This window comes from Aromatoleum petrolei (assembly GCF_017894385.1).
Taxonomy (GTDB): domain Bacteria; phylum Pseudomonadota; class Gammaproteobacteria; order Burkholderiales; family Rhodocyclaceae; genus Aromatoleum; species Aromatoleum petrolei.
In genome coordinates this window covers 5,345,348-5,403,018 of record NZ_CP059560.1, presented here as the reverse complement: position 1 = coordinate 5,403,018, position 57,671 = coordinate 5,345,348, and the positions used below count along the sequence as shown (strand labels likewise).

At 66.6% G+C, this 57,671-nt stretch carries 47 protein-coding genes (2 of these 47 running past the window's edge); 29 read left to right on the top strand and 18 right to left on the bottom strand.

The genetic code is table 11. The features are described 5' to 3' along the window. Positions 1 to 141: the 3' end of a MarR family winged helix-turn-helix transcriptional regulator gene (locus tag ToN1_RS24610; protein ID WP_169206783.1), read on the top strand. It extends 357 nt beyond the left edge of the window; the window shows 141 of its 498 coding nt (coding positions 358-498); its start codon lies off the left edge, out of view; the stop codon is at positions 139 to 141. Positions 142 to 190: 49 nt separating this feature from the next. Here the strand turns inward: ToN1_RS24610 and dctP are convergent, their stop codons facing one another. Genes dctP through ToN1_RS24595 form a run of 3 tightly spaced genes read right to left on the bottom strand, consistent with a single transcriptional unit; the run spans position 191 to position 3,062 of the window. After that, complete coding sequence (dctP, locus tag ToN1_RS24605; protein WP_169206782.1) at positions 191 to 1,162, bottom strand: TRAP transporter substrate-binding protein DctP; 972 nt, start codon at positions 1,160 to 1,162, stop codon at positions 191 to 193. 51 nt (positions 1,163 to 1,213) lie between these two features. Then, positions 1,214 to 2,530 carry a TRAP transporter large permease gene (locus tag ToN1_RS24600; RefSeq protein ID WP_169206781.1) on the bottom strand — a complete coding sequence of 439 codons (1,317 nt, stop codon included), beginning with the start codon at positions 2,528 to 2,530 and terminating at the stop codon, positions 1,214 to 1,216. 1 nt (position 2,531) lies between these two features. After that, positions 2,532 to 3,062 carry a TRAP transporter small permease gene (locus ToN1_RS24595; protein WP_169206780.1) on the bottom strand — a complete coding sequence of 177 codons (531 nt, stop codon included), beginning with the start codon at positions 3,060 to 3,062 and terminating at the stop codon, positions 2,532 to 2,534. 343 nt (positions 3,063 to 3,405) lie between these two features. Between ToN1_RS24595 and ToN1_RS24590 the strand changes: the two genes are divergently transcribed. The 8 genes from ToN1_RS24590 to ToN1_RS24555 all read left to right on the top strand — a co-directional run bounded on the left by ToN1_RS24590 (position 3,406) and on the right by ToN1_RS24555 (position 12,759). After that, on the top strand, positions 3,406 to 5,730 hold the full coding sequence (locus ToN1_RS24590) for a bifunctional salicylyl-CoA 5-hydroxylase/oxidoreductase (RefSeq protein ID WP_169206779.1): 2,325 nt from the start codon (positions 3,406 to 3,408) through the stop codon (positions 5,728 to 5,730). Between the two features lie 40 nt (positions 5,731 to 5,770). After that, a complete protein-coding gene (locus ToN1_RS24585) occupies positions 5,771 to 6,583 on the top strand; it encodes an SDR family NAD(P)-dependent oxidoreductase (RefSeq protein WP_169206778.1) in 813 nt (270 codons plus the stop codon). Between the two features lie 70 nt (positions 6,584 to 6,653). Then, positions 6,654 to 7,499, top strand: coding sequence for an enoyl-CoA hydratase family protein (locus ToN1_RS24580; protein WP_169206777.1), 846 nt, complete (start codon positions 6,654 to 6,656; stop codon positions 7,497 to 7,499). Positions 7,500 to 7,503: 4 nt separating this feature from the next. Continuing rightward, on the top strand, positions 7,504 to 8,709 hold the full coding sequence (locus ToN1_RS24575; RefSeq protein ID WP_210147931.1) for an acyl-CoA dehydrogenase family protein: 1,206 nt from the start codon (positions 7,504 to 7,506) through the stop codon (positions 8,707 to 8,709). After that, on the top strand, positions 8,699 to 9,097 hold the full coding sequence (locus ToN1_RS24570; RefSeq protein WP_169206776.1) for a RidA family protein: 399 nt from the start codon (positions 8,699 to 8,701) through the stop codon (positions 9,095 to 9,097). Before ToN1_RS24575 ends, ToN1_RS24570 begins: the two co-directional genes overlap by 11 nt. A gap of 101 nt (positions 9,098 to 9,198) precedes the next feature. Continuing rightward, on the top strand, positions 9,199 to 9,684 hold the full coding sequence (locus ToN1_RS24565) for a MarR family winged helix-turn-helix transcriptional regulator (protein ID WP_169206775.1): 486 nt from the start codon (positions 9,199 to 9,201) through the stop codon (positions 9,682 to 9,684). Between the two features lie 184 nt (positions 9,685 to 9,868). Further along, on the top strand, positions 9,869 to 11,497 hold the full coding sequence (locus ToN1_RS24560; protein WP_210147930.1) for an AMP-binding protein: 1,629 nt from the start codon (positions 9,869 to 9,871) through the stop codon (positions 11,495 to 11,497). 86 nt (positions 11,498 to 11,583) lie between these two features. Next, positions 11,584 to 12,759, top strand: a complete 1,176-nt coding sequence (locus ToN1_RS24555; protein ID WP_169206774.1) for an ABC transporter substrate-binding protein — start codon at positions 11,584 to 11,586, stop codon at positions 12,757 to 12,759. A gap of 65 nt (positions 12,760 to 12,824) precedes the next feature. Here the strand turns inward: ToN1_RS24555 and ToN1_RS24550 are convergent, their stop codons facing one another. The 13 genes from ToN1_RS24550 to ToN1_RS24490 all read right to left on the bottom strand — a co-directional run bounded on the left by ToN1_RS24550 (position 12,825) and on the right by ToN1_RS24490 (position 29,713). After that, a complete protein-coding gene (locus ToN1_RS24550) occupies positions 12,825 to 13,973 on the bottom strand; it encodes an ABC transporter substrate-binding protein (RefSeq protein ID WP_210147929.1) in 1,149 nt (382 codons plus the stop codon). A 157-nt stretch (positions 13,974 to 14,130) separates the two neighbouring features. After that, entirely contained in the window at positions 14,131 to 15,327 is a 1,197-nt protein-coding gene (locus tag ToN1_RS24545; protein ID WP_169206773.1) for a CaiB/BaiF CoA transferase family protein, read from the bottom strand. Further along, entirely contained in the window at positions 15,324 to 17,732 is a 2,409-nt protein-coding gene (locus ToN1_RS24540) for a xanthine dehydrogenase family protein molybdopterin-binding subunit (protein ID WP_169206772.1), read from the bottom strand. The genes ToN1_RS24545 and ToN1_RS24540 overlap by 4 nt, the downstream gene beginning before the upstream one ends. Positions 17,733 to 17,745: 13 nt before the next feature. Beyond that, on the bottom strand, positions 17,746 to 18,219 hold the full coding sequence (locus ToN1_RS24535; protein ID WP_169206771.1) for a (2Fe-2S)-binding protein: 474 nt from the start codon (positions 18,217 to 18,219) through the stop codon (positions 17,746 to 17,748). After that, positions 18,203 to 19,069, bottom strand: coding sequence for an FAD binding domain-containing protein (locus tag ToN1_RS24530; protein WP_169206770.1), 867 nt, complete (start codon positions 19,067 to 19,069; stop codon positions 18,203 to 18,205). Before ToN1_RS24530 ends, ToN1_RS24535 begins: the two co-directional genes overlap by 17 nt. 10 nt (positions 19,070 to 19,079) lie before the next feature. Further along, positions 19,080 to 20,693 carry an acyl-CoA mutase large subunit family protein gene (locus ToN1_RS24525; RefSeq protein WP_169206769.1) on the bottom strand — a complete coding sequence of 538 codons (1,614 nt, stop codon included), beginning with the start codon at positions 20,691 to 20,693 and terminating at the stop codon, positions 19,080 to 19,082. Further along, on the bottom strand, positions 20,690 to 21,097 hold the full coding sequence (locus ToN1_RS24520; RefSeq protein WP_169206768.1) for a cobalamin B12-binding domain-containing protein: 408 nt from the start codon (positions 21,095 to 21,097) through the stop codon (positions 20,690 to 20,692). The genes ToN1_RS24525 and ToN1_RS24520 overlap by 4 nt, the downstream gene beginning before the upstream one ends. Beyond that, positions 21,094 to 22,227, bottom strand: a complete 1,134-nt coding sequence (gene iaaF, locus ToN1_RS24515; RefSeq protein WP_169206767.1) for a benzylmalonyl-CoA dehydrogenase — start codon at positions 22,225 to 22,227, stop codon at positions 21,094 to 21,096. The genes ToN1_RS24520 and iaaF overlap by 4 nt, the downstream gene beginning before the upstream one ends. Then, complete coding sequence (locus ToN1_RS24510; RefSeq protein ID WP_169206766.1) at positions 22,224 to 23,921, bottom strand: hydantoinase B/oxoprolinase family protein; 1,698 nt, start codon at positions 23,919 to 23,921, stop codon at positions 22,224 to 22,226. The genes iaaF and ToN1_RS24510 overlap by 4 nt, the downstream gene beginning before the upstream one ends. After that, complete coding sequence (locus tag ToN1_RS24505; RefSeq protein ID WP_169206765.1) at positions 23,918 to 26,044, bottom strand: hydantoinase/oxoprolinase family protein; 2,127 nt, start codon at positions 26,042 to 26,044, stop codon at positions 23,918 to 23,920. The genes ToN1_RS24510 and ToN1_RS24505 overlap by 4 nt, the downstream gene beginning before the upstream one ends. Beyond that, the gene (locus ToN1_RS24500; RefSeq protein ID WP_169206764.1) at positions 26,044 to 27,576 is read right to left on the bottom strand and encodes an acyl-CoA synthetase; all 1,533 of its coding nucleotides are present in this window, start codon (positions 27,574 to 27,576) and stop codon (positions 26,044 to 26,046) included. Before ToN1_RS24500 ends, ToN1_RS24505 begins: the two co-directional genes overlap by 1 nt. A gap of 189 nt (positions 27,577 to 27,765) precedes the next feature. Continuing rightward, entirely contained in the window at positions 27,766 to 28,974 is a 1,209-nt protein-coding gene (locus ToN1_RS24495; RefSeq protein WP_169206763.1) for a thiolase family protein, read from the bottom strand. 55 nt (positions 28,975 to 29,029) lie between these two features. Then, entirely contained in the window at positions 29,030 to 29,713 is a 684-nt protein-coding gene (locus tag ToN1_RS24490; RefSeq protein WP_169206762.1) for a GntR family transcriptional regulator, read from the bottom strand. A gap of 227 nt (positions 29,714 to 29,940) precedes the next feature. Between ToN1_RS24490 and ToN1_RS24485 the strand changes: the two genes are divergently transcribed. The 18 genes from ToN1_RS24485 (at position 29,941) to ToN1_RS24400 (ending at position 51,854) form a co-directional block, all read left to right on the top strand. After that, positions 29,941 to 30,861 carry a TetR/AcrR family transcriptional regulator gene (locus tag ToN1_RS24485; protein WP_169206761.1) on the top strand — a complete coding sequence of 307 codons (921 nt, stop codon included), beginning with the start codon at positions 29,941 to 29,943 and terminating at the stop codon, positions 30,859 to 30,861. A 234-nt stretch (positions 30,862 to 31,095) separates the two neighbouring features. Beyond that, positions 31,096 to 33,111 (top strand): 3-hydroxyacyl-CoA dehydrogenase/enoyl-CoA hydratase family protein, encoded by a 2,016-nt coding sequence (locus tag ToN1_RS24480; RefSeq protein WP_169206760.1) that lies wholly within the window; start codon positions 31,096 to 31,098, stop codon positions 33,109 to 33,111. A gap of 87 nt (positions 33,112 to 33,198) precedes the next feature. Next, positions 33,199 to 33,762 (top strand): acyl-CoA thioesterase, encoded by a 564-nt coding sequence (locus ToN1_RS24475; RefSeq protein ID WP_244860901.1) that lies wholly within the window; start codon positions 33,199 to 33,201, stop codon positions 33,760 to 33,762. After that, positions 33,752 to 34,243, top strand: coding sequence for a hypothetical protein (locus ToN1_RS24470; RefSeq protein WP_169206759.1), 492 nt, complete (start codon positions 33,752 to 33,754; stop codon positions 34,241 to 34,243). Before ToN1_RS24475 ends, ToN1_RS24470 begins: the two co-directional genes overlap by 11 nt. Further along, positions 34,240 to 34,458, top strand: coding sequence for a cysteine protease (locus ToN1_RS24465; RefSeq protein ID WP_169206758.1), 219 nt, complete (start codon positions 34,240 to 34,242; stop codon positions 34,456 to 34,458). The genes ToN1_RS24470 and ToN1_RS24465 overlap by 4 nt, the downstream gene beginning before the upstream one ends. A 30-nt stretch (positions 34,459 to 34,488) precedes the next feature. Beyond that, positions 34,489 to 37,164 (top strand): LuxR C-terminal-related transcriptional regulator, encoded by a 2,676-nt coding sequence (locus ToN1_RS24460; RefSeq protein WP_169206757.1) that lies wholly within the window; start codon positions 34,489 to 34,491, stop codon positions 37,162 to 37,164. Positions 37,165 to 37,506: 342 nt separating this feature from the next. Further along, the gene (gene purU, locus ToN1_RS24455) at positions 37,507 to 38,376 is read left to right on the top strand and encodes a formyltetrahydrofolate deformylase (protein ID WP_169206756.1); all 870 of its coding nucleotides are present in this window, start codon (positions 37,507 to 37,509) and stop codon (positions 38,374 to 38,376) included. Positions 38,377 to 38,464: 88 nt separating this feature from the next. Beyond that, positions 38,465 to 39,496, top strand: coding sequence for a GlxA family transcriptional regulator (locus ToN1_RS24450; RefSeq protein ID WP_169206755.1), 1,032 nt, complete (start codon positions 38,465 to 38,467; stop codon positions 39,494 to 39,496). 170 nt (positions 39,497 to 39,666) lie between these two features. Continuing rightward, positions 39,667 to 40,800 carry an ABC transporter ATP-binding protein gene (locus ToN1_RS24445; RefSeq protein ID WP_244860899.1) on the top strand — a complete coding sequence of 378 codons (1,134 nt, stop codon included), beginning with the start codon at positions 39,667 to 39,669 and terminating at the stop codon, positions 40,798 to 40,800. A gap of 143 nt (positions 40,801 to 40,943) precedes the next feature. Beyond that, the gene (locus tag ToN1_RS24440; RefSeq protein ID WP_169206754.1) at positions 40,944 to 42,086 is read left to right on the top strand and encodes an ABC transporter substrate-binding protein; all 1,143 of its coding nucleotides are present in this window, start codon (positions 40,944 to 40,946) and stop codon (positions 42,084 to 42,086) included. 80 nt (positions 42,087 to 42,166) lie between these two features. Then, positions 42,167 to 43,429 carry an ABC transporter permease gene (locus tag ToN1_RS24435; protein ID WP_169206753.1) on the top strand — a complete coding sequence of 421 codons (1,263 nt, stop codon included), beginning with the start codon at positions 42,167 to 42,169 and terminating at the stop codon, positions 43,427 to 43,429. Between the two features lie 4 nt (positions 43,430 to 43,433). Further along, positions 43,434 to 44,264 (top strand): ABC transporter permease, encoded by an 831-nt coding sequence (locus ToN1_RS24430; protein ID WP_169206752.1) that lies wholly within the window; start codon positions 43,434 to 43,436, stop codon positions 44,262 to 44,264. Between the two features lie 257 nt (positions 44,265 to 44,521). Further along, positions 44,522 to 45,766, top strand: coding sequence for a M24 family metallopeptidase (locus tag ToN1_RS24425; RefSeq protein ID WP_169206751.1), 1,245 nt, complete (start codon positions 44,522 to 44,524; stop codon positions 45,764 to 45,766). Between the two features lie 306 nt (positions 45,767 to 46,072). Next, a complete protein-coding gene (locus tag ToN1_RS24420; protein ID WP_169206750.1) occupies positions 46,073 to 47,401 on the top strand; it encodes an MFS transporter in 1,329 nt (442 codons plus the stop codon). A gap of 133 nt (positions 47,402 to 47,534) precedes the next feature. After that, positions 47,535 to 47,909 (top strand): Rid family detoxifying hydrolase, encoded by a 375-nt coding sequence (locus ToN1_RS24415; RefSeq protein ID WP_169206749.1) that lies wholly within the window; start codon positions 47,535 to 47,537, stop codon positions 47,907 to 47,909. A gap of 66 nt (positions 47,910 to 47,975) precedes the next feature. Then, a complete protein-coding gene (locus tag ToN1_RS24410) occupies positions 47,976 to 48,701 on the top strand; it encodes a response regulator (protein WP_169206748.1) in 726 nt (241 codons plus the stop codon). After that, positions 48,698 to 49,483: a substrate-binding periplasmic protein gene (locus ToN1_RS24405; RefSeq protein ID WP_169206747.1), complete on the top strand. Its 786-nt coding sequence runs from the start codon at positions 48,698 to 48,700 to the stop codon at positions 49,481 to 49,483. The genes ToN1_RS24410 and ToN1_RS24405 overlap by 4 nt, the downstream gene beginning before the upstream one ends. Continuing rightward, positions 49,467 to 51,854: an ATP-binding protein gene (locus ToN1_RS24400; protein ID WP_169206746.1), complete on the top strand. Its 2,388-nt coding sequence runs from the start codon at positions 49,467 to 49,469 to the stop codon at positions 51,852 to 51,854. The genes ToN1_RS24405 and ToN1_RS24400 overlap by 17 nt, the downstream gene beginning before the upstream one ends. A gap of 6 nt (positions 51,855 to 51,860) precedes the next feature. Here the strand turns inward: ToN1_RS24400 and ToN1_RS24395 are convergent, their stop codons facing one another. Together ToN1_RS24395 and nhaC are read right to left on the bottom strand one after the other, a co-directional pair. Beyond that, positions 51,861 to 52,922 carry a GlxA family transcriptional regulator gene (locus ToN1_RS24395; RefSeq protein ID WP_169206745.1) on the bottom strand — a complete coding sequence of 354 codons (1,062 nt, stop codon included), beginning with the start codon at positions 52,920 to 52,922 and terminating at the stop codon, positions 51,861 to 51,863. A 125-nt stretch (positions 52,923 to 53,047) separates the two neighbouring features. Continuing rightward, the gene (gene nhaC, locus ToN1_RS24390; RefSeq protein WP_169206744.1) at positions 53,048 to 54,556 is read right to left on the bottom strand and encodes a Na+/H+ antiporter NhaC; all 1,509 of its coding nucleotides are present in this window, start codon (positions 54,554 to 54,556) and stop codon (positions 53,048 to 53,050) included. 394 nt (positions 54,557 to 54,950) lie between these two features. Here nhaC and ToN1_RS24385 point away from each other — a divergent pair, with 394 nt between their 5' ends. Together ToN1_RS24385 and ToN1_RS24380 are read left to right on the top strand one after the other, a co-directional pair. Beyond that, positions 54,951 to 55,637 carry an isochorismatase family protein gene (locus ToN1_RS24385; protein WP_169206743.1) on the top strand — a complete coding sequence of 229 codons (687 nt, stop codon included), beginning with the start codon at positions 54,951 to 54,953 and terminating at the stop codon, positions 55,635 to 55,637. A gap of 496 nt (positions 55,638 to 56,133) precedes the next feature. After that, positions 56,134 to 57,671, top strand: the 5' portion of a protein-coding gene (locus tag ToN1_RS24380; protein WP_169206742.1) for a hydantoinase/oxoprolinase family protein. The gene runs 559 nt beyond the window's last position; only the first 1,538 of its 2,097 coding nucleotides appear in the window; the start codon lies at positions 56,134 to 56,136; the stop codon falls past the right edge of the window.

Here is a 57,671-nt window from a genome sequence, read left to right as displayed (position 1 = left end):
TCGCTGTGCGCGCGCGCCTTGCGCCACCAGCAGGCCGTGCTGGAACCGTTCGGCCACGACAATGCGGCGCTGCTGATCGGCATGCTGAAGGATCTGATCGCGCTGCACCCGCCGGCAGCGCCGCTCGCCGACGGCGAGTAAGGCCGGCGGTGGGTAGCGCCCGCGGGCCCTCCGGCCCGCCGGGCGCGGCTCAGTGCACGTTGCCGAAGAGTTCGCGCAGCTTCGCGACGTTCTGCGAGCTCGCCTGTTCGATGCCCTTCCAGCCCGCGTCGTAGGCGCGGGCGCGGAACTGCCGGACCTCGGCCTCGGGAATCGCGATGGTCTCGATCTTCGCGCCGGCCTGACGCGCCTTCTCGGCCTCGGCCGCCTTCAGGTCCTTGACGTTCTCCGCCTCGACCCACGCGATCTGCTTCTCGAGGAACGCGCGCTGCGCGTCGTCGAGCTTCTTCCAGGTGTTCTGATTCATGTAGAGGCCGACCTCGACGTTGTAGAAGCCCGGTTCGACGCGGTACTTCGTCTTCTCCTGCCAGCCGAGGTCGAAGATGCCTACCGAGGGCCAGCCGTACCCCTCGACGACGCCGCGCTCGAGTGCGGTGAACACTTCGCCCGGCGGCACCTGCAGCGGCGTCGCACCGAGCGCCTGGAAGAACGCGCGATAGACCGGCACGCTCCTGAGCTTCATGCCCGAGAAATTGCCGGCGTCGACCTTCTTGTTCGTGTAGATGTGGTACTGCAGCCCGTCGGAGACGCGCGCGAGCCACACCATGTTGGCCTTGTCGCGGTGGATGCGGTCGAGCAGCGCGTAGCCGCCGTTGGCGCGCAGCTCCGCCATCGATTTTTCGGCGAAGGAGCCGGCGAGCGCCTCCGGGACGAGGTTCGCATGGAACACGCCGGTGGTATTCGCCAGGTCGACGACACCGGTGCGCACCGCGTTGCCGACTTCGAGCGGCGGGATTGCCTCGGGGCCGCCGACGACCTGGATCTTCATGATGCCCTTGCCTTCGGCATTGACCTTGTCGACGAAGGTCCGGAAGCGCTGGTTGAAGAAGGTGTCATGGCCGAACGCGCTGACGGCCTTCAGCGTGATCTCGGCAGCGCTCGCACCGCTGGCGAGCAACGCGATCAATGCGGCAAAGGCGAGCTTGCGGGCAGGGGTCTTCATCTCCTCGTTCTCCTTGTGTGTGTAATGCGGGTAGTACATGGGGAAGGCGGACTACTGCATCAGCCGTGGCAGCCCGACGGCCAGCCAGGGCAGTGCGACGATGAGGGCGAGCACGCCGATCTCGATCAGCACGAAAGGCGTCGCGGCGGCGTAGATCTGGCGCAGCTGGATCGGCGGCGGCGCCACCGACTGCATCACCATCAGCAGCAGGCCGAAGGGGGGCGTCAGCAGGCCGAGTTCCATCGCAACCAGCATCATGACGCCCAGCCATACCGGGTCGATGCCGGCGGCGTTGGCGAGCGGCATGAAGAACGGCAGCGTGATCATCATCATGCTGATCTGGTCGATGACGCAGCCGAGCACCAGCAGGATCGCCAACATGCCGAGGACGAGCATCAAGGGCGAGAGTTCGAGAGAGCGGATCAGGCCCAGCGCGCCGCTCGTTGCGCCCGAGAAGCTCAGGATCTGCGCGAAGGTCGTCGAGGCGACGAGCACGAACAGGATCACGACCGACACGCGCGCGGTCTCGACGAGCGATTTCCTGAGGGCGGCAAACGTCAGCGCGCGGTAGCACACGGTCGCGAGCACCGAGGCGACGGCGCCGATCGCGGCCGACTCGGTCGGCGACGCCCAGCCGGCGAGCATGCTGCCGACCACCGCGGCGAAGATCGAGAACAGCGGCACGACGTCGCGCACGAACGGCTTCCAGCGCGTCCAGGCGTCGGGGGCGCGCGGCGTTTCGTCGAGCGGCGCGAGGCCCGGATCGATGCGGCAGCGGATCATCACGTAGGCGAGGAAGCAGACCGCCATCACGAGGCCGGGTAGGATGCCGCCGACCAGCAACTGGGCAATCGAGATGCCCGCGAGGCTGCCGAGCATGACCGCGAGCGCCGATGGCGGGATCAGCATCGCGATGCCGCCGACCGCCATGATCGGCCCCATCGCGAGCGTCGGGTGATAGCCGCGCTTCAACATCTCGGGCAGCATCACGCCGCCCATCATCGCGGTGTTCGCGATCGTCGAGCCCGACAGCGCGGCGAAGGTCGTGCCGCCGAGGACCGAGACCACCGAGAGCCTCCCCGGCAGCCGCGCGATCAGCCGCTCGATCGCCTCGATCGCGCGGAATGCGAGCCCGGTGTGGAACAGCACCTCGCCCATCAGCACGAACAGCGGGATCGGCGTGAGCGAAAAGCTCGTCACCGCGCCGACCGAATTCCTCACGAGCTGCGCGAGGCCGGCTTCGCCGCCGAGGAACACCCAGGCCCCGACGAGGTTCACGCCGAGGAACGTGAACGCGACCGGCAGTCCGACCCCCATCAGCCCGAACATCAGGCCGAGCATCAGTGCAAGCGCCCAGTACCATTCCATCTCAGTGCGCCTCCCGCGTCAGCAGATTGATGAAGCGGCGCGCGAACTCGACCGCGAGCAGCGCGCACGAGAACACCATCGGCAGGTTCAGCCACCATTCCGGGAACACCAGCACCTTGAACACGAGACTGCCCTGGGCAGCCGTGTCATGTGCCACCGCGACGGTCTGCCACGCGAGGACCGCGCAGATCACGCAGCAGGCGAGGTCGGTCGCGAGCTCCAGACGGCGCTGCATCGGCGCCGACAGCGCGCGCAGCACGACGTCGACGCGGATGTGGTCGTTCAGGTACAGCAGCCATGGCGCCGCGACAAAGGTCGCGACCATCAGGATGTATTCGGTCGCCTCGACGGCCCATGCGATCGACCCGAGGCCGACGTTGCGCATCACGACGTCGGCGCACACGAGCAGCGCCATGCCGCCGAAGAGCAGCGCCGCGAGCATGCCGCAGGCGTTCATCAACTGGTGGTAGAACCGTCCGGGGCGGGATCGGATCGTGATCCCGGTTCCGATTGCCGCTTGCTGTATGGCCATGCCGAACTCCCGCGAGTAGAGTGGAGCGAAGATATATCAGGCTTAAAATATTCAGTCACGAAGTTTTATTTCTGCAGTGCAGCAGCCGTCACCGCTAGGCGTCGGGGGATAGTGCGTCTTCGCGGCGCACCGCACCTCCCCCACATGGGGGGGTCAAAGCGTCGGCAGATGTGGGGTAATACACCCAACGCAGCGCAGTTCGCAGCCCCGACGATCCGAAGCCTTCGGGTGCGCACTGCGTCAGCGTTTGACTAAGTGCTTTAAGTATGAAATATTCGCAACTAAAATAGAGCGACACGACGCCCAGGGGTGAAGCCGGGCGCCCAGATGGAGGAGACCTGAGATGCGTATCGTCTGTATCGGTGGCGGGCCCGCGGGGCTGTATTTCGCGATCCTGATGAAGAAGCTGAACCCGGCGCACGAGATCCGCGTGATCGAGCGGAACCGCCCCTACGACACCTTCGGCTGGGGCGTCGTGTTCTCGGACGCGACGATGGACAACATGCGCGAGTGGGACCCGGAGACGGCCGACGCGATCCAGGTCGCGTTCAACCACTGGGACGACATCGAGCTCCATTTCAAGGGGCGCACGATCCGCAGCGGCGGGCACGGCTTCGTCGGCATCGGCCGCAAGATGATGCTCAACATCCTGCAGGCGCGCTGCGAGGAACTGGGCGTCGAGCTCGTGTTCGATCGCGAGGTCGAGTCGGACGCCGAGTTTCCCGACGCCGATCTCGTCATCGCCTCCGACGGCATCAACTCACGCGTCCGCAACAAATACGCGGAGGTGTTCAAGCCCGACATCGTCACGCGGCCCAACCGCTACATCTGGCTCGGCACGACCAAGCTCTTCGACGCCTTCACGTTCTTCTTCGAGAAGACCGAGCATGGCTGGTTCCAGGCCCACATCTACAAGTTCGACGACAACACGACGACCTTCATCGTCGAATGCCCCGAGCACGTGTGGAAGGCGCACGGCCTCGACACCGCCGACCAGGAGCAGTCGATCGCGTTCTGCGAACAGCTCTTCGGCAAGCACCTCGATGGCCACCGCCTGATGACCAACTCGCGCCACCTGCGCGGCTCGGCGTGGCTCAACTTCCAGCGCGTGAAGTGCGAGCAGTGGCACCACTACAACGGCAAGAGCCACGTCGTGCTGATGGGCGATGCCGTGCACACCGCGCATTTCGCGATCGGCTCGGGCACCAAGCTCGCGCTCGAAGATGCGATCGAGCTCACGCGGCTCTTCCGCGACGAGGGCGATACGCGCGAACACATCCCCGCGGTGCTGGAGCGCTATCAGGCGGCCCGCAACATCGACGTGCTGCGGCTGCAGAACGCCGCGTGGAACGCGATGGAATGGTTCGAGGTGTGCGGCGCACGCTACTGCGATACCTTGGAGCCTGAGCAGTTCATGTACTCGATGCTGACGCGCTCGCAGCGCATTTCGCACGAGAACCTGCGGCTGCGCGACGCGGGCTGGCTCGAAGGCTACGAACGCTGGCTCGCGCGCAAGGCCGGGCTGGAGGTACGCGACGACGAGACCCCGCCGCCGCCGATGTTCACCCCGTTCAAGCTGCGGGGCCTGACGCTCGCGAACCGCATCGTGATGTCACCGATGGCGATGTACTCGGCCGAGGACGGCGCCGCCAACGACTTCCACCTCGTGCATTTCGGCTCGCGTGCCTTGGGCGGCGCGGGGCTCCTGTATACCGAGATGACCTGCGTGTCGCCCGATGCGCGCATCACGCCGGGATGCGCGGGCATGTACAAGCCCGAGCATGTGAATGCGTGGAAGCGCATCGTCGATTTCGTGCATGGCAATTCGGATGCGAAGATCGGTATGCAGCTCGGCCATGCCGGCCGCAAGGGCGCGACGAAGCTCGCCTGGGAAGGCATCGACGAACCGCTCGACACCGGTGCATGGGAACTGATCTCCGCCTCGCCGCTGCCCTACCTGCCGCACTCGCAGGTGCCGCGTGCGATGACGCGCGACGACATGGAGCGCGTGCGCAACGACTTCGTGCGCGCCACGCGCATGGCGGCCGAGGCCGGCTTCGACATCCTGGAGCTGCACTGCGCGCACGGCTATCTGCTGTCGAGCTTCCTGTCGCCGCTGACCAACCGCCGCACGGACGAGTTCGGCGGTGACCTCGAGAACCGTGCGCGCTTCCCGCTCGAAGTGTTCAAGGCAATGCGTGCGATGTGGCCGACGAACCGCCCGATGTCGGTGCGCCTGTCGTGCCACGACTGGTTCCCGGGGGGCAACACCGCTGACGACGCCGTCGCGATCGCGCGTCTTTTCAAGGAGGCCGGCGCCGACATCATCGACTGCTCGTCTGGCCAGGTGTGGAAGGGCGACCAGCCGGTGTACGGCCGCATGTACCAGACGCCGTTCGCCGACCGCATTCGCAACGAGGTCGGCATCCCGACGCTCGCGGTTGGTGCGATCTCCGAGGCCGACCACGCGAACAGCATCATCGCTGCGGGCCGCGCGGACCTGTGCGCCATCGCGCGACCGCACCTTGCGGACCCGGCGTGGACGCTGCACGAAGCGGCGAAGATCGGCTTCGGCGACGTCGCGTGGCCGAAGCAGTACCGCTCCGCCCGCGGCCAATACGAGACCAACCTGCAGCGCGCCGCCGCGGCGGCCTCGATAGCCAAATAGCCTGGAACCCAGACCCGCAAGCGAGCACGGGAACATCACGATGACAATCACCCCCGATCCCAAGAGAGAAAACGCCGCCGCGCCGCTCGCCGGCCGGCATGCGCTGGTGACCGGTGCCGGCAGCGGCATCGGCCGCGCCTGCGCGCTGGAACTCGCGCGCCTCGGCGCGACGCTGACGCTCGTCGGCCGGCGCGGGCCGGCGCTCGAGGCGACTTGCGCGGAACTCGACGGCGAAGGCCATGGCCTCGCCGTCGCCGACATCACGGACTTCGCCGCCGTGCGCGCGGCGTTCGATGCCGCCGCGGCGGCGCGCGGGCCGATCGCGATCCTGGTGAATAACGCCGGCGCGGCGAAAAGCGCGCCCTTCGGCCGCACCGATCCCGAGCTGTGGAGCGAGATGCTCGCCGTGAATCTCACAGGCACCTACCACTGCACGCACGCGGTGCTGGCCGGCATGCAGGCCGGGGGCTGGGGGCGCATCGTCAACGTCGCGAGCACCGCGGGGCTCGTCGGCTACGCCTACGTCGCCGCGTACTGCGCGGCCAAGCACGGCGTCGTCGGCCTCACGCGCGCGCTTGCGCTGGAGGTCGCGAAGCAGGGGATCACGGTCAACGCGGTGTGCCCCGGCTATACCGACACCCCGCTGATCGAAGGCGCCGTCGACAACATCGTTGCCAAGACCGGTCGCAGCACCGACGACGCGAAGGCAGCGCTCGCGGCGCGCAACCCGCAGGGCCGGCTGGTGCAGCCCGAGGACGTCGCGGCGACCGTCGGCTGGCTGTGTCTGCCGTCGAGCGACGCGATCCACGGGCAATCGATCGCAGTCGCCGGCGGCGAAGTGATGTGCGGCTGAGGCCGCGCCGACACCTACAAGAACTTTCCGCGCGTCCCGACCGTCGCGCGAGTCACCCAAGGAGAACGAGATGGCCGAACTGTCGATGCAGGACCACAAGCACCCCTTCAAGGACTATACGGCGCGCCATTTCCGCTGGGAGTGCTCCGACGACGGACGCGTCGCGACGATCACGCTGAACCGCCCGGAGAAGAAGAACCCGCTCACCTTCGACTCGTACGCCGAGCTGCGCGACCTGTTCCGCGGCCTCGCGTATGCGAGCGACGTGCGCACGGTGGTGATCCAGGGGGCCGGCGGCAACTTCTGCTCCGGCGGCGACGTGTTCGAGATCATCGAGCCGCTGACGAAGATGACGATGCCCGAGCTGCTGGCCTTCACGCGCATGACCGGCGATCTCGTCAAGGCGATGCGCCGCGCCCCGCAGCCGATCATCGCGGCGATCGACGGCATCTGCGCCGGCGCCGGGGCCATGGTCGCCCTTGCGGCGGATTTCCGCCTCGGCACCGCGGAGGCGAAGACCGCGTATCTCTTCACGCGCGTCGGGCTCGCCGGCGCCGACATGGGCGCCTGCGGGTTGCTGCCGCGCGTCGTCGGCCAGGGCAAGGCGACCGACCTGCTGATGACCGGGCGCGCGATGGGCGCCGACGAGGCGCTCGCCTGCGGCTTCTTCAGCGCGGTGCATGCGCCCGCCGAACTGCTCGGCAAGGCTCAGGCCCTCGCGAAAACCCTCGCCGACGGGCCGTGGTTCGCGCACACGATGACCAAGACCATGCTGAACCAGGAATGGGCGATGGGCATCGAGGAGATGATCGAGTCCGAGGCCCAGGCCCAGGCGATCTGCATGGTGACCGGCGACTTCGGGCGCGCGTTCCAGGCGTTCGCTGCGAAGGAAAAGCCGAAGTTCGAAGGCTGCTGAGATCATGGACCGCAGCTTCCTCGACCTGCCGTTCTTCGGCCCCGAGCACCGCGCGCTCTCGGACGCGATTTTCGATTGGGCGGCCGCGATGCCCCCCATCAACCATCACGACACCGACGCCGCGTGCCGCCGCCTCGTCGCCGCGCTCGGCCGCGCCGGTTTCCTGCGCTACTGCGTGCCGGCCGCGTTCGGCGGCGCGCTGCCGGAGCTCGATTCGCGGGCGTTGTGCATCGCGCGGGAGACGCTCGCGTACCACGACGGGCTTGCCGACTTCGCGTTCGCGATGCAGGGGCTGGGCTCGGGCGCGATCACGCTCGCGGGCTCGCCCGAGCTTCAGCGCCGCGTCCTGCCCAAGGTCGCGTCCGGCGAGTGGATCGCCGCGTTCGCACTGACCGAGCCCGACGCGGGCTCCGACGTTGCCGCGATCGCAACGACCGCCCGGGTGGACGGCGACCACTACGTACTCGACGGCGAGAAGACGTGGATCTCGAACGGCGGCATCGCCGACGTGTATTGCGTGTTCGCGCGCACCGGCGATGCGCCGGGCACGCGCGGACTGTCGGCCTTCGTCGTGACGCCGGACATGCCGGGCTTCGAGGTCGCCGAGCGGCTCGACGTCATCGCGCCGCACCCGCTCGCGAGGCTGCGCTTCAACGGCCTGCGTGTTCCGGCCGGGAACCGCCTCGGCGCCTCGGGCGAAGGTTTCAAGATCGCGATGCGCACGCTCGACATCTTCCGCGCGTCCGTCGCCGCGGCGGCGCTGGGCTTCGCGCGCCGCGCGCTCGACGAGGCGCTCGCGCACGCGAAGGGCCGCGCGATGTTCGGCCACACGCTCGCGGACTTCCAGCTCACGCAGGCGAAGCTCGGCGAGATGGCGACCGACATCGACGCGGCGGCGCTGCTGACGGCGCGTGCCGCGTGGCAGCGCGACGTCGCGAAGCGCCCGACGACGCGCGAGGCGGCGATGGCGAAGATGACCGCGACCGAGAACGCACAGCGCGTCATCGACGCCGCGGTGCAGATGCACGGCGGGCAGGGCGTGAGGGTCGGCGTCAAGGTCGAGTCGCTGTACCGCGAGATCCGCGCGCTGCGCATCTACGAAGGCGCGACCGAGGTGCAGAAGCTCATCGTCGCGCGCGAACTCATGAAACAGCCGGCGCCGTCCGCGGCAGGAAAGGCATCCCCCGAAGGAGACAAGCATGGTTCATAAGGTGATTCAGCCCGAGGGCTGGGCAGCGCCCAAGGGCTACTCGAACGGCATCGAGGCGCGCGGACGCCAGATCTTCGTCGGCGGCCAGATCGGCTGGGACACGCAATGCCGCTTCACGAGCGACGACCTCGTGCAGCAGGTCTTCCTCGCGCTGAAGAATGCCATCGACGTCGTGCGCAGCGCCGGCGGCGGACCCGAGCACGTCACGCGCATGACCTGGTACCTGGTCGACAAGAAGGAGTACGTCGCCCGCTTGAAGGAGATCGGCCAGGCCTACCGCGAGGTGATGGGGCGCAACTTCCCGGCGATGACGGCGGTGCAGGTCGCCGACCTCGTCGAGGACGTCGCGAAAGTCGAGATCGAGGTCACTGCGGTGATCCCGGACTGACCCCCGCACGGGGCGATTTTGCTTGAGTCCGAATTAATTCATGAGTAAAGTATTTTTGCCGATCCGGCCTCTTCCCGTTCTTTCCCCGACTCCGAGCCCGCATGTCCACGCCCGCCACCGCCCGCCCCTCGACCGATGCACGCGACGCCGAGCACGAGGCGCTGCGCGTCTGGCTGCGGCTGCTGACCTGCACGAACCTCGTCGAGGCGCAGCTGCGCACGCGGCTGCGGACGAACTTCGATTCGACGCTGCCGCGCTTCGACCTGATGGCGCAGCTCGACCGTCATCCGGAAGGGCTGAAGATGAGCGAGCTGTCGCGCCTGCTGATGGTGACGGGCGGCAACGTGACCGGGCTGACCGACAAGCTGGCCGAGGAAGGCCTCGTGGAGCGGCACGACGATCCGCGCGATCGGCGTTCATTCACGGTGATGCTGACCGCCGAGGGCCGGCGCCAGTTCGATCGGATGGCGCGCGAGCACGAGCAATGGGTCGTCGGCCTGCTGGCCGGGCTCGACCATGCCGAGAAGCGGCAGATGCTGAAGCTGCTCGATCGTCTGAAGGCGCATCTCTCGACGATGCCCGCCTGAGGGCTCGCGCGCCGGCGGCGGCCTCGCCGCGACAGCGCAAGCGAAGCGGCACAGCACACCGCTTGCGACGGCCCGGCTGCGCCGACACCGATCCGGCGCCCGCGTTTCTCCCCCTCATGGGGGGGCGCAGCGTGGCCGGAATCCGCCACTATCCTGAATTCACCTCATCAGGGGAGATGCCATCGTGACGAGTCACGTCGATACCTTCGCCCGCGACCGCCTGCCGCCGCCCGAGCAGCAGCCGGAATTCCTCTTCGAACTGCCGTCGCTGCAGTTTCCTCCCCTGATGAACTGTGCCGTCGAACTGCTCGACCGCCGCGTTCTCGGCGGCGAGGGCGAGCGCGTCTGCCTGCGTGCCCCCGGCGGCCTGTGCTGGACTTACCGCGATCTGCTCGGGCACGCGAACCGCATCGCCAACGTGCTCGTGCATGAGCTCGGCGTCGTGCCGGGCAATCGCGTCCTGTTGCGCGGGCCGAACAGCCCCATGTTGGCCGCGTGCTGGTTCGCAATCATGAAGGCCGGCGCGATCGCGGTCGCGACGATGCCGCTGCTGCGCGCGAAGGAGCTCGGGCAGATCCTCGACAAGGGCCGCATCACGCATGCGCTGTGCGCGCACGCGCTGCGCGGCGAACTCGACGAGGCGGTGGCGACGCGTCCGTCCGTCGCGCACGTGGTCTCCTTCGGCGACCCGTCCGGCGCGGGCCTCGAAGCGGCGATGGCGCGCCAATCCGACGAGTTCGACAACGTCGCGACCGCCTCCGACGACACCTGCATCCTCGCGTTCACGTCGGGCACGACGGGACAGCCGAAGGCGACGATGCATTTCCACCGCGACGTCATCGCCGCCTGCCGCTGCTGGCCGCCGCACGTGCTGCGGCCGCAGCCGGACGACGTCTTCATCGGCAGCCCGCCGCTCGCGTTCACGTTCGGGCTGGGCGGCATGCTGCTGTTCCCGATGAGCGTGGGTGCATCGACGGTGCTGCTCGAACAGGCTTCTCCGCCGAAACTCCTCGACGCGATCGGCGAATTCGGCGCGACGATCCTCTTCACCGCGCCGACCTCGTATCGCGCGATGGCCGAGGGCGCCCGCGAGCGCCGGCTCGGCGCACCCCTGGGCGGACCGCTGGTGAAGTGCGTGTCGGCGGGCGAAGTGCTGCCGGCGGCGACGCGGGCGCTGTGGAAGGATGCGACGGGCATCGAGATCATCGACGGCATCGGCGCGACCGAGATGTTCCACATCTTCATCTCCGCCGACGAGGAGCACGCCCGCCCCGGCGCGACCGGCACCGTCGTGCCGGGTTACCGCGCCCGCATCGTCGACGACGAAGGGCGCGAAGTGCCCGCCGGCACCGTCGGCCGGCTCGCCGTGAAAGGGCCGACCGGCTGTCGCTACCTGGACGACTCGCGCCAGCGCAACTACGTCGGCGACGGCTGGAACTACACCGGCGACGCGTACTACATGGATGCCGACGGTTATTTCCACTACCAGTCGCGGCTCGACGACATGATCGTGTCGGCCGGCTACAACATCGGCGCGCCGGAAGTGGAGGATGCGCTGATGCAGCATCCGGCGGTCGCGGAATGCGCGGTCATCGGCGTGCCCGACGAGGAGCGCGGGCAGATCGTCAAGGCCTTCATCGTGCCGCGCCCCGGCCACGGGGCGGGGGAGCTGCTCGTGCGCGAGCTGCAGGACTTCGTCAAGCGCACGATCGCTCCGTACAAATATCCGCGTGCGATCGAATTCCGCGATTCGCTGCCGCGCACCGAGACCGGAAAACTGCAGCGTTTCCGGCTGCGCGAGGGGAAACCCTGATACCGGCAATCGCCGGATGAGAAAATCATAGCTGTCCGCAATCGAAGTTTGATGCGAACACATTAAAAGACCGGAGGAGACGAAGAATGACCAGGAAGAAGGGAGCCAAAGTGGTCCGTGGGATCGCCGTCGTAGCGCTCGGCACGCTGACGTTCGGTGCGGCGCAGGCGGCCGAGAAGGTCAAGGTCGGGCTGATGCTGCCCTACACCGGCACCTATGCCGCGCTCGGCACCGCGATCACCAACGGGTTCAAGCAGTACGTGACGGAGCAGGGCGGCACGCTGGGCGGGCGCGAGGTCGAGTATTTCGTCGTCGATGACGAATCCGATCCGGCCAAGGCGACCGAGAACGCCTCCAAGCTCGTCAAGCGCGACAACGTCGACGTGCTGGTCGGCACCGTGCATTCGGGCGTGGCGCTGGCGATGGCCAAGGTCGCGCGCGACACCAAGACCCTCCTGATCGTCCCCAACGCCGGTGCCGACGAGCTCACCGGCCCGCTGTGCGCGCCGAACGTGTTCCGCACCTCGTTCACGAACTGGCAGCCCGCGTACGGCATGGGCAAGGTCGCGGCCGAGCGTGGACACAAGAACGTCGTTACGCTGACGTGGAAATACGCGGCCGGCGAACAGGCCGTCGGCGGCTTCAAGGAGGCCTTCGAGAAGGCGGGCGGCAAGATCGCGAAGGAACTCTACCTGCCTTTCCCGAACGTCGAATTCCAGGCCTACCTGACCGAGATCGCGAACCTGAAGCCCGACGCCGTGTTCGTGTTCTTCGCGGGCGGCGGGGCCGCCAAGTTCGTGAGGGACTACGACGCCGCGGGCCTGAAGAAGACCATTCCGCTGTACGCATCGGGCTTCCTCACCGACGGTACGCTGGACGCGATGGGCGGTGCGGGAGAAGGGCTGCTGACGGCGCTGCATTACGCCGACGGCCTGACCAACGCGAAGGACACGGCCTTCCGCACCAAGTACGCGACGAGCTACAAGATGCAGCCCGACGTGTATGCGGTGCAGGGTTACGACGCCGCCCAGCTGCTGCGCGTGGGCCTGGATGCGGTCAAGGGCGGCAAGCTCGAGCAGCCGGCGATGATCAAGGCGATGGAAGCGGCGAAGATCGACAGCCCGCGCGGCGCGTTCACACTGTCGAAAGCGCACAACCCGGTGCAGGACATCTACCTGCGCAAGGCCGAGGGGCGCGACAACAAGCTCGTCGGCGTCGCAGAGAAGGCGCTGGCGGACCCGGCGCGCGGCTGCCGCATGTAAGGCACCCGACCTTTCGGGACGAGCAAGGGGGCGTGAGCCCCCTTTTTGCTTTGCTGGCGGAGCGCTTACTTCGCCAGCGTCCAGTTGCCGTCCTTGACGGCGATGAGCACGCGGCCGCGCTCGTCGAAGCCGCTGTGGTCGGTCGCGCTCATGTTGTAGATGCCTTGGGTGCCGACGAGCTCGCGGGTCTGCTCGAGGCTGTCGCGCAGCGCGGCGCGGAACTCCTTGGTGCCGGGCTTGGCGACCTTCGCGGCGGCCGGGATCGCCTGCTGCAGCAGCAGGCCGGCGTCGAAGACATTGGCGCCGAAGGTCGCGGGCTTGGTGCCGTGCGCCTTCTCGTAGGCGGCGATGTACTCGGCGGCGATCTTCTTCGACGGATGGCTGTCGGCGATCTCGGGCAGCACCAGCATCAGGCTCGCGGCGAGGATCGTGCCCTCGACCTTCTTGCCGCCGAGCTTGAGGAAATCGGGCAGGGCGGCGCCGTGAGTCTGGTAGATCTGGCCCTTGTAGCCCTGCTCGACGAGGGTGGTCTGCGGCAGCACCGCGGGCCCGCCGGCGGCGGCGACGAGCACGGCGTCGGGGGCGGCGCCGAGGATTTTCAGGCTCTGGCCGGTAACCGACGCGTCCTGGCGCTGGAAGCGCTCGTTGGCGACGATCTTCATGCCGTTCTTTTCAGCGAGCGCCGAGAACACCTTGTACCAGTTCTCGCCGTAGGGGTCGCCGACGCCGATGAAGCCGACCGTCTTCACGCCGGACTTCACCATGTGGCCGACCAGCGCCGTGGCGATGATGTCGTCGTTCTGGGTGGTCTTGAACACCCACTTCTTCTTGTCGTCCATGGGCGTCACGACGGCGGCGGTGCCGACCGGGGCGAGCAGCGGCACGCCGGCGTCGGCGACGAACTGGATCACGCCCATCGCGTTGGGCGAGCCCGAGGGGCCGATGATCGCGTCGACGTTCTGCTCCGAGATCAGCTTCTTCACCGCGGTGACGGAGGCAGTCGGATCGCTCGCGTCGTCGAGCGGGATGTACTCGACGCTGAGATCCCCGATCTTCGCCGGCAGCAGCGCAACGGTGTTCTTCTGCGGGATGCCGACCAGCGCGGTCGGGCCGGTCGCCGACGACACCACGCCGATCTTCACCTGGGCGTGAGCCGACAGCGAAGCCGCCAGGACGAGTCCGGACAGCGCAAATCGAATGCCAAGCATCTTCATGTTCTGATGTCTCCTACGGTGTGCACCACAAGGACCTCTGGTCGCGCGTGCGGATCGGGTCCGCGCGCTCCTCTCGCCGTCGATGGTTTCCGGGGTTCGTGAGTAGAAGGCGGCGCCCCTCCCGGTGGGGCGCCGCATGACGATCTGGCGCCGGGGCTCAGCCGGCGACGATTCCGCGTGAGTGCAGCAGCGCGATGTCGTCCTCGCTGCATCCGGCCTCGCGCAGGACGGCGTCCGTGTGCTGGCCGTAGCGTGGCGCAAACGGCAGTTCACCGCCATCGGCACCAGCGACGTCGACCGCCATCGGCTGCATATGCACGAGCTTGCCGCCCGGCATGCGCGTCGTCGTCAGCCGTCGGCGGACCGCCTCCATGTCGCGCACGGCGGGGATGTCGTGGATCGGCGCGTGGGGGATCGTGGCATCGCGGAAGTCGGCGGCGATCTCGGTGGTCGGATAGCGGCTCGTGACGGCGGCGACGTCGCAATGGATCGCGTCGCGCTCGCGGGCGCGGCCTTCGTTGGTCGCGCGCGCTGCGCTGGCGATCGACGCGAACTTCGGGATTTCCGAGAGGCGCTTCCACTGTACGTCGCTGCCGATCGCCATGTAGATGAATCCGTCGGCGGTCGGATAGACGTTCGTGGGGATGAACTTGCGGTGCTCGTTGCCGCAGCGGGTGATTTCGGCCGGCTGGCAGTCGAAATCGAGCAGCGGCAGCGTCGTGATCAGCCACGAGGCGGCGGCCTGCAGCATCGACACGTCGATGCGCGTGCCCTTGCCGCTCTCGGCGCGTTCGAGCAGCGCCATCATCACGTTCGCATAGACCTCGTCGCCCGCCTTGAGGTCGACGAGCGGCACGCCAGCGAGGGTCGGCGGCCCGTCGGCGGCGCCGGTGAGCTCCATGTAGCCCGCCATCGCCTGGATCACCGGATCGTAGCCGGGCGCATCGGGGTAGTCCGGGCCCATCGCCGAAATCCCCGCCCAGATCAGATCCGGCTTCGCCGCGGCGAGCGTTGCGTAGTCGATGCCGAGTTGCTTGTAGCGGCGCGGCACCGTGTTGCAGCAGAAGACATCGACGTCGAGCTCGACCAGCAGGCGCCTCAACAGCGCCTGGCCGTCGGGTTCCTTGAGGTTGAGCGCGATCGCTTCCTTGCCGACGTTGGGTGCGATGAAATAGGTACGCCGGTCGTCGTCGGCGACCTTGCCGCCGATGTAGCGGTTGGGATCGCCGGGCAGGCCATCGCCAGCCGGCGTCGATTCGAGGCGGATCACGCGCCAGCCGAGCTGCGCGAAGCGCAGCGTCGCGTAGGGCATCGACAGCGCCTGCTCCATCGAGAGTATGGTGCGCCGCTTCATTCCGGTTTCCACGCTTGCCAATGGGGTTTCGGCGCCGCGCCGCGCAATGCCCGGTACACCGCCTCCGGCGTGAAGGGCAGGGCGAAGATGCGCACGCCGGTCGCGTTGTAGATCGCATTCGCCGCCGCCGCGGCGATGCAGATCGCCGGCGCCTCGCCGACGCCCTTGGCGCCCTGCGGACCTTCGCCGTCCATCGACTCGACGAAGGTGATGTCCATCTCGGGGATCTCGGGTGCGGTCACGAGCTTGTAGTCGCGGAAGTTCGGGTTGCGGGTGACGCCGTTCTCGACGATCAGGTTCTCGGTCAGCGCGTAGCCCTGGCCCATCACCACGCCGCCTTCGATCTGGCCCTCGAGGCCGAGGCGGTTGAGCACGCGGCCGACGTCGTGCGTACCGGTCACCTTCGTCATCTTCACGATGCCGGTGTCGGTATCGACCTCGACTTCGACCACCTGCGCCGCCCATGCGTAGGCGGCCGACACATCGCCCTTGAAGGCCTTGTCCTGATGCACGCTCGGCGGCTCGTAGTAGAAGGTCGTCATCACGAGCTCGGCCTTGTCCGAGAAGTGCAGGTTCCGCATCAGCCGCGCGAGCTCGACCAGCGGCTCGCCCGAGTCGGCCTTGATGACGAAGCCGCCGCGCAGATCCAGCTCCGACTCGTCGCAGCCATGCTTCTTCGCCGCGGCCGCGAGGATCTTCGCCTTCGCCTTGCGCGCCGCGCCGATCGCCGAATTGCCGGCGATGAAGGTCGTGCGGCTCGCATGCACGCCGACGTCCCAGGGCGTGATCGCGGTGTCGTTATTGACGACGGTGACCGCCGAGATCGGCAGCCCCAGCTCCTCGCAGACGAGCTGCGACAGCACCGTCTCCGAGCCCTGGCCGATCTCGGACGCGCCGGTGATCAGCGTGACGTTCGCAAAATCGTCGAGCTTCAGGATGGTGCCGCAGCCGTCCGACGGATAGATCTTCGCGCCGCCGCCGACGTGCAGCATCGACGCGATGCCGATGCCGCGCTTCACCGGTCCGGGCGCGTCGCGGTTGGCGAGGTTGTCGGCGTGCTTCTTCTGGTAGCCGCTGCGCTCGGCCGCGGTCGTCAGGCATTCCTTGAAGCCGCAGCTCTTGAACGTCATGCCCTGGCCGGTGACTTCGCCGGCGTTCTGCGCGTTCTTCATGCGGAAATCGAGCGGGTCCATGCCGATCTTCTCGGCCAGCATGTCCATGTGCTGCTCGATGGCGAAGGTCGCCTGCAGGTTGCCGTAGCCGCGGAAGGAGCCGGCGTAGGGGTTGTTCGTGTAGACGACCGTCGTGTGGTAGTCGCAGGCGGGCACGCGGTACAGCGACGAGAAAGTCTGCATCATCACGAACGGCGTTGTCGCGCCCCAGGACGTGTAGGCGCCGTTGTCGTGCAGCGTATGCACCTGGCGGAAGGTCAGCGACCCGTCCTTCTTGCAGCCGGAGCGCAGCGTCAGCAGCACCGGCTGGCGAGTAGGCGAGGCGAGGAACTCTTCCTCGCGTGTAAAGACCATCTTCACCGGGCGCTTCGCAGCGCGCGCGAGGAAGATGCAGATGACCTCGAAGGGGTAGATGTCGAGCTTGGAGCCGAAGCCGCCGCCGATCGGCGGCTGAATGATGCGCACGCGGCTCGGGTCGATGTTCAGGTACTCGGCGAATTCACGCTTGTGCAGGAAGGGCACCTGCGTGTTCGAGTACATCAGCAGGTTGCCGGAGGCGTCGAACTCGGCGATGACACCCGACACGCCCATGCAGCAGTGCGTCACGTAATGCAGCTGGAAGGTGTCCTCGACGACGACGTCGGACTCGGCTTCGGCCTGCGCGATGTCGCCGTGCGTGTAGTCGAAGCGCATCGCGACGTTGTCCGCCTTGCCGGCGAACGCGATCGGTGTTTTCGGCGGCAGCGCCTGCGGGCGTCCGTCGGCGCCGAGCGGGGCAGGGTGGATCAGCGGCGCGCCGGGTTTGATCGCCTCCTCGGGCGTGGCGACGACCGGCAGGTCCTCGTATTCGACGCGGATCAGGCGCAAGGCGGCCTCGGCGATCTCCTCGCTGTCGGCGGCGACTGCGGCGATCTCGTCGCGCTGGCTGCGCACGCGTTCCCCCTTCAGCGGCAGGTGGTCGCGCGCGACGCCGATCGGCTGCTGGTCGGGCACGTCGGCCGCGGTGAGGACGACATGCACGCCCGGCAGCGCCTTCGCCGCCGAGGTGTCGATGCTCTTGATCCTCGCGTGCACGCGCGACGAGCGCAGGATCTTCGCGTGCAGCATGCCCGGCACGACCATGTCCTGGATGTAGCGCGTCTTGCCGGCGGCCTTCTCGGGCGCGTCCTTCTTCTGGATGCGCTGGCCGATCAGGGATTCGGGTGCGATCACGGGTTTTTCTGCGACGTTCATGCTGTCGTTCTCCTCATCGCCCGCCGCAGCACGCGGATTCGACCGCGTCGACGATCTTCTTGTAGCCGGTGCAGCGGCAGAGGTTTCCTTCGAGGCCGCGCTTGATGGTCGCGGCATCGGCATCCGGGTGCGTGTCGAGGATGTGGGACGCCTGCATGACCATGCCCGGCGTGCAGAAGCCGCACTGCACCGCGCCGTGCTCGACGAAGGACTCGCGTAGCGCGTCGGCCTTCGGGTCGGCGGCGAGGCCTTCGATCGTGACGATGTCGCGGCCGTCGAAATCGACCGCAAACATCAGGCAGGAATTGCGCGTCTCGCCATCGACGCGGATCGTGCATGCGCCGCACTCGCCTTCGCCACAGCCGTACTTCGTGCCGGTCAGGCCGACGACGTCGCGCAGCATGTCGAGTGCGTTCATCGTGACGTCGATGGTGAGCTTTTTCGTGACGCCGTTCAGCGTGAATTCGATGTCATGCGTGAGCAACATGGTCGAGCATCCTTCTGGTCATGTTGTGGATCAGTTCCTTGCGGTACCACGCGCTGGCGCGCACGTCGTCGATCGGGCTCACCTCGTCGCGGGCGGCGTCGGCGGCGGCTTCGATGGCCTCGGCGTTGAGGCGGCGTCCTTCGAGCGCGGCTTCGGTGCGCGGCGCGCGCACCGGCGTCGGGGCGACCGCGCCGAACGCGACGCGGGTGTCAGTGAGCGCGCCGTCGCGCTTGATGCCGGCGATGCCGATCGAAATCGTCGAGATGTCGAGCGCGGGGCGCGTGCCGAACTTGTAGAAGCGCGCGACGTGACCCGGTTTCGGCAGCGGGATGCGCACGGCGGTCAGCAATTCGTTCGCGGCGCGCTTCGTCCTGCCCGGGCCGGTGAAGAACTCGGCGAGCGGCATGCGGCGCGTGGTGACGCTGCCGTTGGGCTTGGAGGCGAGCTCGACCTCGGCGTCGAGCACGATCAGCGGCACCAGCGTGTCGCCCGCGGGCGAGGCGTTGTTGATGTTGCCGCCGAGCGTGCCCGCGTTGCGGATCTGGTCGCTCGCGAAGTGATCGCAGGCCTCCGCGAGCACCGGCGCGTGCTGCGCAATGAGTGGATCGCGGAGGAGCTCGCTGATCGTGGTGAGTGCACCGATGCGCAGGTGCTGGCCGTCGAGCGTGACACCTTTCAATCCGGCGACACGGCCGATGTTCATCAGCGTCGGCTTGAACCCGATGCGGCCGGCCTTCGTCTGCGGCATCAGGTCGGTGCCGCCGGCCAGTATCGTCACCTCGTCCTGCTGCAGGATGCCGAGTGCCTCGTCGAGGCTCTGCGGCGCGGCATATCTTTCGATTGCTGTCATTGATCGTTCCTCAGAAGCGGATCGGTTCCTGGTACCGTCCGAACACTTTCACCAGTTCCTGCGTGATCTCCCCGACGCTCGCGTAGGCCTTCACCGCCTCGACGATCGCCGGCATGACGTTCGTGCCGGCCCGAGCGGCGTCGCCCACCGCGGCGAGCGCACGAGTCACCCGTTCCGCATCGCGCTCGGCGCGCACGCGGTTCAGCGACTCGATCTGCACGCGCGCGTCGTCCTCGTTGTAGGGGTGGAATTCGACCGGATGCTCGTCCTCCTGGTCGTTGCGGTAGCAATTGACGCCGACCTTCGGGAACTTGCCGCTCTCGATGTCGCGCTGCATCTTGTACGCCTGCGCGGACACCTTGGCCTGGATCGCGCCTTCGGACACCAGCTTGACGATGCCGCCCTGCGCGTCGGTCTCGGCGATGATCTGCTCCATCTTCTCGCGCATCTGGTTCGTCATCGTCTCGACGTAGTACGAGCCGCCGAGCGGATCGACCGTCTCGGTCATCCCCATCTCCGCGATGAGGATCTGCATCGTGCGCAGCGAGATGCGAGCCGAATACTCCGTGGGAATCGTGTAGGCTTCGTCGTACGAACACAGCGCCATCGTCTGCGTGCCCGACAGTGCGCTGATCAGCGCGTAGTAGGCGCCGCGCACGATGTTGAGTTCCGGCTGTTCGAAGGTGAGCCCGCCGCCGCCGCCCGCCGCAATCATGCGCAGCCACATCGAGCCGGGCTTCTCGGCCTTGTATTCCTCCTTCATGATCTTCGCCCACAGGCTGCGGCCCGCGCGGAACTTGCAGACCTGCTCGAAAAGGTTGCCGAAGATGTTGAAGTTGTACGACAGCCGCCCGGCGAACTCGTCGACGTGGAGGCCGCGCGCGATGACTTCGTCGGCATAGGCGCGCGCGATGCAGAAGGCGTAGGCCATCTCCTCGGCCGGCGTCGCACCCGATTCGCGGATGTGGTAGCCGCACACCGACACCGGGCTGTACTTCGGCGCGTGCTCGGCGCAGTACTCGATCGTGTCGCCGACGAGTCGGATCGAGGGCTCGACCGGGAAGATCCAGGTCCCGCGGCCGATGAACTCCTTGAGGATGTCGTTCTGCGCGGTGCCGCGCAGCTTCTTGATGTCGTAGCCGCGTTTCTCGGCCATCGCGAGGTACATCGCGATGGCGATCGCCGCCGCGCCGTTGATCGTCATCGACACCGTGATCTTTTCGAGGTCGATGCCGTCGAACGCGATCTCGAAGTCACGCAGCGTGTCGACCGACATGCCGACGCGACCGATCTCGCCCTGTGCGAGCGGATCGTCCGAATCGAGGCCGATCTGCGTCGGCAGGTCGAAGGCCACGTTGAGGCCCGTCTGCCCGTTCGCGATCAGGTACTTGAAGCGCTGGTTGGTGTCCTGCGGATTGCCGAAGCCCGCGTACTGGCGCATCGTCCAGGGCTGCTTGCGGTACATCTCGCGGTGGATGCCACGGGTGAAGGGATATTCCCCGGGCAGGCCGATCATCGCGTCGCCGCCGCTCGCCGCGACGTCCTCGGCGGTGTAGAGCGGCTGGACTTCGAGGCCGGATTCGTTGATGACGCGCTTCACCGTCGTCTGCGCTCGGTCGTTCATGCGACGTTCTCCCGGATGTAGTCTGCGATCGCATCGAGCTTCGAGCCGGTCGGGAAGATGCCCTTGAAGCCCAGCTCGCGCAGCGCGTCGTGGTCCTGGGCCGGCAGGTTGCCGCCGATCATCCACAGCTTGTCGTCGAGGCCGTTCGCTTCGAGCAGCGGTTTCAGCTTGCGGCAGAAGGGCAGGTGCGAGCCCGCCATGCTGGAGAGCGCGATGACGTCGACGTCCTCGTCGAGCGCGATGCGGCTCACCTGTTCGGGCGTCTGCCGCAGGCCTGTGTAGATGACCTCGAAGCCTGCGTCCATCATCGCGCGGGCGACGACCTTCGCGCCCTGATCGTGACCGTCGAGGCCCGGCTTTGCGAGCAGCACGCGGATGGGGCGTTGTTGTGCGGTGTCGTTCATGCGCTGACCTCCTTCGCAATGACGAGTTTGAGGATTTCGCTGGTGCCGCCGCCGATCAGCGTGAAGCGCACGTCGCGCAGGTAACGCTGCACCGGGTACTCCATCGCGTAGCCGTAGGACGCGAGCACACGCGCGGCCTGGTCGCAGATCGACGCCGCGGTTTCGGTCGCGAACAGCTTCGCCATCGCGGCCTCCTTGTGGTGCGGGCGCTTCGCGTCGCACAGCCACGCGGCGCGGTGGACGAGGGCGGTTGCCGCCTCCAGTCCGGTCGCCATCTCGGCGAGCTTGAGCTGGATTGCCTGGAAGCGGTTGATCGGCTTGCCGAACTGCTGGCGCTCGCCGGCGTAGCGCACGGCTTCGTTGAGCGCCGCGCGCGCGACGCCGAGCGCCATCGCGCCGGTGATGATGCGGATCTCGGCGAGGGTCTTCCTCAGATGCGCCTCGCCGTCGCCTTCCTCCTTCGACAGGCGATGGCTGTCCGGCACGAAGCAGTCGTTGAAGGCCACTTCCGAGGTCGGCAGCGCCCAAACGCCCATCTTGTGGATCTCGCGCCCGACGACGAGGCCCCTGAACTCCTTCTCGACGAGGAAGATCGTCAGCTTCTTCTCGTCGCCGGCGCGGGCGAACACGGTGAAGAAGTCGGCAAGCGGCGCCGACGTGATCCAGGTCTTCTGGCCGTTGAGGACGTAGCCGCCGTCGACCTTCGTCGCGGTGGTTGCGATCGATTCGAGGTCGGAGCCTGCGTTCGGCTCGGTCATGCAGATCGCGCCGATCCTGTCGCCGCGCAGCGCCGGCTTGAAGAGGCTCTCGATGATGTCGGCGTTGCCGAGGAGCTGCAGGAACTTCGTCCCCATCAGCGACTGCATCGCCACCGCGCCGGCCAGCGACATCGAGCCACGCGCGACCTCGGTGAGCGCGAGACAGAACTCGGTCAGCGCCAGCCCGGTGCCGCCGACCGATTCGGGATAGCGCATGCCGAAGAAGCCGAGCTCGGCGAGCTCGCGGAAGAGCGCACGCGGGAAGGCGCGCGCCTCGTCGAGCGCCGCCGCCTGCGGGGCGATGCGCTCGTCGCAGAAGCGCGCGAAGGTGTCCTGTATCGCGCGTTGTTCGTCGGTGAGATCGAAGTTCATGCCGGCGCCTTTTCCGGCTCATACCCGTACAGCTCGCGCGCCGCCTGCTCCGAAATCACGCCGTTGCGGATCTCATCGGCGAGCAGCTTGCGGTCGCGCCGCTTCGGATCGCCGTAGCCGCCGCCGCCGCTCGCGACCTGATGGTAGATCGTGCCTTTCGGTACGCCGGTGATCAGGTCCTTGTTCTTCGGCACGACGGTCTGGCCGTCGGGGTAGTGCAGGCGGATGAAGTTGAGCCCGCCCTCGCCGCCGCCGAAGAGCCCGAAGGCCGGCTCGAAGTCGCCGTCGCCAAAGGTCACGAGCTGCGTGTCGTTGGAGCCGATCTCGAAGATCGTCTCGACGCCCAGCCCCCCGCGCCATTCGCCGGCGCCGGCCGAGTCGGCGAGAAGTTCGTGGCGGATCAGGCGATGCGGCGTCTGCTGCTCGAACATCTCGTAGTCCTGGTCGAGCACGCCGCCGGACGCATCGATCATGCCGATGTGATCGTAGCCGTCGGTGCCGAGCATCGCGCCCGAGCCGCCCTTGAGGCCCATGAAGCCGATGTCGACATACTTCTCGTTGGTCTTCGGGTCGATGCCGGTCGTGAGGCTCGCGAGCAGGTTGTTCCAGCCGGCGGTCACGCGCTCGGGCATCACCGGCGCGAGCGCGCGCTGGATCGCGTCCGCGTTGGGCGGGCACAGGTGGTTGCCGAAAGTCGTCGCCTTCGGGTAGGCCGCGTTGAGGATCGTGCCTTCCGGGATCACGATCTCGATCGGCTGCACCATGCCCTCGTTGTGCGGGATGTCCGGGTTCACCATCTGCAGCAGCGTCAGGATCGTCGCCGACGCGCTCGACGTGAAGGTGCCGTTCACGAAGCCGTTGGTCTGCGCATCGGTGCGCGAGTAGTCGAAGCGGATGGCGCGGTCCTGCACCTCGATATCGACGCGGATCGTGAACTCCGAACCGACGTGGCGGCCGTCGTAGAACACCTTGCCTTCGCCCGAGTAGCGGCCGTTCGGGATCTTCGCGATCTCCGCTTCCATCATCCGGCGCGTCGCGTCGAACAAAGCCTGCTTGTGCGACTCGTAGCTCGCGACGCCGTACTTCGAGATCAGCTCAAGGAAACGCCGCTCGCCGACCGTGCACGCGCCCATCTCGGCCTTCATGTCGTGCTGCACGATGTCGAGCCGCACGTTGGCGAAGATCAGGTTCCACACGTCCTTCCTGAGCTTGCCCTTTTCGACGACCTTCACCGGCGGGATGCGCAGCGCCTCCTGCCACACCTCGACTGCGTTCGGGTTGTAGCCGCCCGCGACGTTGCCGCCGATGTCGGCCTGGTGACCCTTGACCGCGGTCCAGGCGACGAGCTTGCCTTCGAAGAACACGGGCTTGAACACCGCGACGTCGTTGTTCTGGTTGCCCAGACTGAACACGTCGTTGTGGAAGATCACGTCGCCCGGATGCAGGTCGTCGCCGAAGTAGTCCTTGATGTACTTGCACACCGGCGCCAGCGAGAACGCGAGGATCGGCAGGTTCTCCGTCTGCTCCAGCATGTTGCCGTCGCCGTCGTACAGGCCGGTGACGTAGTCCTTGGCCTCGCACAGGATCGGCGAGCGCGTCGTCTGCTCCATCGAGATGCTCATCTCGTCGGTGATCGAGCGGAAGGTCCGCGCATAGACGGACAGCAGGATGGGGTCGATCTTCGCGTTGCTCATGCCAGCGCCTCCTTCTTCTCGGGAATGCACGATTCGACGAGGTCCTCACGCCCCTTGCGGTACAGCGCGAACGAGCCAAGCGCATCGACGACGCAGTCGAAGGACGCCGACACGAAAATCGCGGTCGTCTCCTGCTCGATCATCGCTGGTCCCTCGATGCGGTTGCCGTGGCGCATGCGGTGGCCGTCATAGACCGGGACTTCGCGGAACTTCCGGGTCTCGGGGATATAGACGGCGCGCCGGCCCTTCAGCGCGTGCGCGGCGTCCTCGCCCGCCCACGACTCGTGGCGCGCGACCGGCTTGTCGGTGACGCCGATCGCCTGCACGCGCACGTTGATGATCTCGACCGGCGTGTTCTCGGCTTCGAGCGAATAGCCGTACAGGCGGTTGTGCTCGGCGTGGAAGGCGCGCGCAATGCCTGCGGCGTCGCCCGTGGCGATCAGCGCCTGCGGCACGACGAACGAGACCTCGTGGTACTGCTTCACGTAGCGGCAGTCGAGCTTCACGTCGAAGCGGCGGCGTCCCTCCGGGATGCGCTCCGCGTCGAGCTGACGGGCCCCGTCGACGGCCATCGCGGCGATGATGCCGTCGAGCTTCGTCCAGTCGGCCGCGTCGAGCCGCGAAACGAAGGTGCGCACGAAATCGTGCTTGAGCTCGCTCATCAGCATGCCGAACGCGCACAGCACCGAGGATTCGCGCGGCACGATCTGCAGCGGGATTTCGAGTTCGTCGCAGATCAGGCAGGAATGGATGGGTCCGGCACCACCGGCGGGGATGAAGGGGAACTCGCGCGGATCGAAGCCGCGCTTGATCGTCACCTCGCGCACGCCCTGCGCCATGTTGTTGCACGCGACGCGGTACATGCCGGCCGCGGCCTCCTCGATGCTCAGGCCCATCGGCTGCGCGATGTGTTCTTCGATCGCGGCACGCGCGGCGGCGACGTCGAGCTTCATCTTCCCGCCGGCGAAGAAATCCGGGTCGAGGTAGCCCAGCACGACGTTTGCATCGGTCGTCGCGGGGAGCTTGCCGCCCTTGCCGTAGGACGCGGGCCCGGGGTCGGCGCCGGCGCTCGCAGGGCCCATGCGCAGGAGGCCGCCTTCGTCGAGCCAGCCGATCGAGCCGCCGCCCGCGCCTATCGTGTGGATGTCGAGCATCGGCAGCGCGATCTTGTGGCGCGCGATCTCGCCGTCGTTCTTGATCATCGGTGCATCGACGGCCACGGACGCCTCGAAGCTCGTGCCGCCCATGTCGGTGACAATGCACTTGTTCTGGCCGTGGATGCGCACGTAGTGGAGGCCGGCGCCCGGGCCGCCCGCGGGTCCCGACAGCAGCGTCAGCGCCGCCTTCTCGCGCGCGAGCTGCGGCGAGATCACCCCGCCGTTTGACTGCATGATCAGCAGCAGCCCGTCGAAGCCGATGCCCTTCAATCGCCCGACGAGCTGGTCGAGGTAATGGTTCAGCTTCGGGCCGACGTAGGAGTTCAGCGCCGTCGTGCTGACGCGCTCGTAGAAGCGGATCGAGGGCAGCAGATCGGTCGATACCGACAGGTAGGCGTCGGGCAGCTCGCGGCGGACCATGTCGGCGGCAGCCTGTTCGTGGGCCGGGTTGGCGAAGGAGTTTATGAAGCAGATCGACACCGCCTGCACGCCTTCACTGCGGAAGAGGGCGATCGCCTCCTTCACCGCGTCGAGATCGAGCGGCGCGGCCTCCCCGCCGTCGCGATCGAGCCGGCCCGGGATGCCCGCCCGCAGGTAGCGCGGCACGAGCGGCTTCACGTTGGTGTAGCGGTTGTTGTACTGCTCCTCACGGATGCCGCGGCGCATCTCCAGCGCGTCGCGCACCCCTTCGGTCGTCAGCAGGCCGCTCTTCGCGCCGGTGCCGGTCAGGGTCGCGTTCGTCGTCACGGTCGTGCCGTGCACGATGGTGTCGATCGTCGGCGCGAACGCCTCGAGCGTCATCGGCGGATGCATGCTTGCGGCGATATCGGTGAGGCCGTTGACCACCGCGATCGAGGGGTCGGACGGCGTCGACAGCGTCTTGAAGATCGCCGGCTCGGCGCCGTCGCGGGTAACGACGAAATCGGTGAAGGTACCCCCGACGTCGATTCCGATTTTCAATGTCATCAGATGTGCTCCATGAACGTTTTGCGCGCGACCAGGCGCCGCACTTCGTCCTTTCGGACCTTGCCCAGTGCGGTGCGCGGGAGTTCGTCGACGAACAACACTTCCTTCGGCAGCTTGTAGCGGGCGATGCGGCCCTCGAGGAGTCCGAGCACACCGTCCGCATCGAGCGTCGAGCCTGCGTGGGTGACGATGACCGCGACGACGGATTCGCCCCAGCGTTCATCGGGGCGGCCGACGATGGCCACCTCGGCGATGTCGGACGACTCGGCGAGGAGGTTCTCGATCTCGGCCGGATAGATGTTTTCGCCGCCGGAAATGATCATTTCCTTCTTGCGGCCGTCGACCCACAGCCAGCCGTCGGCATCGAAATGGCCCATGTCGCCGGTGTGGAACCAGCCGTCACGCAGCGCCTCGGAGCTTGCCTGCGGGTTGTTCCAGTAGCCGGCCATGACGTTCGGGCCGCGCACGAGGATCTCGCCGCTCGCGCCCGTCTTCGCGTCGGTTCCGCCTTCGCCCGCGACGCGAACGCTGCAGTGACGGGCAGGGCGTCCCGCCGAGCCCGCGTGCGTGAAGGCGTCGGCGGCCTTGACGTAGGCGGCGATCGGGCTGGTTTCGGTCGATCCGTAGATCTGCACGAGCGGGATGCCGCGTTCGTGGACTGCGCGGAAGAGCCGGTCCGGCACGATCGTCGAGCCCGTGGTGATCATGCGCAGGCTGGAGAGATCCGCCTTCGGCCAGCGCGGGTGCGCCATCATCGCCTCGATCTGCGCCGGTACGAGCACGGTCAGCGTGATGCGCTCGCCTTCGATTGCGTCGAAGGTCGCATCGACGTCGAAGCGCGGGTGCAGGACGACGGTGCAGCCGCGCGACAGGGCGGGCGTGGTCTGGTTGTTGAGCCCGCCGACATGGAACAGCGGCAGCGTCGTGAGGATGCGGTCCTCGCTCGTGAGGCCGTGCAGGTCGGCGCTGTTCGCGGCGTTCCACGCCAGCGCGTCCTGCGTCAGGAGCGCGCCCTTCGCCTTGCCGGTCGTGCCCGACGTGTAGCAGATCAGCAGCGGCGTATCGGGGCCGACGCGCGGGTCCTGCGGCAAGGGCGCGTCGCCGCGCCGCATCAGGTCGTCGAAGGCGATCCAGCCTCGCGGCGGTGCGCCGAACGCGACGAGCGTCATCGCGCCGAGTTCATCGCGGAAGGCGTCGATCTGCTCGATGAAGCGCGGCTCCGCGAGCAGCACCTTCGGCGGACAGTCGGCGAGCAGTTGCCGGTGCTCCGGGCCGGCGAGCCGCCAATTGAGCGGCATGAAGAGCGCACCCAGACGCGCACAGGCGAACAACGCGGCGAGCGTCTCCGGGCGGTTGTAGCCGAGAAACGCCACGCAGTCGCCGCGCTCGACGCCGGACACGTGGAGCGCCGACGCGAGTCGCTCGATCTCCGCGGCAAACGCCGCGTACGTCACGTCGCGCTCCGGGAAGCGGATCGCCGTCTTGTCGGGCGCGAGCCCGGCCTGACGGACGATCCATTCGGACAGGTCCATCCCCATTCCTCCTCCAAGTTCGGTCACGGGCGCTATACGCGCCTCTTCTGACTCGTTCGAATCCGGTTGGGGATGCTGCGTCCGGGCGCTTTTGCGCCTCTCGATTCTCCCCGAGGGGAGAGGTGATGCGTGGTCCTGTGCTGCCTTGCGCCGCGTGTCCCTTCGACGTGGGCGGCGCGCCTGCAAGGTCTATCGGTCGCCGACCTCGACGACGACTGCCATCGCCGTGTCGCCGGCGGCGCAGCCCGTGAAGAGGCCGTAACCGCCGCCGCGCAGCGCGAGCTCCTCGACGAGTTCGATGATCGCGCGTGTGCCCATCGGCGCCTGCGGATGCCCCCAGACCAGCGAGCACCCGAAGTTATTGATCGTGTCCAGGTTTGCGCCGGTCTCGCGGGCGAAGACGATGTCGTTCACCGCGAACGGGTTGTGCGTCTTGATGGCGGTCATGTCGGCGATGCCGCGGCCGGCCTGGTCGAGCGCGCGCCGCGCGGCGGGAATCATCGCCTCGGGCATGTGCGCGAGCTCTGTGCGGGCGAGGCCGAAGCCGTGAAGCCGCACGGCGATCGCCGGATCCTTCGACAGCGCTTTCGCCCGCTCGGGCGTCGTCACGAGGATCCCCGCGTTGCCGTCGGCCGGATGCGTCTGGGCGCCGAAAGTGACCGTCCCTCCCTCGGCGGCGGGCTTCAGTTTCGCGAGGCCCTCGGCCGTGGAGCGCGACGTGCCCTCGTCGCCGTCGAGCGTCGCCGCGATCTTGCGGAAATCGGCGCTCGGGACCTCGAAGGGCAGGGTCATGAAGCGGCGCAGGAAGGCGGAATCGTCCTTCAGTGCGTCGCCGTATTGCGCCTCGCGTCGCAGCACGAGCTCGTGCTGCTGAGAGGTCGTGACGCGATGCTTGGCGGCGACGTTCTCCGCCGTTTGCAGCATCGAGTGGCCGCCCAAAGGGTCGCAGCCGAAATTGTCGAGCACCCAGTTCTCGGACGTGCCCGTGCCGCCGGCCCCGCGCGGATTCGGGTAGTAGAGGTGGGGGCCGTTCGAGGTGCGGTCGCAATTCACGACGAGCGCGACCTCGGCCATGCCGGCCTCGATCTCCTGCGCAGCGGCGAGCAGGGTGCGCACGCCGGTCGCGCATGCCTGCATCATCGTCGGTCCGCCCGCGCGCGTCGCGCCGACGAGGCCCGTGAGCCAGGGCAGTCCGTAGAACGCATGCTGCTGCGGCACCGAGAACCCGAGCACGCCGTAATCGATCACCTGCGGATCGATGGCGCGCTTCGCGAGCTCGTTCTTCGCCACGTGCGCGGCGAAGCGCACGCTGTGCAGCGACGCGAAACTGCCCTGCCAGCGCGCGAAGGGCGTGCTCCAGTAGGCGCCGTATGGAATTTCGGCCGTGTAGCGGGTCATCGTCTGCGGTCTCCGGTCTTTTTTCTTCTGGTGCACGAACGGCCGAATGCCTGGGTCAGGCCCGGCCGTCTTCGGTGAGGCCGACGGCGGCGATAAATGCGCGCTTCGCCTCGACCAGGTGTTCGAGCATGGCCGTCGCGGCGGTGTCGCCGTCCCCCGCGGCCAGTGCGGCCGAGATGCGGTTCAGGCCGCGCAGCACGATCGTGCGGATCTCCGGATCGTCCAGCGTCAGCGTGCGGATGCGCTGCATGTGGTCGGCGTACTGTTCGACGATGCGCACGAGCCGCGGATTCGGCACCAGCGCGAGCCACGCCGCGCGGAAGCAGATCGTCGCGTCGCGGAATGCCTCGGCGTTGCCGACCTTGTGCGCTCGAACGATCGCGGCGAGCGCGTCCTCGATGCCGCGGCGTCCCTGCGGCGAACGTGTCAGCGGGGCGATGCTGCGGATCGCGGCCGGTTCGATGAGGAAGCGGATCTCGTAGATGTCGTTGACGTCCTGCAGCGTCAGCGCCGGCACGACGAAACTGCGGTTGTCGGACACGAGCAGGCCTTCGCTGGCGAGGCGGCGCAAGGCTTCACGCACGGGAGTCCGCGAGACGCCGAGCTTTTCGGCGAGCTGGACTTCCTGCAGCGGCTGGCCGGCGAGGATCTGACCGTTGCGCAGATGATCGCGCAAGGTGTGATAGACCCGTTCACCGAGGGCAAGAGGACGTTCGACAGGCTGAAGCGTGGAAACCATTTTCTGGAGCCTTTGATGGTTCATTGTTGGCGGCGGCTTTCGAGTTGATGTGTACTGTATACAGTATTTTTTAGGGTGTAAAGTGCATCTTGTCTTCGCGGGTGGAATCGGCTTCGACACGGACTTCGCCGGTCCTGCATTCGAGACTGTCCGCCACCGAAAGCCGCTGCAGCAGTTTGCCGGCACGGCGGCCGCTTGGCTATGATGGATATCCAATCAATTAGGTGATGTGCATGAGCCTTGATGCCTGCCATGAAGAAGAGCGTCGCGCCCCGGACGTCGAGGCTGCGATCCTTCGACTCGCTCGCGACGAGCCGCAATTGGGGCAGGCAGCGGTGTCGGCCCGGCTGCGGCGTGACGGATTCGTGGTTTCGCCCTCGGGGGTGCGCTACATCTGGCAGAAGCACGACCTCGAGACCGCGGTGAAGCGCTTGCGGGCGATCGCGCAATCGTCGCGCGAGGGCGTGGCGGCGCTCACCGACTCGCAGCGCGGATTGCTGGAACGCGGGGCGCTCGCCGCGCAGCTCGTCTTAGGCGACGCCGCGACGGACGGTGAGCCGATCGACCGCCGTCAGGTGATCCTCGATGCGGCGGCTGCGCTCTTTGCGGAGCAGGGCTACGACAGCACCTCCATTCGCGACATTGCCCGCCGGGTCGGGCTGTTGCCGGGGTCGATCTACCATTACTTTGCATCCAAGGACGAGCTCTATCTCGCCGTGCATGGAGAGGGCTTCCGGCGCCTGATGGCCGCCGTGGCAGAGGCGCTGACGGCTTCCAGCGACCCTTGGGAGCGGCTCACCCGTGTCTGCCAGGTGCACATCGCCGCGATCACCAGCGGCAGCTACATCGACCGCGTCACCGGCCACAGCCTCGCGATGACCGGCAACCCGGAACTCTTCGCGAAGATCCGTCCGATGCGGGAAGCGTATGAGGACGTCTACCGCGGGCTCATCGATGAGTTGCCGCTCGCCCCGCATGCCGACCGCAGCCTGCTGCGGCTGATGCTCCTGAGCTTCCTGAACTGGGTGCACGTCTGGTATCGCGAAGGCCGGCGTTCGACCGACGAGATCGCCGCGGCCATGGTGGACACGCTGCGCCGCGGTGTGGAATCGCCCGGCGTCGCATCGAAGGTTCGGCCCGCTTCCTGAAGATATCCGTCGATCTCGATGGCGTCGTTCCATTACCGGCGCCTGGAGTGGTTGCTTTTTTTCTTCAGTGCACAGGATACTGTATACATTAAAACAAAACGGCGGCTGAAATCCGCCGACCGCCCTGTACGGGTGCCCCAGAGGAGTTCGCCGGCCGGCGCCGTGTGGCCGGCCGATAAGAATGCGCGCCGCAAAGACGGCTCGCCGCTTGAGACTACCGAAGGAGGCTCCCAGATGGTCACCCGTTTCGCCAATCCGTTGCTCGCCACGCCGCAGCGCCCGCTGCCGCAAACCGTCGCGATAATCGGTGCCGGCACGATAGGCCCGGATATCGGCTATTACCTGAAGAGCGCATTGCCGGGCCTGAAGCTGATCCTCGTCGACGTTGCCCAGGCGGCGCTCGACCGCGCGTTGCAGCGCTTCGCCGATTACGCGGCGAAAGCGGTCGCGAAAGGCAAGATGAGCGAGGCCGAAGCCGCGGCGGTCACCGCCGGCGTGGTCGGCACGCGCGACTATCGCGATCTCGCGGAAGCGGACTGGGTGCTCGAAGCGGCGACCGAGAACCTCGCGTTGAAACGCCGTATCTTCGCCGACGTCGAGGCCGTCGTCCGCGCGGACGCGCTGATCACGTCGAACACGAGTTCGCTGCCGGCCGAGCAGATCTTCTCCGCGCTGAAGCATCCCGAGCGTGCCACCGTCACGCACTTCTTCGCGCCGGCCTGGCGCAACCCGGTCGTCGAGGTCGTCCGCTGGGCGCGTACCGATCCTGCCGTCGTCGAATACCTGCGCTGGGTCTTCTGTTCGACCGGGAAGGTGCCCCTCGTCACCGACGATGTCGCGTGCTTCATGCTCGACCGGATCTTCGACAACTGGTGCAACGAGTCCGGACTGCTGCTCGAGCGCGCGACCGCGGCGGAGATCGACAGCGTCGCGGGCGAGTTCGTGCACGCCGGGCCGTTCTTCGTGCTGAACCTCGCCAACGGCAACCCGATCATTACCGAGACGAACATGCTGCAGGCCGAAGTCGAAGGCGAGCACTACCGTCCGGCCCCGGTGTTCCGTTCGGTCGACCGCTGGCTGACGGTGCCCCCCGGCAAGCCGCTTACTGTCGCGGACGACCTTACAGCGACGGTGCGTGAGCGTCTGCTCGGGGTGCTGTTCTCGCAGACCGTGGACATCCTCGACCGCGACATCGGCGAGCCGGCCGACCTCGATTTCGGCTGCCGACAGGCGCTCGGGTTCAAGAAGGGGCCGCTCGAATTGATGCGCGACCTCGGCGACGGCGAAGCCGGCCGCATGCTCGCGCGCTTTTGCAGCGAGCGGCGCGGCATGCCCGCCGCCCGGAAGCCGCTCGGCGACTACCAGGGCTTCCTGCGTCATGTGCTCGTCGACGACATCGGCGACGTCAAGGTCATCACGCTGCGCCGCCCCGAAGCTCTGAACGCGCTCCACGATGAATTGACCGACGAGATCCTGTCGGTCATCCGGTACTTCGAAGAGGACCCCGCGGTGGCGGGTTTCGTCCTCGTCGGCTACGGCAATCGCGCCTTCTGCGCCGGCGGCGACATCGGGCGCTTCGTGAACATGCTCGGCGATGCGCCGTCCTCCGCGCAGTACGCCCGCGACTGTTCGCGCCTGCTGGTGCACCTCGACCGCATGAAGAAACCGGTCGTCGCCGCGATCAACGGCATGGCGCTGGGCGGCGGCTTCGAGCTGGCGATGCGTTGCCACGGTATCGTCGCGCAGGCGAGCGCCTGGATGCAGATGCCCGAGATCACGCTCGGCATCGTCCACGGCATCGGCGCGATGGTCGTGCCATACCGGCGCTGGCCGCAGGCGTCGGCCGAGTTCCACGGCATGCTGCGCCGGGCCGAGCGGCTGAAGGCGACGCGGGCGTTCGAGCTGGGCATCGTCGACGGGCTCGCCCGCGACTACCCGGAACTCATCCGCGCGGCCGTTGCCCGCGTCAAGGCCCTGGAGGGCAGGGTGGGCGGCATCCCCGACGGCGTGGTGCAGATCGCCCCGCTCGACCCCATTGCCCCGGTCGCCGCCAATGGCCAGCCGCTCAGTGCCGAAGTCATCGGCATCCTCGAGCGGGCCGTCGAGGCCGCGGCGGCCGCGCCGACCTTCGAGGAGGCGCTGGAGATCGGCTACCTGGCCTGGGGCGACAGCGCCTGCACGGCAGCCGCCCGCGAGGGCATCACCGCCTTCCAGGAAAAGCGCAAGCCGGATTTCACGAAGACGCCGTGATGGCCCGGGCCATACCGGGTGGGGGGGGCGCCCGCAGCGGCGCGTGGATACATTGAGCCCATGACCACGCGCATAGGAGACAGGACGATGACAGACCTCAGCAGCGCGATCGCGTTCGTCGGCGAGGTCGGAGCGAAGACACCCGCTCCGGCGCGGCCGGCAATGTTCGAGCGCGAGGTGCTGGTGCGCTTCGCGCACTGCGACCCGGCCGGCATCGTGTTCTACCCGCAGTATTTCGTGCTCCTCAACGGGCTCGTCGAGGACTGGCTGACGGACGGGCTCGGCACCTCGTTCGCGGATCTGATCATGACGCGCCGGCTCGGAATTCCGACGGTGCGCATGGACTGCACCTTCACGCGGCCGAGCAGGATGGGTGACGCGCTCATGCTCGGGCTCACCGTCACGCGCATCGGCGAAAGCTCGATCGGTCTCGACGTGCAGGGCCGGGTCGGCGACGAGTTGCGCCTGCGGGCCCGGCAGACGCTCGTCACGATGGACCTCGAGACGATGAATTCGGTGCCGATTCCGCCGGACATCCGTGCCTGCCTTGGGCGCTATTGTCAGCCCGTGCCGGAACTCGCGGCCGATGCTCTTTCCCTGCCCGCCGACGGCAACCGGCGGGCCACTGACGGAGGCAAGCATGCAGATTGAACTGGAAGCGGACGCGCCGGCGACAGCCGGGGATGCCTTCGGCGACATGGCGCCGTGGCAGGCGATGCTCGACCGCTACAACGGGCTCTTCACCGACATGGTCGAAGGCTCGTCGGTCGGCTTCGTGCCGCGGAGCGGCTCGGGCATACAGCCCGGCAAGCACGTCGCGGGGCTGGTCGAGGCCGCGGGCGAGGTGCCGATGATGAAATGGCTCAACGACGGCAGCGGCATGTCGGCCGGCGTGATGCGCTACGCGGGCTTCCAGGAGGCGCGCGTGGATCTGCTCTTCGTCGCCGACGACGCGGCGCTCGAAGCGATGCGCGCGAGCCTTGCCGGCGACACCTTGTCGCTGATCAAGCGACTGATCCGGCAGGGGCATATCATGTTCTTCGTGCTGCGCACGAAATTCGAATTGCAGGACGCGGGCTACGAGGAATTCCTCGATACGCTCGGCCTTGCCTTCCTCGGGGCCTGCCGATGATCTTCCACAATCCCGCCGGCGCGCCCGAGCTTGCGTGCGAGCAGTGCGGCTGCCGCTGGTTCGACCGCATCAACGACACCTGCTACGAGTGCGGCACGAAGGTGAGCGCCGAATCCATCGCCGAGTTCAACCAGGCCGTGGAGCGTTTTCGCGCACGCGAGGCGACCTGCGGCGGTGCCGCACCGGGGGCGCCCGCCGATCCCGCCGCGCGCTAGGGTCCGCTACATGGAGTTTGCCGAACGCCGATGAAGAAGACCGCCGCCGTCCCGTATCGTCTCGCCCTGAAGACGATGCCGCCCCACTCGGCGCGACAGGCGGTCGCCCCGCCGCGCCTGCTCGCGCGGCTGCGCGAGGCGGTCGAGCAGCCGCTGGTGGCGGTGACTTCGCTCGCGGGCTTCGGCAAGACGTCGCTGCTCGTGCAGCTGCGGCGCGAACTGCTGGCGCCCGGCGCCGCGGTCGCGTGGCTGACCATCGAGGCCAGCGACGACCGGGCGAGCGTCGCGCCCGCGATCATCGCGTCGCTGAGCACTGCGCTCGGGCTCGAAATGCCCGCGCGCGCCTTCGATCAGGTGGGGCAGGCCGGTGCGGACCTGTGGGCCGCGAGCGAGCTGCTCGTGCAGTTGCACGAACTCGCCCGCCCGACCTGGCTGCTGATCGACGACCTGCACCAGCTCGCCGACCGCGACGCGATCGATTTCATCTACTACCTCGTCACGAACGCGCCGTCCAACTTTCACGTCGTCGTCAGCTCGCGCACCGACCCCCCATTCCCGGTCGAGGAACTGCGCGCGCACGGGCTCTACACCCAGTTCGTCACCGAGGACCTGCGTCTCCGACTGGAAGATACGGTCGGCTTCCTGCGCCGCCGCCTCGGCGACGAGGTCGACATCGAAACCGGCGCGCGCCTGCACGAGCGCACCGAAGGCTGGCCGATGGCGCTGCAGATCGTGACCTCGGCGATGGCCCGCCGCAGCGACATCGCCGGGACGGTTGCGAGCCTGTCAGGCGCGAGCGGGGACGTGGCGCGCTATTTCTCGCAATTCGTGCTGGAAAGTCTCGATGAAGGGGCGGTCACGATGCTGGTGCGCGCGTCCCTGCTCGAAACCCTGCATCCGGGGCTGTGCGCGGCGCTCGGGGGCGGCGTCGACGCGGCCGAGATCCTCGTCCGGCTCGAACAACAGACCGGCCTCGTGACGTCGGTCGATGGTGGCGACGTCTATCGCATGCATCCGTTGTTCCGCGAGTACCTCGCGAGCCTGCTCGCGGAGCTGCCGGCCAGCGAACGCACCGCGCTGCACGCCAAGGCGGCGGAATGGTTCGCGGCGCACGACATGCTCGAGCACGCCGCCGAGCACGCCTTCCTCGGCGGCCTGCGCGCCGAGGCGATGGACTGGATCGAGAAGCGCGTGCGTTACCTCGGCGTGCAGGGGCGCATCGTCGAGGTGCTCGCGTGGCTTGACCGCCTGCCGCCGGAGGAGATTGCGCGGCGCGAAGGCATCCAGCTCACGGCCGCCTGGGCGTGCGCGCTGTGCTACCGCCCGCAGGACGCCGAGCGCCTCACCGACGTGATCCTGGCGCGACCGGGCGTGACGCCCGAGGTCGTGCTGCAGGCGAACATCGTGCGCTCGGCCGCGGCGATCCATTGCGACGACTACCAGCGCGCGCGCGGGTGCATCGACACCTACGACCCCGCGCTCGGCCCGCTCTACTGCAACACGCTGTCCTTCATCGCGATCCACAGCGGATTTCCCGAACGTGCGCGCTACTACCAGCAGATCTCCGACGGCCACGGCCGGGTGGCGCGCAGTTTCTACGATTCGATCTACGGCGCATTCGCGGTCGGGCTCAGCTACCTGATCGAAGGCCAGGCGAAGGAAGCCGCCGGCGTATTCGCTGCGGCGCTGGAACGCGCGGAGAGCGTGACCGGCTGGCGGTCGATGCCGGCCGCGATCCACGCGGCAGGGCTCGCCGCCGCGAACTGGGAACTCGGCGCCGAGGACGAGGCGCGCGCACTGCTCGCGAACCGACTCGACCTGATCGAGCAGGCCGCGCTGCCGGACGCCGTGATCCTCGCCTACCTGACCCTCGCGCGCTACGAAAGCCAGAAGGGCAGCGAAGGCAAGGCCTTCGACGCGCTCAACAGCCTGGCCGCGATCGGCGAGCTGCGCGGCCAGCCGCGCCTCGTCGCTGCGAGCCTCGGGGAACAGATCCGCCAGCATGCGATTCGCAGCCGGCTCATGTCGTGCCGCATGCTGATGAACGGCCTCGATGCGATCGCTGGCGACCCCGCGCGGGCCGACCGCGGGCTCGAGGCCGAGCTGCGGCTGATCCGCGAGATCGCCGCGGCGCGCGTCGCGCTGCTCGAGCACGACGACACGGTGGCCCTGGCCGCGCTCGATCACGCCGCCGAAATCGCCGCGCGGTTGCGGCGCGGCCGCGACCAGATCGCGGTGCGCATCGTGCGCGCCAGCAGCCTGCGCGACGACGCCGAGGGTCCGCCGCTGCTCGCCGAGGCGCTGAGTCTCGCCGAATCCTTCGGCCTCGTGCGCGTGCTCGCGGACGACTGGCCGGCGGCGCTCGACGTGCTTCCGGAACTCGACCGCTCCGGCTGCGGCGCCGCTGCCGGCGTATCGCCCGCCTTCATCGAACGCGCCACCGAGCGCTGCCGCGTCGGTTGGGTGCCCAAGGCCGCGACGCCGAAAACCGCTGCGGCAACCCAGCGCCCCGCGCAGCTGTCGGCGCGCGAAATGGAGATCCTCGCCGCGCTGGCACATGGCCGTACGAACAAGGAAATCGCAAACATCCTCGACGTCGGCCCCGAGACGATCAAGTGGCACATGCGGAACCTGCTGGCCAAGCTCAACGCCGCGAACCGCCGGCATGCCGTGGATCGTGCAAGGTTGCTGGGGATCCTGGATTGACCTGAGGCTGCGATGGCCTGCCGGAGACGCGGGGCCATGAAACGGCCGCCAGCGTGAATCTCGCCGCGAGCGCTTCCGGCCTGCGCCCGCCACCCACGTCTGCACCGCGACAGTCGATCCGCGGATGCACCTTCGGCGGCAGGGGGAGCCCTTCGGGCAGCGACGGCAAAGCGCGTAGGGTCGTCCGAGAGCCCCGCGTACGCGAGCGCCGCATCAGGCATGCCGTGCGACTTGATCAAGGCCTGCGCACCCGCGTCGAAAATCGTGGAACAGCTGTCGCGTGCAGACAAGTCGCCTCCTGACGTCTCACGTACCTTTACGACGCATAACAGGAGGAGAGACATGCACAACTCACAAGAAAAGCGCTGGACGCTGACCGTTTCGTGTCCGAGCGCGGCAGGCCAGGTCGCGGCGATTTCCGGTTTCCTCGATCGTCAGGGGTGCTACATCAACGAGTACTCGTGTTTCGACGATGAGCTGAACGACCGTTTCTTCGTCCGATGCGTCTTCAGCCATGATACCGAGGGAGCGATCGACGGTGCGACCCTGCGTCGCGAGTTCGCGCCGCTGGCGGAACGGTTCGGTATGGACTGGGCGATGCACGCGCTGTGCGAGCGGCCCAAGGTCCTGATCATGGTGTCGAAGCTCGATCACTGCCTGCGTGACCTGCTGTACCGCTGGCGGATTGGCGAACTGCCCATCGACATCGTCGCCGTGGTTTCGAATCACCCCGACCTCGAGCATCTGGCGACGGCTGAGGGGCTGGCCTTCCACCATCTGCCCGTGACTGCGGAGACCAAGCCGCAGCAGGAAGCGAAGCTGATGGCGATCGTCGAGCAAACGGGGGCCGAGCTGGTGGTGCTGGCGCGCTACATGCAGGTTCTGACCGACGATCTGTGCCGGCGTCTGCATGGCCGCGCGATCAACATCCATCACTCCTTCCTGCCGGGATTCAAGGGGGCGAAGCCCTATCATCAGGCGCACGAGCGTGGCGTGAAGCTGATCGGGGCCACCGCCCACTATGTGACCGGCGATCTCGACGAGGGGCCTATCGTCGAGCAGGTCGTGGAGCGTGTGACGCATGCGCATAGCCCGGAACAACTGCTCACGGTCGGCCGCGACATGGAGTGCCAGGCACTGGCGCGCGCCGTGCGCTTCCATATCGAACGCCGCATCTTCCTCAACGGCACAAGGACGGTCGTCCTGCCCTGATCGTATCGAGTCCCGCCTGCCGGCGCGTTGATGGCACCGGCAGTGCGTATAGACTTGGAAATGAAACTGCGACTTTCAGGGCATTTCGATGAACAATTCCACTCCCAGCCAGGGTCCGGGCCACTGGGCCGGGCGGGGCGGCGATGCGCCAATCCGCTTCGGCTTTCTTCTTGTGCCCGATTTCACGCTGATCGGTTTCGGTGCGGCGATCGATCCCCTGCGCCTTGCGAACATGGTGGCGCGCAGGAAGTTGTATGAATTCGTGACGATCACGATGGACGGCCAGCCGGTGCGATCGAGCGCCGGCGTGTGCGTTCAGCCGGACTGCGCGGCCGCTGATGCGGTTGAGCTCGATGGCGTCTTCGTGGTGGGGCCGAATCCCTTGCCGGTTACCGGCACCGAGCCGATCCAGCGCTGGCTGCGGACGCTCGCCGGACGCGGCGTCGCCCTCGGCGGGGTCGATACCGGCAGCTACTTCCTCGCCTGCGCCGGCCTGCTCGACGGCTATCGCAGCACGATCCACTGGGAAGACATGGACGCGCTGCTCGACCGCTTCCCGCGCCTGGTGGTGTCGAACAAGATCTACGAGGTCGACCGCAATCGCTGCTCCTGCTCCGGAGGCATTGCGCCGGTCGAGATGATGATCCACCTGATCGGCCTTGGTGGAGGCGGGCGCAAGATTGCGAAGGCAGTGGCCGAGTTGCTGATCTACGAGTGCCGCGGCCCGGACGAGAAGCAGAAGACCTCGCTGCGCGACGTCTCCAACGCGTCGCATCCCAAGCTCGTCGAGGCGATCAAGATCATGGAGTGCAACATCGAGGAACCGCTCTCGATGGAGGAACTCGCCGCGCACATGCAGTTCTCCGCGCGCCAGCTCGAACGCCTGTTCCGCGAGACCCTGAACTGCACGCCGCGGCAGTACTACCTGCAGATTCGCCTCGAACGCGCGCGCCAGCTCCTGACGCGCACCAACCGCCCCATCGCCGACATCGTGATGGCCTGCGGCTTCGTCTCCTTTGCCCATTTCTCGCACCGATACCACGCGGGCTTCGGCATCTCGCCGAGCGCCGAGCGGCGGCGGCAGACGAGCGATACCGAGAAGACGACCAAACCGCCCTGAGCGGGTGCATCGTTTTCAGAAAAATCCCTGTCGGTTTCCAGAATGTTGCGCGGGCCCCCGGGGCCTAGCATGCACTTCAACAAACGGTCGCAGAACCGGTTGGGGTCGGCAAACCATCGTCCGAATGGCGCCGGCCGGCATGCAGTCCAGTGCAACGGCAGGAGACAACGATGGAAGCTGCAATGCTGCGGAGCGCACCTCGCGCCGCCGCACAGGAGGAGCCGTACGTCCGCTTCAGGAACGTCCAGAAGACGTATGACGGCGAGACTCTGGTCGTCAAGAACCTCAATCTAGACATTGCCAAGGGTGAGTTCCTGACGATGCTCGGGCCGTCGGGTTCGGGCAAGACGACTTCCCTGATGATGCTCGCGGGCTTTGAGACCGCGACCCACGGCGAGATTTATCTCGACGGACGGCCCATCAATGCCCTTGCGCCCGAGAGGCGCAACATCGGCATGGTGTTCCAGAATTACGCGCTGTTTCCGCACATGACTGTGGCGGAGAACCTCGCCTTTCCGCTCAAGGTGCGGAAGATCTCCGCGAGCGAGATCGAGGCCAAGGTCAAGCGTGCCCTCGATATGGTCGGCCTCGGCGGCTTCGCGTCGCGGCGGCCCGGGCAGATGTCGGGTGGCCAGGCGCAGCGCGTCGCCGTGGCGCGGGCGTTGGTGTTCGAGCCCAAGCTGGTGTTGATGGACGAGCCCCTTTCGGCGCTCGACAAGCAGCTCCGGGAACAGATGCAGTACGAGGTCAAGGCGATCCACGACCGCCTCGGCGTGACCATCGTCTATGTCACGCACGACCAATCCGAAGCGCTGACGATGTCCGACCGTATTGCGGTGTTCAACGAGGGTGTGATCCAGCAACTCGACACGCCCGAGCGTCTCTACGAGGCGCCGGTGAATTCCTTCGTTGCGCGCTTCATCGGGGAGAACAACCGCATTTCCGGCGACGTGCTCCGGCTCGACGGCGACGAGTGCGTAGTCGAAATGAAAGGTTGCGGCGCGGTGCAGGCGGCGCGGGTTGCGGCGCTGCAGGCCGGGGCTCCGACGATGCTTTCGCTGCGCCCGGAACGCGTGCAGATCGACCCGCCCGAGGGTTCGGTTCCGAACGCCTTCGAGGCGACCGTGCGCGATCTCGTCTATCTCGGCGACCACCTGCGCATCGGGCTCGATCTCGGCGGCCGGAATACCCTCGTCGCGAAGATGCCCAACAGCTCCCGTCACGGGCGGCTCGCTCCGGGCCACCGCGTGCGCGTCGGCTGGCACGCGGCCGACTGCCGCGCGCTCGACGCGCCGCGGGCCTGACGCCCTTCCTATCCCAAAAAAAACCGACGCATCACAAACAGGAGGATCCGCGCGACGCAGCCATCGACGGCGCGTCCGCCGATGACTCGCGCGAGCAGGGCGGCCGCAGCCGGTAGCACCACAATAAGGAGTAGGAGACAACCATGAAGACGAAAGCGACTATCAATCCGGCAACGAATCAGGCGACACCGTTCACGGTGTCGGGCAGCGGGCGTGGCAAGCACGGTGGCCTGCCGTTGAAGACCTTTGCGGTGCTCGCGTTGGCGCTGATCTCCGGTGCCGCCGCGGCGGAGTCGGCGATCACCGTGACCTCGTTCGGCGGCACCTACGGCACGAGCCAGATCGAAGCGATGCACAAGCCGTTCTCGGCGGCGAGCGGGGTGAAGGTGCTGTCCGAGGACTACAACGGCGGACTGGCGGAGATCCGCGCGCAGGTGAGCACCGGTAACGTGAAGTGGGACGTCGTCGATGTCGAGACCGCCGAGGCGATCCGCGGTTGCGACGAAGGCTTGTTCGAGCGTGTCGAGGCGGCGTCGCTGCCGAAAGGAAGTGATGGCAAGCCGGCGAGCGAGGACTTCTTCGAGGGCGCGATCATGGACTGCGCCGTGCGCAACATCAGCTGGTCCAACATCGTCGCCTTCGACTCGAAGCGCTTCAAGAGCGATGTGCCGAAGACCCTCGCGGACTTCTTCGACCTGAAGAAATTTCCCGGCAAGCGTGGCCTGAAGAAGGAGCCGAACGTGAACCTCGAATGGGCGCTGATGGCCGACGGCGTGCCGCCCGAGCAGGTGTACGCGGTGCTCGGCACGCCGGAAGGGCTGCAGCGCGCTTTCCGCAAGCTCGATACGATCAAGGGCAGTATCGTGTGGTGGCAGGCCGGTGCGCAGGCGCCGCAACTCCTCGCGGATGGAGAGGTAGCGATGACTTCGGCGTACCACGGGCGCATCTTCAACGCCGTGCGCAACGAGAAGCAGAGTTTCGTGCCGGTGTGGGACGGCCAGATCCAGGTCTCGGACCAGTTCGCGATCGTGAAGGGCTCGAAGAATCTCGCCGCGGCGAAGGAGTTCCTGAAGTTCGCGACCGGCACGAAGCCACTGGCCGACCAGGCGAAGTACGTCGCCTACGCCCCGGGCCGCCGTTCGTCGATCCCGGAGGTCGACAGTTCTGTGCGCTTCTGGCTGCCGAACGCCGGCCATCCCGGTCGTGTGCTCGTGAGCAATGCCGAGTGGTGGGCTGACCACGCCGACGAGATCAACCAGAAGTTCGCAGTCTGGCTCGCGAAGTAAGTCCGCGCAACACCATGTGCGGCGGTCGACACCACTTGCTGATCCCGACCGCCGCAGCCACCCCGCAGAGAGTCCGAGCCATGACTGCCACCATTCTCGATGCCGAACCGCTCAGTGCTGCCGAGCGCCGATCGCTCAAATCCCGGCTGCGCCGCGCCGAGCGGATGGGGCGCGTGCGCGCCTACGCCGCCGTCGCGCCGCTGCTCGCCTTCATCCTCCTCGCTTTCGTCGTGCCGATCACGCTGATGCTGATCAACAGCGTGCAGAACCCCGTCGTTGCGAGCCAGTTTCCGCGTACGCTCACAGCGCTCGCCGCGTGGGGGCGGACCGCCGAGCCCACGCCGCCGGAGGGTGTATATGAAGCGTTTGCCGAAGAGTTGAAGGTGAGCCGCAAGGCGGGCGAACTGAGCAAGGTTGCCACGCGCCTCAATTACGACAGCGGCGGGATGCGCAGCCTGCTGATGGGCACAGCCCGCCGCATCAAGGACGGCGACACTGGACCGTGGAAGGAACGCCTGCTCGCGGTGGACGCGGCGTGGGGCAAGCGGGAGACCTGGGCCGTGTTCCGCCAGGCCGGAGATCCCTTCACTGCCGGCTATTATCTTGCGGCGCTCGATCTGCGCCGAGATGCCGACGACCAGATCGTTCGCCAGCCCGAGGACCAGCGCCTGTACGTCGATGCGATGTCGCGCACGCTGTGGGTCGGCGCGCTGGTGACTTTCTTCACGTTGCTCGCCGGCTACCCGGTCGCCTACCTGCTGGCGACTCTCCCCCCGAAGACGGGCAACCTGCTGATGATCTGTGTGCTGCTGCCGTTCTGGACCTCGCTTCTCGTGCGCACGACGTCGTGGATCGTGATCCTGCAGCGCGAAGGGCTCTTCAACGACCTGCTCATGGCGCTGGGTCTGATCGACGAGCGGGTGCAACTGATCTTCAACCGCTTCGGCGTCGTCACTGCGATGACCCATATCCTGCTGCCTTTCATGATCCTACCGATCTACAGCGTCATGAAGCAAGTGCCGCCCAGCCTCGTGCGCGCGGCACGCTCGCTCGGCGCCGGGCCGGTCACCGCCTTCTTCAAGGTCTATGTGCCGCAGACGATGCCCGGGGTGAGCGCCGGGGCGCTGCTCGTGTTCATCCTCGCGTTGGGTTACTACATCACGCCGGCGCTGGTTGGCGGCCCTGCGGACCAGATGATCAGCTACTTCATCGCCGACCACATCGGGCGCTCGCTCAACTGGGGCCTCGCGTCCGCGCTCGGCGGCGTGCTGCTGGCGGGGGTGCTCGCGCTGTATGCCGTTTATGACCGACTCGTCGGTGTCACCAACGTCAAGCTGGGGTGAAGCGATGACCCAATTTCCTCCCTATGTCGGGCTCGGCGGACGGGCCTGGTTCTACGGCTATCGCAGTTTCTGCGGTCTCGTGCTGCTGTTCCTGATGGCGCCGATCCTCGTCATCGTGCCGCTCGCGTTCAACTCGCAGCCTTACTTCACCTATCCGATTCCAGGTTTCAGCCTGCGCTGGTTCGAGGCGATCTGGCAGGACACGATATGGCTGCAGGCGATCCGCAACAGCATCGTCGTCGCCGTCGCCTCGACCGTGATATCGACTTCGCTGGGCACGCTTGCGGCGATCGGGCTGATGCGCAAGGACCTGCCAGGCAAGGGGCTGATCACAGCGGTCCTCGTGTCGCCGATGATCGTGCCGATCATCATCACGGCGGTTGGTTCGTATTTCTTCTATTCGAACCTCGGCATCGCCAACAGCCTCACGGCGATCATCCTGTCGCACGCAGCGCTCGGAACGCCCTTTGTCGTGATTACGGTGACCGCGACGATGGTCGGCTTCGACCACTCGCTGACGCGCGCCGCACGCAACCTTGGTGCCTCGCCGCTGTATGCCTTCCGCACGGTCACGATTCCGCTCGTGTGGCCGGGCATCCTCTCGGGGGCGTTGTTCGCGTTCGCGACTTCGTTCGACGAAGTCGTCACGGTGCTTTTCCTGGGCGGGGTCGAGCAGCGCACCGTGCCGCGGCAGATGTGGTCGGGCGTACGCGAACAGCTCAGTCCGACGATCCTCGCGGTCGCAACGGTGCTGATCGTGATCTCGGTCGCCATGTTGCTGACGCTCGAATTCCTGCGTCGACGCAATGCCCGCATGCGGGGGCTTGCCGACTGAACTGCGCCTGAACCAGCCTTTCCGTTTCTCTCCCGCGGTTGTTTGCGACCGTGCAGCCCTCCGGTGCAACCCCGTCCGGAGGGCTTTTTTTTCTCCTGAAAAATGCGAAATCAATGAAAGTCGTTTTCGCGCAAATGCTCGTCGGAGCGCGGAAATTAGGGGGAGTCCGGGCTATCTACCATGACTTCCACGTTGTCGCCGCATCGCTGCGGGGCAACCGCGAATACCTAGATCCATACACATCAAGGAGCGAAGACATGACGAATCTCGTCAGCGGCATCCAGTCCATCAACGAGATGAAAGACCTGCTGCGCATCGAGAACGGCGAAAAGGTGAAGCACACCTTCTCCGTGCAGGAGTATCACAGCCGCCAGGCCAAGCTGCGCAAGTACATGGCCGACAACAATATCGACGCCGTGCTGTTCACGTCGATGCACAACATCAACTACTACAGCGACTTCCTGTACTGCTCGTTCGGCCGCCCCTACGGCCTGGTCGTGACGCAGGACAAGGTCGTATCGATCAGCGCCAACATCGACGGCGGCCAGCCGTGGCGCCGCACCGTGGGCGACTACAACATCGTCTACACCGACTGGCGCCGCGACAACTACTTCCGCGCGATCCAGCAGGAAATCGGCGACAAGGGCCGTGTCGGTGTCGAATACGACCACATCCCCGTCGAGCGTCTGGAAAAGCTCAAGGCCGCACTGCCCAATGCCACGTTGACCGACATCGGCGTGCCGACGATGCGCATGCGCATGATCAAGTCGGCCGAGGAAATCGCGCTGATCAAGCACGGAGCACAGGTGTGCGACGTCGGCGGCGCGGCGCTCGCGGCGGCGGTGCATGAGGGCGTGCCCGAGCACGAGGTGGCGCTCGCCTCGACGCAGGCGATGATCCGCGAGATCGCGAAGCGCTTCCCCGATTCGGAACTGATGGACACCTGGACCTGGTTCCAGTCCGGCATCAACACCGACGGCGCGCATAACCCGGTCACGACGCGCAAGGTGCAGAAGGGCGACATCCTGTCGCTGAACTGCTTCTCGATGATCTCGGGCTACTACACGGCGCTCGAGCGCACGATGTTCTTCGACCATTGTGACGACGCCTCGCTCAAGCTGTGGGAGGTGAACGTCAAGGTGCACGAGGCCGGCCTCAAGCTCGTGAAGCCGGGCGTGCGCTGCTGCGACGTCGCCGCGCAGTTGAATGAGATCTTCGCCGAGCACGGCCTGCTGCAATACCGCACGTTCGGCTACGGCCACTCCTTCGGTGTGCTGTCGCATTATTATGGTCGCGAGGCGGGCCTCGAATTCCGCGAGGACATCGAGACCGTGCTGGAGCCGGGTATGGTCGTGTCGATCGAGCCGATGATCATGCTGCCGGAAGGCATGCCGGGCGCGGGCGGCTATCGCGAGCACGACATCCTCGTCGTGACCGAGAACGGCGCCGAGAACATCACCGGCTTCCCTTACGGGCCGGAACACAACATCATCCGCCGCTAAACCGACGGAAACCGGCCTGCCGCGTCCCCCGCGGCAGGCATGCAAAACTATGACTGCCCCGCAAGAGGGCGGCGATCACGCCGGAGACACATTCATGAAAAAAAGCCGCCGGGCCTTTTCCTAGCGCCCGCACCGCACCGGCCCTGAAAGGGCCGCTGACAACCGGCTTTCGGCGCTGCGCCCCCGTGGCGGGGTCGCCGCTGCCTGCCTATCCGGATTTGCCGTTCCGCGCGCCCGTACCGCACGGGCCTGCCGTGGTCTGCCGTGCGCGCCGGACGGATACACACCTGGTTTCGTGGAGACAACATGCATACACAACAAGCCGTACTGAGGGGCGACGCTGCCGTGAATAGCGATCAGCGCCTCTTGCGCCGCGCCGCTGCCGGCAGCTTCATCGGCAATTTCGTCGAATGGTTCGACTACGCGGCCTATGGCTATCTCGCCACCATCATCGCGGCCGTGTTCTTCCCTAGCGAGGATCGCGCGACGGCGTTGATGTCGACGTTCGCGGTGTTTGCGATTTCCTTCTTCGTACGCCCGATCGGGGGGGTTATCTGGGGTCACATCGGCGATCGCATCGGACGTCGCGACGCGCTTTCGCTGTCGATCCTGATCATGTCGGGATCGACCTTCCTGATCGCCTTCCTGCCCAGTTACGAGATGGTCGGAATCTGGGCCCCGGTGCTCCTGCTGCTGGTTCGCTTGGTACAGGGTTTTTCGGCCTCGGGCGAGTATGCCGGCGCCTCGGCATTCATCGCGGAATACGCGCCGCCAAAGAAACGCGGCTTGTACACCAGCCTGGTGCCGGCCAGCACCGCTGTCGGCCTGCTTTTCGGTTCGCTGCTCGTCGCATGGATGCACACAGTTCTGACGACCGAAGAGATGCACTCGTGGGGCTGGCGCCTGCCCTTCCTGCTCGCCGCGCCCTTCGGCCTGATCGGTCGCTGGATCCGGACGAACCTCGAGGACACGCCGGCGTTCCGCGCGATGGAGTCCAAGCATGCGCACAAGGAGGCCGCGCCGCTCGGGCTGCTGCTCACCCGCTATCGCCGGCAGGTAATCGTCGCGCTCGGCGTCGCCAGCCTGAACGCCGTGGGCTTCTATGTGCTGCTGTCCTACATGCCGACCTATCTCAGCACCGAACAGGGCCTGACCGAAGCGGCATCGTTCCGGGCTGCGACGATCTCGCTGATCGCCTACATCGGTTTTATCTTCCTGATGGGCAAGCTCTCCGACATGTTCGGCCGCAAGACCATGCTGATCTTCGCATCGGTGAGCTTCATGGCGATGAGCGTCGCGCTGTTCCAGGCGCTGCCCGGGGCGAGTTTCGAGACCATGCTGATGATTCAGATCATGTTCGGACTGCTGCTTGCGATGAACGACGGCACGCTCGCGTGCTTCCTCGCCGAGACCTTCCCGACCACGGTGCGCTACAGCGGTTTTGCGTTGAGCTTCAACCTCGCGAACACGCTCTTCGGTGGCACGGCGCCTTTCGTTTGCACCTGGCTGATCAAGAACACGGGCAATGCCTTCGCGCCGGCGTGGTACCTGGTCGTAGCGGCGGCGGTGTCGCTGGTCGCGATCCTCGCGTCGAAGGCACACTCGGGTGAGGATTTCACGAAAGCGCGTGCCTGAATCGAGAAGCGACGCAAGCAGGCAAGTCCCTGGCGGATCGCGATAAGCGATGCGCCAGAAAGCTGCCTAAGCTCAAGACCACGTCGCCGGTTCCACGGCCGGCGACGTACACATCCCACGGAGAAGGCACTTCATGAAGTTCATCACCGCATCCTCGGCTGCATCCCCGGCCGGACCTTATTCCCCCGCGGTTCAGGCAGGCAACCTCCTGTTCGTTTCGGGCCAGATCCCGCTCGCGGCCGACGGATCGATTGCCGGCGAGGACATCGGCACGCAGACCCGTCAGGTGTTTGCGAACCTCAAGGCGGTGCTTGCGCAGGCCGGCGCAGATCTCCCGAACATCGTCAAGACGACCGTGTTCCTGAAGGATCTGGGCGATTTTGCCGACATGAACGCGGTCTATGCCGAGGCGTTCGGCGAGCATCGTCCGGCGCGTTCGACGGTCCAGGTGGCGAAGCTGCCGCGTGACGTGCGCGTCGAGATCGAGGCAATTGCGGTCCTTGGTTGACGCTGCCGTCCGGTGGATGTGGTCATGAACGCACGCAGGACATCGCGAAGGTAGGAGCACGAAGGCGTGGCCGGTGAAGCAATTGTGCTGGTGGTCGATGACGACCCCGTGACCAGAAACTGCCTGGCGGATTACTTCGCGGCCGAGGACTTTGGTGTCCTGTGCGCGGCGACTGCAGAGGAGGCGGAGGCTGTCATCGCGAGGGAGAACATCGACCTCGTGTTGCTCGACATCCGGCTCCCGGGCAAGGACGGGCTGACCCTGACGCGCGAGCTCCGCGTGAATAGCGAAGTCGGCATCATCCTCGTGTCGGGCAAGCAGGACGAGATCGAACGCATCGTCGGCCTCGAGTGCGGGGCGGACGAGTACGTGACCAAGCCGTTCAACCCGCGGGAGATCCTTGCGCGGGCGAAGAATCTCATCCGGCGCGTGAAACGCTCCGGGTCGATGACCGCCGGCTCCGCACGCGGGAAGGAGGTGGCGTTCGGCGACTGGACGCTGCACCCGGACCGCCGCCAGCTAGTCGACGCATCGGGCGTCGAGGCCGAGCTCACCGAGGGCGAGTTCCAGCTCCTGAAAGCCTTCCTCCGTCATCCTGGTCAGACGATGAGCCGCGACCAGCTGCTCGACCAGATCCGCAACCGTGAATGGGTGCCGAGCGACCGCACCGTGGATGTGCTGGTCGGCCGCCTGCGCCGCAAGCTGAAGGACGAACCCGCGAGCCCGAAAGTCATCCTGACCGTGCACGGGGCCGGATACCGCTTCACTCCGGTTCCACGCGAACGCCCATGAGGCGCGCGAGCGTGGCGCTGGCCCTGTGCGGGCTCGCCGCCGGTGCGCAGGGGGCAACGTTCAGCGCCTGCGGCCATCCCGCCTATCCGCCGGTGTCGTGGGTCACGCAGGGCCAGTTGCGCGGACTCGCGCCCGAGGTCGTACGCGGGATCTTCCGCGAGATGGGGCACGAGCTGCGCACTGAGCCGCTGGGCAACTGGAAGCGCTGCCTGCTGGAAGCGCAGGAGGGGCGCGTCGACGTCGTCGTCGCGGCCTACCGTACATCGGAGCGGGAGCGGAGGCTTGCGTTCTCGATACAGTACCTCGTCGCCGACCCCATCGTCCTCTTCGTCCGGCGCGACCGGCAATTCGCGTTCTCGCGCTGGAGCGACCTGGAGGGCAAGACCGTCGGACTGCTGCTCGGCGACAGCTTCGGCGAGCGTTTCGACCGTTTCGCCGAGGCGCGTCTGAAGGTCGAGCGGGTGTCGCGCAGCGAACAGAACGTGCGCAAGCTCGCGCTCGGGCGTATCGACTTCATGCCCGTCGGGCTCCGCACCTGGCGTCTGCAGGGGCAGCGTCTGGGCTACGGTGACGAGATCATGCGCCTGCCTAAGCCGCTGGTCACCGAGCACTACTACGTCGCCGTGCGCCGGGGCTCGCCGCTGGAAAGCCTGCTCCCGCACATCGACCGGCGGCTCGCCGAAATGCATGCGGACGGCAGCCTGCAGCGCCTCGAGCGCGCGCACGCGGATGCCTACCTGGCGGAACTCGAAGGAACGGAGCCGGATGCTGCGCGCCGCTGAACGCTGGCTGCGGCGCCTTCCCGGCTACCGCCGCGAGCATCCCCTCGCGCATCGCGTGACGATCTACGTGCTGGCCTGCAGCCTGGGCTTCGCGCTGCTGTCGACCGCCCTGCAGGTCGCGATCGAGTACCGGCGCGAGATGCGCTCGATCGAGGAGCGCATCGAGCTCATCCGCGGCGGTTATCTCGCGAGTCTCGCACGCAGCGTGTGGGACCTCGACGAGGAGCAGTTGCGCCTGCAATTGCAGGGGATTTCCGATTTTCCCGACATCGGCGGCCTGCGGCTGGAGGGCGCCGGCTTCCTGACTCCCTTCGAGATTCCCGCCCGCCGCCGCGTGATCGCGCCGATCGAGCACGGCTTCGAGCTCGTCTATCCGGCGCCCGAAGGCGACCGGAGCCTGGGGCGGCTGGTCGTGCAGACCGATCGCGGGGCGGTGTTCGCACGGCTCGGCTGGAGCGGGCTCATCATCCTGTTGAGCCAGACGCTCACGGTCCTGCTGATCGCGGCGGCGCTGGTCGTGGTGTTCCAGTGGTTCGTCACGCGCCACCTCGAGAGCATGGCGCGCTTCGCCCGGCTGCTCGGCGAAGGGCGCCTCGATGCGCCGCTGAAGCTGGCGCGTCCGCCTTCGGCGGTGCCCGACGAGCTCGACGCCGTGGTCGCGGCCCTCAACGACATGCAGCTGGCGATCCGCCAGGACATCAGCCGGCGCCAGCTTGCTCACGATCGGCTGCTGTACAGCCGCGACCAGTTCAAGGAAATGGTCGAAAAGCGCACACGCAGCCTGCAGGCGGCCAAGGATGCGGCCGAGGCGGCGAACCGAGCGAAATCGGCCTTCCTCGCCACGATGAGCCACGAGATCCGCACGCCGATGAACGGCATGCTCGGGATGCTGCAGCTCCTGCGCCACAGCGAGATGCCGGAAACCTCCCGCAACCAGCTCGATGTCCTGCAGCGGTCGGGCGAATTGCTGCTCGCAACGCTCAACCACGTCCTCGATTACGCCCGCATCGAGGAGGGTGGGGAGATGCCGGAGGAGGAGGCTTTCGACCTTCAGGAGCTGGTCGACAATCAGCTCCTGCTCGTGGCCGGCTCGGCCGGTGCAAAGGGGCTGACGCTTGCGGCCGACATCGCGCCGGGGCTGGCGGGGCGCTATATCGGCGGCGCGGGGAGCCTGCGGCAGATCCTCGGCAACCTGCTGTCGAATGCGATCAAGTTCACCCTCGAGGGCGAGGTCAGGCTGCGCGTCGACGCCGATGACAAGGCGGGCGCCGCGAGCCGCCTGCGCTTCGAGGTTTGCGACACCGGCATCGGCATCGAGGAAACACAGCAGGCGCGCATCTTCGAACGCTTCACCCAGGCCGACGACACGATTACGCGGCGTTTCGGCGGCTCCGGCCTCGGCTTGGCGATATGCAGGAAGCTCGTCGAGAGCATGGGCGGAACGATCGGCGTCGCTAGCGTGCCGGGGGAGGGGAGCCGCTTCCGGGTTGAAGTGCCGGTACGGGCCTTGCCGCCGGAGGCATCCGTGACCCCGTCGGTGGCGCCGGCGGACCTGCCGAGCCTGAGCCTGCTCCTCGTGGAGGATGTCGAGGTGAATCGTCTGGTCCTGTGCGGCCTGCTCGAACACGCCGGACACCTCGTGTGCACGGCCGTGGACGGCCGGCAGGCGCTCGACATCTGCAGGCAGCAGGGGTTCGACGCGATCCTCATGGACATGCACCTGCCGATCATGAGCGGCAGCGAAGTGAGCCGGGAGATCCGCAGCGACCCCGGAAATCTGAACGGGACCACGCCCATCATTGCGCTGACCGCCAGCGTCAGCCCCGAGGACATCCGGCACTGTCTCGGTCACGGCATGGACGCCGTCGTGGCCAAGCCCGTACGGATCGAGCACCTGCTGCGGACGCTTGCCGAAGTGCTCGGGCCGAAGGAGCGACACAGCCCGGCCCAGATGGGTGCGAACGAGGCTGAGCGCAATGTCACGGTGGACAGGCGCCTGCTGGTGGCTCACGCGCGGTTGTTCGGCTGCGCCCGTGTCCTGAGCCTGGTGGCGCTGCTGCGCGAGCAGGCTGACGCCACCTTGCCGCAAATCACCGAGGCGCTCGAGCAGGGGGATCTGTTCGAAGTGCAGGAACTGGCGCACAAACTCGCCGGCGCATGCGAGATGCTGGGCCTGATCGACAGCAGCGAGCGCTTGCGCACGCTGGAGGCGAAGGCAGGGGCGGACGACGTCGTCGGCTGCCGTGGCACGCAGGACGGGCTCGGGGTCATCCTGGCGCGCGAGCTGGAGGAGGCGGGCCCTTGCCTGCAGCCCGACGAGCCCGCCCCGGCTGCGTCCGGCCGGGACGAGATGCTGACCCGCGCAGCATAGACCCCCTCAGGGGCGACGCCGCCGCGCGCCGACCTGGGACGGGGAGACGCCGAAGAATTCCCGATAGCAACGGCTGAAGTGCGGCGCGCCGCTGAAGCCGCAGGCGATCGCGATGCTGGTGATCGGCTCGTTCGTCTGCTGCAGGAGGCGCCGGGCGCGCGTGATGCGGGTCTCGAGGTAGTAGCGTGCCGGCGTGGCATTCATGTAGCGCTGGAACATCCGGTCGATCTGGCGGCGCGACACCTGGGCGTGCTGCGCCAGGTCGTCGATGCTGAGAGGTTCCTCGATGTTGTTCTTCATCAGCTGCAGGACCGTGCGGAGTGCCGCGGGCAGTGTGGGATCGTCCGCCAGCGCCGTCATCGGAAGGTCGGGCAGGTCATCGAGGGTGCGGTCGCAGGAGAGGATCTCCTCCACGCCGCGCACCACCTCCTCGCCGTGATGGTTGCGGATCACGGCCAGCATCATGCTCAGGGCGCTGTTGGCGCCGGCAGATGAGATCCGGTCGCGATCGATGACGAAAGGATGCGCCAGGAGTTTGACCTGCGGACACACCTCCTCCAGCCCGGCGCGGCTGTCGGGGTGCACCGTGCAGGCGTAGCCGTCGAGGAGTCCCGCGTGGGCAAGGAGGTAGCTGCCGTTCCACAGGCCGCCCAGCATGACGCGATGCCGTGCAGCCTCGCGGAGTTTCTCGACGGTCGGACGCGCGGGCTCCAGCTTCGAGCGGTAACCGCCGCATACGATGAGGACGTCGAGCGTCTTCACGGGGATGGATCGCAAGTCGCCATCGACCGAGATATTGATCGCGAGGTCGCTGCGAATCGTCGATCCTTCGAGGCTGTATGTCTCGAAGCTGTAAAGCGGCTTGCCGCTGACCAGGTTGGCGGTGACGATCGCGTCGACGGCACCGGTAAACGCCATCATGGAAAAATGTTCGAGCAGCAGGAAACCGATGCGCCTGTGGATCGTCGTGGGGACGCCTTCGGCGGGTTGTCCCGGCAGGTGGGCCTGATTGCTGTGGCGCAGGCGACTGTCGAACTTGCGCTGGTGCTGGAGCGGATTGTCAGCCATGCCGGTCCCGTCGTGTCGACGCTCGTGTCTGCAGGAAAGATCAAATTATAAAGGCACGCCCCCCTCGAAGAGGGGCCGTGCCCGAGGCTTGCGGCGCATCGCGGCGCCGCCTTGCCGGATAGCCGTCAGGCCGCCGCCGGACTCGGCTTCAGGCCACCTATCGGTTCATCGTGCTCGAAGGTCTGGATCGCTTCGCCGTCAGCGTGCCACCGCGCTTTTTCCGCGGCGCTGGCGCGTGGCGAGAACCAGCCCATGTAGCCGTAGAAGATGCCGATCACCGGCGACAGCCAGCATGCGAACGACAGAGGAATATACAGCAGGTTCTGGAAATTGCCTTCGGCCACGCCGAGTCCGAGTGCGGTGATGACGATGGCGCCGCCCGCGTTCCACGGCACCAGCGGGGACACGAGGGTGCCACCCTCCTCAAGGGCGCGCGAAAGGTTCAGCGTCGAATAACCCTTGCCGCGATACGCGGGGGCGTACATGCGGCCGGGCAGGGCGATCGAGAGGTAGGGGTCGCCCGCAACCAGGTTCGTCGCGATCGCGGTGCCCGTTGCCGCGGCCTGCATCGAACCGAAGCGGCGCGTACGCTTGAGCATCGCGTCGACGATCACTTCGAGGCAGCGCGTGTGCTCGAGTGCGCCGCCGAAACCCAGCGCGATCATGACCAACGTGATGACCCAGGTCATCGACTGGATGCCGCCGCGGTTGAGCAGGCTGTCGATCTCCTTCACCCCAGACTCGAGCTTGTAGCCGTCCTGCATGTAGGCGAACACATCGTGCACGCTCGCTCCCTGTACCACCATGGCGACCAGCGCTCCGGCGATGGCGCCGGCGAACAAGGACGGGATCGCGGGCATCTTGCGCAGCGCGAGGAACAGCACGAGGGCGGCAGGCAGCAGGACCGTCCACGACAGCGTGAAGTGCTTCTCGATGCCGGTCGTGATCATCTCGACTTTGCTGAAGTCGACCGCCTGGCCGCCGATCAGGCTGAAGCCCGCAACGAGGTAGATTGCGAACGCGATCAGCATCGACGGGATCGTCGTGGGCATCATGTTGCGGATGTGATCGAACAGGCCCACGCCGGTTACGGCGGGAGCGAGGTTCGTCGTATCCGATAGCGGCGATACCTTGTCACCGAAGAACGCGCCCGATACCACGGCGCCGGCAGTCCAGTAGGGCGGGATGTCGAAACCCGCGCCAATGCCCATCAGCGCGAGTCCCACCGTGCCGGTCGTGCCCCAGGACGTCCCCAGGGACACCGACACCAGGGAGCACAGCAGCATGCCCGCGGCAAGGAACCACTGGGGCGTCAGGAGGTTGAGTCCCGCGTGAATGATATAGGGCACCGTGCCGCTCGCGATCCACGTACCGATGATCATGCCGACGACGATCAGGATCGCGATCGACTGGAGCCCGATGCTGACGATGCGCAGCACCCCTTGTTCCATCTGCTGCCAGCGATGGCCCTGCAGCCATCCGATCGCCGCGGTGATCGCAAGCCCGATCGCCAGCGGTACGTGGGGGGTGAAGTCCTTGTAATAGAAGAGTTGCACGCCCAGCACGCCGAGCGTGAGGACGATGGGCAGCAGGGCGAGGCCGAGCGAGGGCCTCTCGGTGCGCAGATCACTCATTGTTTTGTCTCCGAATATATGACCCGACGATCGTCCGCGACCGTCGAGGACAGCAGGATTTTTTCGCTGCCGATCCGGAGGCTAGCAAGCAGTTGTAAACGGGGTTTCGAGCGTTTGTGCAGATTTGTGATGGCTTGTCATATGCGCCTTTACATTCCGCGCCATTGCGCCCTGCAATCCGGTCGGTGCTGCTCCGCGCTGACTCGCCGCGACGCCCCCTGCCCGTCCCGTGCCGGGCAGGGGCATGCGAGGCCGTGTCTATCGCTTTATGCGCGCATACGGCAATAATCCAATGTTAATTGTAAATATTCGGATCAATAGTATTGGCTAGTATTCCTCCAGACAAAGACGCCTTTGTCGCAACCCCGAAACCCACACTGTTTGGAGACGACACATGGAAAGCCAACTCAACGACATGCTCAAGCAAGCCTTCGCCGAAGCCACCAAGCTGTACCAGAACCGCGGCTTCCAGCGCCGCGTGGGCTTCGGCAAGAAGCCGGCGCTGATCAACGTCGACCTCGCCAATGCCTGGACACGTCCCGGCAACCCTTTCACCTGCGAGAAGATCGACGACGAGATCATCCCCGGCGTGCAACGCCTGCTGAAAGCCTGCCGCGAGAACAATCATCCGGTGATCCACGTGACGACCTGCTACCAGGTCACCGACCGCAAGAATCCGCATACCGACATGGGCCTGTGGCACAACAAGATCCCGGTCGACGTCGTCAATCAGGAAGACGAGAACATCTGGGCGATCGACTCGCGCATCGCGCCGATCGCCGGTGAGCAGGTGCTAATCAAGAAGCGCGCGAGTTCCTTCCACGGCACCTATCTCGCGGGTTTCCTGCGCGCGGCGGGCGTCGACACCATCCTCGTGACCGGCGTCACCGCGTCGGCCTGCGTGCGCACGACGCTGTGCGACGGCCTCGCCGAAGGCTTCCGCACGATCGCCGTGCGCGAGTGCATCGGCGACCGCGTGCCCGGCGCGGTCGAGTGGAACCTGTTCGACATCGACGCCAAGTTTGCGGACGTCGAGTCGGTCGACCGCTGCGTCGACTACCTGTACTCGATGAAGGGCTGATCGGGCACGCGGCGGCGGGGGCGATAGGGCTTCGACAGCCTGATTCCATATCGAACCACTTCCGGTGGTCTGGGTAGTGGCGTTTCCTGCGAATTTCCGCACGACTTGTCGGCGTTGCCTGCTCGATCGTCCGGCTAATTCTGCTGCGGTGCGGAAGCGGCTCGCGAAGCTGCGCATGCAGGTTTGCCGGAAGTCGTTTCGTCCGGATTGGCGCGGTCCACAAAGCTGTCAAAAAAGTAAGCCGTTATTCGTACCCCAGCCGTCTAAACGCAAGCAATCTGCTCGTTGCAATGCAAAATTTATTGTTGTCTGGTACGACAAGATTCACTGAAAACTTCTCAATAGACCAGCAATAGTGCAGCGCCTAGTATCTGATTCGGCAAGCGATTCGTCGTCGATTCAACATTACGCACCAGAGGACTTCATCACCAATCAACACTGCATAACCGCCTAGCGACACAAGATTCGCAATAGAGCGAGAATAGAGGAGACTAAAATGGCAAGAATCGGAGTAGATGTCGGAGGCACCTTTACCGACCTGGTCCTTGAGATCGAAGGCGAGAACGAGGGGGCGAATCGAGTCTACGTTCATAAGGTACCGAGCACTCCATGGGATCAATCGGAAGGGGTGCTGCGTGGCATCCTGGAGATTTGTCGCATCGGCGGAATTTACCCCAGCGATGTGCGCCTGATCGTCCATGGGACGACGGTCGCGACCAACATCACGATCGAGCACAACGGTGCCGAAGTGGGGATGCTGACGACGCGGGGTTTCCGCGACATACTGCACATCGCCCGGCACAAGCGACCCGAGAACTTCTCGCTGCAGTTCGATGTGCCGTGGCAGTCGCGGCCACTGGTTAAGCGCCGCAACCGCATCGCCATCAGCGAGCGGGTCATGCCGCCGCACGGCGAGGTCACCCAGGCGCTGGCCGAAGACGAGGTGCGCGCGGCCGCCGAACTCTTCAAAGCACGCGGCATCCGCTCCGTGATCGTGTGTTTCCTTTACTCCTTCCTGAATAGCGCGCACGAACGTCGCGCCAAGGAGATCATCCAGGAGGTGCTGCCCGACGCCTACGTCTCATGCTCCTCGGAGGTTGCAAACGTCATTCGCGAGTACGAGCGCTTCTCGACGACGGCGATGAACGCCTACGTCGGCCCCAAAACCTCGCTTTACCTGAAGAACCTCGAGCAGAAGCTCCTCGAGGCGGGCATTAAGGCGCACCTGCGCATCATGCAGTCGAACGGCGGCGTGTCGACGGTCGAGAAGTGCTCGAAGGAGGCGGTGTCGATCCTGATGTCGGGGCTTGCCGGCGGCGTGATGGGTGGCCGCTGGGCGGGCGCGCTGTCGGAGGAGAAGAACGTCATCACCGTCGACATCGGCGGCACGTCGGCGGATTTCAGCACGATTCCCGACGGCAAGGTCAAGATCATGAACCCGCGCGACACCTACGTCGGTGCGTATCCCATCCTTGCGCCGATGATCGACCTAGCGACGATGGGGGCGGGGGGCGGGTCGATCGCCTATATCGACGAGGGCGGCGCGTTCCGCGTCGGGCCGCGTTCGGCCGGTGCGGATCCGGGCCCTGCGTGCTACGGCAAGGGCGGCACCGAGCCGACCGTCACTGATGCTCAGGTCGTGCTCGGACGTCTCGATCCCGACCATTTCCTCGGCGGTGGCATCGAGATCGATGCCGAGCTCGCGCGTGAAGCGATCCGGACGAAGGTCGCAGAGCCGCTCGGGCTCACGGTCGAAGAGGCGGCGCTCGGCATCATCCGCATCCTCAACTCCAACATGTCGCTCGCGATCCGCGCGAATTCGGTCGCCAAGGGCTACGACCCGCGCAAGTTCGCGCTTGCGCCCTTCGGTGGTGCGGGGCCACTCAACGGCGTCGCGCTCGCCGAGGCGGTCTCCGCACGCGAAGTGATCGTGCCACCGGCTCCCGGGATCACCGCGGCGATCGGACTGCTCGTTACCGACATGCAGTACGAATTCACTCGCTCGGTTCCGACACTGCTGAAGAATGTCGAACA

Coding starts and splice junctions, on each gene's coding strand:
- dctP (WP_169206782.1), bottom strand. CDS start 1,162: ATGAAGACCCCTGCCCGCAAGCTCGCCTTTGCCGCATTGATCGCGTTG.
- ToN1_RS24600 (WP_169206781.1), bottom strand. CDS start 2,530: ATGGAATGGTACTGGGCGCTTGCACTGATGCTCGGCCTGATGTTCGGG.
- ToN1_RS24595 (WP_169206780.1), bottom strand. CDS start 3,062: ATGGCCATACAGCAAGCGGCAATCGGAACCGGGATCACGATCCGATCC.
- ToN1_RS24590 (WP_169206779.1), top strand. CDS start 3,406: ATGCGTATCGTCTGTATCGGTGGCGGGCCCGCGGGGCTGTATTTCGCG.
- ToN1_RS24585 (WP_169206778.1), top strand. CDS start 5,771: ATGACAATCACCCCCGATCCCAAGAGAGAAAACGCCGCCGCGCCGCTC.
- ToN1_RS24580 (WP_169206777.1), top strand. CDS start 6,654: ATGGCCGAACTGTCGATGCAGGACCACAAGCACCCCTTCAAGGACTAT.
- ToN1_RS24575 (WP_210147931.1), top strand. CDS start 7,504: ATGGACCGCAGCTTCCTCGACCTGCCGTTCTTCGGCCCCGAGCACCGC.
- ToN1_RS24570 (WP_169206776.1), top strand. CDS start 8,699: ATGGTTCATAAGGTGATTCAGCCCGAGGGCTGGGCAGCGCCCAAGGGC.
- ToN1_RS24565 (WP_169206775.1), top strand. CDS start 9,199: ATGTCCACGCCCGCCACCGCCCGCCCCTCGACCGATGCACGCGACGCC.
- ToN1_RS24555 (WP_169206774.1), top strand. CDS start 11,584: ATGACCAGGAAGAAGGGAGCCAAAGTGGTCCGTGGGATCGCCGTCGTA.
- ToN1_RS24550 (WP_210147929.1), bottom strand. CDS start 13,973: ATGAAGATGCTTGGCATTCGATTTGCGCTGTCCGGACTCGTCCTGGCG.
- ToN1_RS24545 (WP_169206773.1), bottom strand. CDS start 15,327: ATGAAGCGGCGCACCATACTCTCGATGGAGCAGGCGCTGTCGATGCCC.
- ToN1_RS24540 (WP_169206772.1), bottom strand. CDS start 17,732: ATGAACGTCGCAGAAAAACCCGTGATCGCACCCGAATCCCTGATCGGC.
- ToN1_RS24535 (WP_169206771.1), bottom strand. CDS start 18,219: ATGTTGCTCACGCATGACATCGAATTCACGCTGAACGGCGTCACGAAA.
- ToN1_RS24530 (WP_169206770.1), bottom strand. CDS start 19,069: ATGACAGCAATCGAAAGATATGCCGCGCCGCAGAGCCTCGACGAGGCA.
- ToN1_RS24525 (WP_169206769.1), bottom strand. CDS start 20,693: ATGAACGACCGAGCGCAGACGACGGTGAAGCGCGTCATCAACGAATCC.
- ToN1_RS24520 (WP_169206768.1), bottom strand. CDS start 21,097: ATGAACGACACCGCACAACAACGCCCCATCCGCGTGCTGCTCGCAAAG.
- iaaF (WP_169206767.1), bottom strand. CDS start 22,227: ATGAACTTCGATCTCACCGACGAACAACGCGCGATACAGGACACCTTC.
- ToN1_RS24510 (WP_169206766.1), bottom strand. CDS start 23,921: ATGAGCAACGCGAAGATCGACCCCATCCTGCTGTCCGTCTATGCGCGG.
- ToN1_RS24505 (WP_169206765.1), bottom strand. CDS start 26,044: ATGACATTGAAAATCGGAATCGACGTCGGGGGTACCTTCACCGATTTC.
- ToN1_RS24500 (WP_169206764.1), bottom strand. CDS start 27,576: ATGGACCTGTCCGAATGGATCGTCCGTCAGGCCGGGCTCGCGCCCGAC.
- ToN1_RS24495 (WP_169206763.1), bottom strand. CDS start 28,974: ATGACCCGCTACACGGCCGAAATTCCATACGGCGCCTACTGGAGCACG.
- ToN1_RS24490 (WP_169206762.1), bottom strand. CDS start 29,713: ATGGTTTCCACGCTTCAGCCTGTCGAACGTCCTCTTGCCCTCGGTGAA.
- ToN1_RS24485 (WP_169206761.1), top strand. CDS start 29,941: ATGTGCATGAGCCTTGATGCCTGCCATGAAGAAGAGCGTCGCGCCCCG.
- ToN1_RS24480 (WP_169206760.1), top strand. CDS start 31,096: ATGGTCACCCGTTTCGCCAATCCGTTGCTCGCCACGCCGCAGCGCCCG.
- ToN1_RS24475 (WP_244860901.1), top strand. CDS start 33,199: ATGACAGACCTCAGCAGCGCGATCGCGTTCGTCGGCGAGGTCGGAGCG.
- ToN1_RS24470 (WP_169206759.1), top strand. CDS start 33,752: ATGCAGATTGAACTGGAAGCGGACGCGCCGGCGACAGCCGGGGATGCC.
- ToN1_RS24465 (WP_169206758.1), top strand. CDS start 34,240: ATGATCTTCCACAATCCCGCCGGCGCGCCCGAGCTTGCGTGCGAGCAG.
- ToN1_RS24460 (WP_169206757.1), top strand. CDS start 34,489: ATGAAGAAGACCGCCGCCGTCCCGTATCGTCTCGCCCTGAAGACGATG.
- purU (WP_169206756.1), top strand. CDS start 37,507: ATGCACAACTCACAAGAAAAGCGCTGGACGCTGACCGTTTCGTGTCCG.
- ToN1_RS24450 (WP_169206755.1), top strand. CDS start 38,465: ATGAACAATTCCACTCCCAGCCAGGGTCCGGGCCACTGGGCCGGGCGG.
- ToN1_RS24445 (WP_244860899.1), top strand. CDS start 39,667: ATGGAAGCTGCAATGCTGCGGAGCGCACCTCGCGCCGCCGCACAGGAG.
- ToN1_RS24440 (WP_169206754.1), top strand. CDS start 40,944: ATGAAGACGAAAGCGACTATCAATCCGGCAACGAATCAGGCGACACCG.
- ToN1_RS24435 (WP_169206753.1), top strand. CDS start 42,167: ATGACTGCCACCATTCTCGATGCCGAACCGCTCAGTGCTGCCGAGCGC.
- ToN1_RS24430 (WP_169206752.1), top strand. CDS start 43,434: ATGACCCAATTTCCTCCCTATGTCGGGCTCGGCGGACGGGCCTGGTTC.
- ToN1_RS24425 (WP_169206751.1), top strand. CDS start 44,522: ATGACGAATCTCGTCAGCGGCATCCAGTCCATCAACGAGATGAAAGAC.
- ToN1_RS24420 (WP_169206750.1), top strand. CDS start 46,073: ATGCATACACAACAAGCCGTACTGAGGGGCGACGCTGCCGTGAATAGC.
- ToN1_RS24415 (WP_169206749.1), top strand. CDS start 47,535: ATGAAGTTCATCACCGCATCCTCGGCTGCATCCCCGGCCGGACCTTAT.
- ToN1_RS24405 (WP_169206747.1), top strand. CDS start 48,698: ATGAGGCGCGCGAGCGTGGCGCTGGCCCTGTGCGGGCTCGCCGCCGGT.
- ToN1_RS24400 (WP_169206746.1), top strand. CDS start 49,467: ATGCTGCGCGCCGCTGAACGCTGGCTGCGGCGCCTTCCCGGCTACCGC.
- ToN1_RS24395 (WP_169206745.1), bottom strand. CDS start 52,922: ATGGCTGACAATCCGCTCCAGCACCAGCGCAAGTTCGACAGTCGCCTG.
- nhaC (WP_169206744.1), bottom strand. CDS start 54,556: ATGAGTGATCTGCGCACCGAGAGGCCCTCGCTCGGCCTCGCCCTGCTG.
- ToN1_RS24385 (WP_169206743.1), top strand. CDS start 54,951: ATGGAAAGCCAACTCAACGACATGCTCAAGCAAGCCTTCGCCGAAGCC.